We start from the raw sequence: 49501 nt of genomic DNA, 5'->3' as shown, positions 1-49501 counted from the left end.
GTTTTGCGTTTTTCCCCAATCTAGTAATCAATCTTTGTACGGAAGCAGAAGTCAAGCGTTGACCCCTTTCCCCAATAAACACATACACATCATCATGCTCCAAAGCCCGTAATTTTTCTAAAGCTTCAATTTCGTCATCAACAAGAGGATGAACGCTGCTATCACTACCTTTTAAACGCTGGACAAAAATTTCACGGTCTGCAAAAGATATCGCATCCCATCTTAAATTAATGGCTTCAGATAATCGCAGCCCATGACGGAACATTAACAGTACCAAAGCATAGTTCCTGACACAGTTTCGACCATAAGAAAGCGCTGCTTTCAGCAGAGAATGTATTTCTTTGGGTGTAAGATACTCCCTAGACCTATATTCCTTATTAGGCAAGCGTTTGAACTCTTTCATATTTTTATGATAAATCATAACTGTTAGTAAAAAAAACATTTAACTAACAGTTAAATCAGCCTTAAACCCCTATTCTTTCGTTACACTTCCCCCCACATTAAGCAAAACTTATCTTCCGGTAATGCCAAAACCTTGTTTTTCCATCAAAATATAAGCTGCCTTTATCTATACGTTGGTATATACGACCTCACCTTGAACTATAAATATAGATTATGTAGTAAAGCGCGATATATAGGATGACATTATGCCGGAGCTGTGTATGGGGTTGATATCAAAAATGATTCTTGCAATAACTACTCAAATTAATGACAGGAATGGGACAGCACCTGCGAAGTGTTGAGGCAGTATAGCCACTCCAATAGTTAATGTTTGTTTTCTTTTACTTCTTCGTTCATCAAGTAAACAGCTTTTCCTATAAGATGATATGAGTTTTCTTATTGTTTGAAGGAGGAATAATATTTAAGAAGGTAACAGATACATTTTTTATTGTTTACAGTTCCCTCGTAAGTTTTATACACATCATCGAACTCCGTTGTGTGTAGAAATACTTTAACTTGAAACAAATTTTAGTCCGGCTTTTCTAATAGTAATTCCCCTGTGATTCATTGAGGGAAGAACTTTGTAATGCGCTCAAAGAAACTATTAGTAAATAATACCTATGTACGGTTTGGTAACTGATTTTCCGCTTTGCAGGGAAACTATTTTCAGAGAGAAAAAAAGTCAACACAAATTTATCGGCAATTTTATTTTAAAAAAGCCGAAAAGTGTTAACATGGTCACAGTAAATCTGCAAATAAGTCTTAGTTCAATCTACAGATAAAGGAGGTTCAGCAAACATCAGGAGTATATGTTAGATAGTAAAAATAATCAGGTGAGCCGTTAAAACATCAGTGTTGGCAGAAAAGACTTGGCAAGGTCACGAACCAAACTGCTTGTTTGAAACACAACGACTCTACTCAACTCACCCTTGATTGTGATTGTAGCATACAAGGGTGAGAGAATCATATGCCTTTTTGAAAAAAAAAGAAAAGGCATTTAGCTCTACAGTTTCTCTTGACTCTAGCTTGCGAGTTTAATCATCATTATTCGATGCGTTATCAGCTGATAAAGCCGACGCTGAAAACAACAGACATCTTGAGAAAGCAGTCGAAAAAACGATTTAGTTCAAGATTAGAACCGCCACGAGTATTAATGGGAGAAATTTAACGGCTAAATGCCTCCAATCAGGAGGATATTGTCGTGAATACTTTGATTTTCAGTCATAAACTGTTTTCTACATTCCTTCGCCATCCACAGGCTAGGGTCAAGCTTGACTGCTCCAAGACGCGCTTGGAGTAAGACGCGGCGACTTTAGTCGTAGGAAATCGGTTGCTGCTTGCTTCATATCTGACATTGTTCATCAACATATACGCGGTTGTTTACCCCATATAGGCATTGTTCATGTACTAGAAATGGGAACAAACAGCCAACCGTTAAAAAGCAATTCCAATTTAACAATGTCTAAGCGATTGGGGGTCGCGCCTTGCACAACTATTTTCAGGTGATATCAATTGACAGAAATTGAAAAAGCGGTGTTGATTTTAGTCAATACGCTCTCTATATATGGGTTACACCAGTTATTGAGAAAGCCATAAATAATTTTTCTTGCATCTGCATTACAAAAAAAATTATCAAATCTTTAACACCCAAAGACAATTTATCAATTCTGCCTATTTAGATAGCGCCCCAATTTTAGTTCTGCTGGTTTAACACTAATACCGGGAATGGGTCAATCTCATACCACACCCCACCCCTAGAAAAGCAAGTAGCCCCGATGAACAGAAGAAAAATCATCGGAGGATACAAAAAAAATGGCATTTACCCGCGAATTTGACGAAATAAAACCAAATATCACACCTTTACCCACACGGGAACGTGGGGACAAGGGAACGCAGGAACGCCCCAACCCGAGAATGCGGGGACAAGAAATAACTGAACGTGGTGACGAAGGGGAAATTCCCACCACGTCTTCCGATTCCCCAGAAGGCTTGCCATACTTCCAATCCGAGCGCTTCTTAGAACATTCCCACCTTACAGAATGGCTCGATAGCGCCGTAGACGAAGAAATCATCCGGCTCAATGTCAAATCATTGGAAGGCTACACGCCCTACGATTACTTACTTTACAGCCCCAAAATCTCTCGCCGTAATGACGGACGCTTGCGGGACAGGGATTTAAAAAGATATTGCCACATTGAGCATGGGGGCTGGTGGTGCAATGGGATTGATCCGTTAAACGGTTGGAAGGAGATGGAGTGGGGATGCTTTAAGCCCAATTCCCCCAGAAATGACTCAAAGAAAGTTAACAAAGTCATCAAATACGAACATCCTCCCCTAGAACCGACGCGGGTGTTCTTACTTTACGTCCCGGATGCGATTTGGGAGAAAGTCAGCGAGCGTTGTGGTATCCCTATAAGCGAAGAAGACAAGCACAATCCGAAGGGTTTCTGGTATTGGGTGTGGAAGAACAACGTACCCATCACCTTATGCGAAGGCGCTAAGAAGGCAGGGGCGTTACTAACTGCTGGCTATGCTGCTATTTCTCTTCCTGGGGTTAACGGTGGCTACCGCAATCCTAAAAATGAAGAAGGCAGCAGGCAGGAGGCAGAAGGCAGAAGGGGAAAGGGTTTTGGTTCTGGCTTCTCGTCAAAGGCAGGTAAACCGTTTTTAATTCCAGATTTGGAATTCTTTTGTACCCCAGGCAGAGAATTTTACATATGCTTTGACCGCGACAGCAAGCCGGAAACGGTTCTTAAGGTAAGAAAAGCAATTTATAAAACGGCGCGTTTGCTTGTAGAGGGTGGCTGTCAGGTAAAAATAATTGATTTACCTTATGGGGGAGAGAAGGGAGTTGATGATTTTATAGCAGCCAGAGGTAAAGATGCATTTTACGCGCTCTACAACGCCGCTCAACCCCTCTCAAAATGGCAAGTGAACCTGTATACCCTTTTGACCTATCCACCCGACGTAGCGCTCAATCAGCGGTTTATTGGTGAACTGTCCGTACCCGAACGCGCCAAATTAATTGTGGTTAAAGCGGCTAAAGGTACTGGTAAAACCGAATGGTTGGTTGCTGAGGTGGCTAAAGCCCAAGAACGCTCCCAAAAAGTTTTGGTGTTAACCCATCGCGTACAGCTGGGAGAAGCGTTATGCAACCGCTTTGGGATTGATTATGTTACAGAACTTAAAACATCGGAGACTGGTGGAGTTTTGGGTTATGGGCTATGTGTCGATTCCATGCATAAACAATCATCGGCAAGATTTGACCCCTGGGATTGGTCAAATGCAGTTGTCATCGTTGATGAAGCAGACCAGGTGTTCTGGCATCTTTTAAATAGTAATACGGAGGTTAAAAAACATCGGGTAACGGTTTTACGCAACTTAATGCAGTTATTTGAAAATGTTTTGAGCAGCAGCGAAGGAAAAATTTACCTGTCTTCTGCTGATGTCAGCGACGTTGATATTAAGTTCGTGCGTTCTTCTGTGACATTTGATGTCAAGCCATATGTAATTGTTAACGAATACCAACATCAAGCGGGGGATTGTTACGTTTATGAAGGCAAAGACCCCCGTAAGTTGGTTGCAGAACTTATAGAAGATATTAAAGCGGGGGGGAAACCGTTAGTATGCTGTACTGCCCAAAAAGCTAAATCTCGCTGGAGTACCCAAGCATTAGAGAAAATGCTGCGGAATCGTTTTCCTGGCAAGCGCATCTTGCGAATTGATTCGGAATCCGTGTCCGACCCCAATCATGAAGCTTATGGCTGTATTTCTCGTTTAAACGAAATTTTACCCCTATATGACATTGTGATTGTTTCCCCTTGCCTGGAAACCGGGGTGTCAATTGACCTGAAAAATCATTTTACTGGGGTATGGAGTATAGCAAGCGGCGTACAGCCAGAAAACTCAGTCCGACAAACCCTGGCGCGTTTGCGAGAAACGGTACCCCGTCACGTTTGGATTTCTCAATATGGCTTGAGGGGTTGCAGGATTGGTAACGGTTCTACCTCGATTCGTTCGCTGATATTGAGCTCTCATGCGGCTACAAGAGCCAATATACAATTACTGACAGCTGCGGATCACCAAGAAGATTATGACTTTGGGGCAATTGATTGGGGATTCCAACGGGAATCGCTCAATACCTGGGCTGCCAAAGCCTGCGTAATTAATGCAGGTATGGCACGCTACCGAGAAACAATTTTAGAAGGACTGGCTGCGGATGGTTATAACATTATTCCGGCTTCCCAAAGACTTGCTTGTAAAGAATTGTCCCATCGTTCCAAATATATGTTGCTCAAAAATTCGGGGCTTATGGGGCTTTCTCCCGTTGAAGAACGTCACAGCTGGATGATTTATTTATTGCTTTTATCAAAAGAAAGTGCTGTGGAAGTAGCCGAGCAGGTAAAAGAAGTCAGAAATAATTTATATGAAGAAGAATGTATTGCAGTAAGTAATTCAGAAACTTATACGGATAGCGAGTACGTAAAAGCCAAAGAAAAACGGGCTAAAACACAAGAGGAACGCTACCGAGAACGCAAAACTGAACTGGAGAAACGTTATGATGTGCCGGTGACACCAGATATTGTAGAAAAAGACGATAACGGCTGGTATCCCCAATTGCGGCTGTACTATTATCTCACCATTGGTAGTCAGTTCGTCGTCCCACACGATGCCCGCAAAGCCAAAAAAGCGCTAGAAGAAGGTTCGGGGGCAGTGTGGCAACCCGATTTTAACCGGGGGCAGTTCTTGGGGTCAGTAAGATTGCTAGAAGAGTTGGGCGTGTCAACCATAATGGAACCGGGTAAACAATGGAAGAAGATTGACCCGGAAGTGCAGCGCACGGAGCAATTAGCCAAACAGTACAAGTATATTATTAAAAATTATCTGGGCATTACTATTTCTGATAAAGATTCGCCCATTGCAGTAGTGCAAAAACTGCTGTCAAAGCTGGGGTGCAAGCTGCAATATATCGCCCGTCAGGGAAGTAGGGGCAACCGTCACATGATTTATGAATTTGTGCCGCCCGACGACGATAGGGATGGGGTGTTGCAAGCTTGGTTGGAGCGGGAATTAGTTAAAGCTGGGGTTGGTGTAGAGGGGTGAAATGTTTATTGGTGTCAACGTGTTGTAAATATATATATTTAAATACCAATTGGGTGACACGGGATTAAATCCGAATTGTAGTTGTCTGGGACATCAACGTTTGCAATTTATATTTAAACTTTTTTCAGTTAATTTTCTTGTGCAACCGTTAATCGATTGCAATTCCTGCTGAGTAATTTTATATTTTTATACAACTATTTCTAGTTATTTAAAATTAACGACTGGTGGCGACCTAGCGGCGTAGCGGAGTGCCAGCCCGCCCTACTAGTAATTAATCATCCAACCGATAGTTAAGTGGGCGGTGCTGGTACCGCTAGGGCGAGCGAGTGGAGTGAAGCGGAATGAGCGCCCACCAGTCGTCTGCCGGGATTAAAATCCGAGCATTTATTTGAAGCGGATTATTGTTTATCGTTCAATACCTTTAGACTTTTGTTTTTGTCGTTTTAATTCTTCTTGCTGCTGGTGATATCTTTGAGCAATTTCAAGAGCTAAATTGGGATTAGATATTAGTTTTTTAATGGGTTCCGAATCACGTTCTGATTGATAATCTACTCCCCGATGTTTTTGCAATCCATTGAACGTATAAGCAGCACCTAAATTAGTCCCGCTAAATGCTTGTTCGTCAATGCAATATGAAATCCCTTTTGATTTACCAGTACGGGTAAATCCGGCTCTTACTTGAATACCTTCTATCTGCAATCTGGCAATCATCAATGGTAGTGTTGGTTTATCCAAAGTTGCTTTATTAATTACTTGTTGTAACTTCTGTTTTATCGGCTTTTCTGGTGGTGTTTGACGTAGACCATTATCATATTCTTCCTGTTCTCTTTCAATACGTTTAACTTGTCCCGTGCTGGGCGCTTTTTGTTGCTTTTCTCTACTTTTTACTTGGAATAAACCATAGTCTTTTTCTATTTCTCTCAGTACCTTCTCTGAGCGTAAATAATCCCAACCATCATGCACTACTTTCCCGGTATCTAATCTAATGCGACTAGCGACAATGTGAATGTGGTCGTTGTCAGTATTGGAGTGTCTGTAAATTGCATATTGGTTGCAGTCAAAGCCCATATTCTCAAGATACTTTTGAGCAATTTCTTTCCACAATTCTTCATCTATATAATCATCGGGTGCAGCGGATAAAGATACATGATAAACTGCGCGTTCAACTTCTGGGTTTAGTTGTCTAGAAATTTTAAATTCTTTTGCTAATTCCCTCGCATTCTCACCAAACATATTACCGCCAATTAATGTATCGTCCGAATCTTGTTCTAAATAATCTAATAAACCCCTAAATCCTCTACCCTTCTTCTGCTTCCCAATCATCAACTAAATCCTCATCTAATTCTTCTGAATCCTCGTCACAGTCTATAAGTTGTGTGAGTTGTCTTCCTACGCTTATAACTACGTCTAAAAGTTCCTCTAATATTTCTAAATCAACTGGCGGTTGACAACCCATTTTTATAGCAGTATTAGATGCTTTAGAAAGCTGATTAAGATTGTTTCCAATTCGGCTTAATTCCTGATAAGTTTTGAGCGATATTTTACTGATTCTTTTTGGTAATGGTTTACCTAAAGTTAAGCGGCGTATTAAAACACTTTGAGGCACTCCAGCATCAATAGCTTTCATGCGTAACCAATCTAATTCCAAGTCACTTAATCGCACTTGATAAATGTGTGTTCGTCTTGTGGCTTTGGATGTACAACGACGTGGCATAAGGAACGGAGTAATAACGAGTATTTATGACGCAACTCCAAAAGGGGGTTTCTTAAGGGGGATACTCCCACTTAAGCGAGCCTGCCATCCGAGCTACGCGAGGTTTAGCGCTAGCTAAAAGGCATGACTCGCTACTAACCCACGCACCGGGAGACGAGAGGACTAGCGGAACCGGAAGCCTTCTTGAGAACGAGAAACTGGGGAGCCGAGACTGGGGGAAGACGAGAAGAGTAGAAGGAATTCACATCGCCAGAACTTCGGAATCGGGCGGCATTCACGCGCCGCCTACTAAAAAAAACCAGGGGAGACGAGTAAAGCTCCACGACTAAAAAATTCGGAAGTCGTAAAACAAATTAGAAGACGAGGAAGATTGAAACCCCGGAGCGCTCAGTTATACAAAAATCTTACATCTATTTATATGAGCGAAGGTTCGTATTTAAATATTAAATAATATCATACCATGCAGGAGTAATGAAATGAGATAAAACTCCGGAGACGGATTAAATTTAATGTTTTAACTAATTTAATCCAAAAACATCTGTCGAAAGTAGTATAAATATTTCCATAATTTTTATTTTTTTATTTAAAATATATCTATTACAGGATTACTTTTTTAGAGAAGAGTCAACAGAATTTAAAATATTTTTTGGAGAGAATATAAAGTGGTGATGATGTCTTAGATTTGAATAAAAATAACAACAACATTCGTATTTTATATCAATGAAATTCAATATAATTTTTCATTCCTTCCTGGAGGTATATAAATCAATACGGTGACTACATCACAACAAGAATCGGACAGGATAGATAAGGATTTGATTCCAGAAGCTATCAACGCATTAAAGGAATTGAAACCGAAGGAGCTACCCGATGTTTCTGCTAAGGAAGCTATTCGTCAAATGAGGCGATATATAAATGGAGCCTTGAAAAAGAATTATACCTATGAAGAAATTGCAGAAGTGTTATCTGGGTTAGGTATTAATATCAGCGGTAGCCGATTGAAGTATTTATTGAGTGAGATTAATAAGAACACTCGCCGTAAAAATAAGAAGACAACGGAAGTTGAAGGAGATGAATTAGAGAAGGGAGAAGAGAGTACTTCTATAAGACATAATGCTGAATCGAGTCAACCAATTGAGAACGGAAATAAAAGCAATTTGAAGAGACAAACCACACGGTCAAGAAAAGTTAAATCTCAAGAAGAAAATCCTGTAAAAACTCAAGCTCAAAAAGGTAATAGGAAAGATTCAAAGTCACCGGGTAATGCACATAGTTTTCAGCCTCAAATCTATAGCGATGACGATTTATGACTAAAGCTAAAAGTACTAAAAGTGAGAAATCTAAAAAGTCACAAACTTTGAGAAGAATTGTGATGATAACGGGTGATAAAGGGGGGACGGGTAAAAGCGTTGTAGCTCGAATACTTTTAGATATTTATCGCTCAAAAAATGTTAATTGTATTGCTTACGAATGTGACCCATCAAATCCACAATTGTGGAGACATTACAACAAGGTTTCGGAGGGGGTTAAAACTCTCAAGCTAAATCAAAGAGGTGGAGCAGATGCACTGCAAGATGATTTACTTTCTTTATCCCCTCAAGTTTCTTTGGTAGATTTACCTGCTGGTGCTGCTGAATATTTTGAGAGTTTGGCTGACGATATTCATTTATTTCAAAATGCAGAACGTTTGGGTTATCGCATCACGATGGTTAGTGTTTTGGGTCGGGTAAAAGATTCGGTGGTGCAGTTAAAAAGATTGTTGGAGTTTTGCGGTAATCGAGTAGATTATGTGCTGGTCAAAAACTTGTATTGGGGAACCGGAGAAAAGTTTACCCGCTACAACAATTCCAAAGCACGGCAAACGGCATTATCTTATGGTGCAATCGAGTTAGATTTACCAGAATTGTTTGACGATATTTTTGATTTCATTGACTCGAATGATTTGTCCTTCTCCGAAGCTTTGGAACATGATGCTCTTACATTGAGCAATCAGTCGAGATTATTTGGGTGGGTGGACACAGCTAAAAGTAACTTTGAGAAAGCAGAAATTCTATTAGGGCTTAAGTGAATAGAAACTGAAACCCGCAACTCTCAATCCCAAGCGTTTCAATAAATCCACCATGGTACTCCGAGCATATTTCTCTAAAAAAAATTGAATAAGTTAATTGCTTAACGTACAATGCATCCCAATTTTACAACCCCCTTTAAAGTAAAAAGTAATTTTTCAGCACCGCGACCATCTTAAAAAGACTTTTTGTATGAGGTAAATAAATGACTACTAAAAGTAAGAATTGACCAATGGAAAGAAGAATTTTTTGTGTGAGGTAAATTCATGGCTTCTAAAGGTAAAAAACAACCATCTCATTTAGACAAGTTATTAGAAGACAAACCACCAGTATTCCAAGCGGAAGTGTTGCGTTTTGCTATGGATTCTGGAATGCGACCAGAAGACCCAGCGTTTCGCTTGGTGCAATATATCGGTTACTTGGCACAGTTAACAGAAACAGCACCTCAAGATTGGAAAGATTTATTTGAAGAACTTCAAGGAGAATTAGACGAGTGGACGGAACTAACAGCGGAGCAGCTGAAAGCAGCGGCAGACCAAAGCGAAACAATCAACAATTTAGCAGCAAGGTGCAACAAGCTTGGGACAGCATTGAACGCGCTCGATTTAACATCACAAGAACAGTCGGAGCAATTGAAGAACTTGAGCGAAATCTCACCAATTTTGAGAAACGTCGCGCAAGAAATACCGACGTTGAAACAACAGTTAGTGAGCTTGAACCAATCACTGACGAGCAATCAGCCATTGAGAATGGAATTGAGCCAATACCAAATGCATCAATTGACGACTTATCACGACAGGGAGTTGAGCAAGATAAGGAGGGAGACAGAGGACTTAGCGAGATACCAGAAGAAGATAGCAGCTACCATAGTACAGCGCCAAAAGATAGGGATATCAAGAATTTGGGAACGAATAAAAAACAGGATTTTGGACTTGATTTGTAGAGTTGATGTGTTGCTTACCTTGGTAGGTTGGTTTCTCTTAATGTTGATTTTCTGTGTGATATTAGCAGTAGTTACTAGAGCAGTTTTTGAGATTTCACCACCACCTGGGTTATCACACTTTACACAAGAGCAGATTTATAAAACCAAAGAGCAAATGGGATATGCGTATGTAAAACTGCAAAGAATTGAAAACCACATAGGTAGTAATCCCAAACCGAAGCAAAAGCCAAAGCGCAATTAACAAGGAAGTATCTTGTTGTTCAAAATCCCTAAATAGCACAAAAATTAAAAATTTTTATGAAACTACCTTGGAGTAAAGGGCGGGACTGTGGTGGGGTAGGTGGTGACGGTTGCTGTTGCTTTACCAAATGCTTACTTGAAACCACCCTTCGCATTTCCCCTTTTCTACATCCCGTGAAAAGTTAGCTTATTACGGCTCGCGAATAGCTTGGATTGGTCGATACTTATTAAGTTTCGCAGCACGGTGGAGTCCTTCGGCGAAAATTGTAGCGTCAAGATACTCAATCATACCGTAAAGTCGCTGACATTGAACTAACGTTGCCCAATCGCTAAAGCAGTCTCCTTCTTGAAGTATCAGGTTTAGAATAACGCCACGGGGATTGTACCCTTGAGCGCGAGGATTTGGTTTTTTCAGTTGCCCTTTATTTGCTCCTTTAGTTTTGGCTAAGTAAACTAATTTGCTCTCATTTAAAATACCTCCACTACGGGTTTCAGGACGCTGGTTACTCAAATAATAGTTTCCACACTCAGAATCAAGAGATGAAGGGTAAAATACCCCCGCAGTATGCCCTTTCAATTCGCCATCTTCATCACAAACGCGATAAATAGGCACTTCATGTTCATTATTAGGTGCAATGATACTGGCTACCCTAATATGTGGATAATTTGATGTGGGTATATAAGAAATAGGTTCATTTTTATCAGATCTAAAAGCAAGATAATGCTTTCTCCAAAACTGTTTCTGAAGAAAAACTAAACCGCGATTACGAAGATTAGTTGTATCAAAATAAAAAAGTGTAGGTTGTTGACATTCTTGGAATAAATTATTAAATACCCAATCCTGAATTTTGCTCGGATTTAACTTAATGGGAGTAATTTCTTTCAAGCCTGATGCCATTTTTACTTGAAATGTATGAAAATCAAGCCAATTATTACAACCATAAGCTTTGGCAGTAATACCTGTTTTATCTTTCTTCACTGCAACAGGAAGATAAGTGCTGTCATCTGTATAGTAAGGAATGAGATAAACGCCTATACTAGCAACATCAGAGGGAAAATTTTCTGCCTCTATATTAGTAATTGTGTGTGCGCCAGCCATCGATAGTAAACTTTTAAGCGATGATTCCATACGATAGGCTAAATTACTTTTAAGAGAGATTTTTGCAAACTTTCCTTGTTGTTTATTCGCTTCTATTGTTTCTTCTCTTTCATTAATTGCGTTGTTGAGTTCTTCTTCACTTAAAGCATCTTGACGGTCTTCTTCATCATCTTCAGCCACAAAATGGTCGGTGACACTGCCAAGCATCGCTAGTGCAGGACGAAAACAAGGTTTTGGGTCTTGGCTAGCATCTCTCCAAAAGTTGTCTTTGGGTAATATTTCGATTAAAGTTATTGTTTGTTTATTGGATGATGCGTAATTAGTCTTCAAGGTGTTTAGGATTTTTTTGATTCTCTCTTTTATTTCTGAATCCCAATTTTTTCCTGTTAATTCTGCTCCATTAGCTCCTAGTTCATACACAACAACATCGTTAATACCGTATTTGGATGCGAGTAAGTAAATTAATTTATTGGAAGCCGTAGTTTGTGATAATAAAATGAGTCTCAAATCCTGCGGAATATAGAATGGAATCTCTTCACTTTCAATAGCAAAATGTGATTTAATAAACTTTCCTACTGCTTTATATCCAGAGCTAGTTTTTTTGACTGCTTGCTTGTTATCGCAACGAATGTAAGTTTCTATAGTGGGAAATACATCACCAAAAACTTTTTGTATTTTCTCTCTGCAACAGTTATGAAATATTTCAATGTCTTGAGGAAATAATCCAATACCAGCATTGTGCGAATGAGACATATTGTTGTTGTAAACCACCCCCCAAGCAAGTTCATCTTGTTTGCAGGGATTATTGATTACTTCCAAAGCTGTAAACTTATCTCGGAAGTTAAGTTCGCTGATTAAACGTGCAAGATGCCCTTCAAATTCAATATTTTTTTTCTTGTCATCATTTTTCTTATCATGAGCATCCTTTTTCTTTTTCACGAATTTCAATTGGCAGGGTGCAAATCTCGTAGAATTTGTTGGATTGACATAAACTGTCACCCGCGAAGATAAATAGCCTAACTCCCAACTTACCCAACGCCGTATGCCATAATTACAACTTATGTATGGTTTTCCATCTGCCGCATAATGAAGTGCAAAATTTATACGGTAGGAGTAATAGTGCCGTGTCTTTTTCTTTTTTTTAGTATCTTTATCTGTCACTTCTTTAGTTTCTGACTCAGGCGACCAGCTAATAAGTTCTGCAACATCACCATTATCAACACAGCAAGAGCGAAACACTACTTCTTTGAATACCTCGCCAGTTGTGGGGTCAATGAGTTTGAGGGGTTCAGATGCTATTGCACTAGCTAAGAGATATGGGATGAGATTGTAGTATAACGAGTTAATTTCTAACTTATCATCCTCAATAGTCCAAACTTTTTCTGGAAGTTGTACTTTCTCAAAGTGTAAATCGTCACCAGATAGAGAATTAATTTCTGCAATATCAGCTTCTGTCAAAGACTTAGTATTTTGAAGAGAAATTCTTAACCATGTTTTGACAACGGTTGCAATGTAGTCAGTAGAAACTTTATCAGTTTTGGTATACAACCACTTGGTGTTTGATTTCAGCTTGAATGCATTTTTTGAAGGAAATAAAATTTCATCATCTAACAAAAGTTGAAGTGCATGATTAAGACTTTCTACTGGTAGTGAAATGTAGCTTCTACCATTTTTCCGTTGCTGTAATTTGTCAAATAATTTCTTCCAATCTTGTGGAACGACTAGTGAGTATAAGTCAAACGATAGTGATATTTGCATTGGAAATTGCAAAACTTATAATTGTATCAAATTAGATTTAGATGCCATCAATTTTCTCCAATGCACGGTAAAAAGGTTCGTAAAGCGACCGCACTAGCGCGAGGTCGATTTGGTCATAGCCTGTTCTAGTTTTGCCAAAGTAGGGTTGCAAAACATACTTAAATCCTTTAAGTAAGGAATCTTGTTCAGTTTCAGCTTTCTTCTGGGCAAGGTTGGGTGCCCATGCTGCATCGATAAAACGGACTAAGGTAGGTTGGTTGCCACGAATTGTTCGAGCAATAGCCTGCCAGGTAAGCACCATCAAATTCCAAATGAGTCCTTCGCGTACTTCTTTGTTTAGCCCCTTGTAGGAATACTGTATTCGGGTGTCAAGACTTTTGAGAAAGATGCCATAGCCTTTGCTACGCCAGTCTTGACAAGCTTCAATAAAGTTTCCCTCCCTAGGTCCTGCGATCGCCTTTCTTTCTCTCCACAATGCCAGTCGAAATTTGTATTCGAGGTCATCAGGTGCGGGATGTGGACGAATTAGGAAATAAGCTCCACCAAATGCACTTAATCCTTGTTTATTTAAAATGTTCTTACCTCGCCCAATCGCTGCTGTTGGTACAATCAAAATCGCTCGATTAGTATCACCAAAGTTTTCAACGTTACTGCGAGAAATCAAAGATTCGTCAATTTCCTCCAGTGGCGAACGCGAAGTCAAAGCTGCTACCCGCTCTTTCCAATACGAGCCAGTATCAATACTCTGGATGGCATCATAAATAAAATTAACCTGCTCATAACTATTGACATACCAAATTAAACGCTTTCTTCCTTCAGGTAGCGAGTCAAAATCACGTTGCAAGATATCAGTTTGACTAAGTAGCGAACGCACTATTTGCAATAACCCTTCTTCCTTATTTGTTGATCCAGAAACACGCACGGGTTTACCGTCAGGATAAAAACAAGGAGAAAAGTGAAAAATACTTTCAGAAATCGCTTCTATAGACTTTTTAACCTTTGGACGTAGCAAGTAATCAACTTGGCGTTCGACATGATATGTAGGACTTAACCCCGCCCAACTTGTACCGCTTAGTAGCAAAGCGTGCGCTCCTTGCGTACCTTCGTCAGCAAAACAATTGGAAAAGTTCTCCAAGAGCCAGCGTCCTTGTCCTAGTGCTTGGAAGTACCAAAGTGTCAATTGATTTTCTTGTTGTTCCAACTTGAACCCACAAACTAAACCAGAGGCTAGTCCCGGTATCAGTCCGTAAAAGTCTCGTGGAATGCGATTGAAGAAAACAATTTCGTCGGCTCCGTCAACTTGCTGCTCCAGTCCGTATGCAGTTTTTATTGACTGTTGAAAAAATGACACGAAAAGGACTAGTTTTAGGAACAATGCAAACTTGCTACAAAATCCCCACTTATCCCTAATTGCCTTCAGCCAGCCTTTTTTAGTGAGTTCTTCTTGTATCTTTGTAATTGTTTCCTGCTGTTCTTGGTAGTTTTCGCTCTGAAGTCTCATTGCATACTCAGCAAGCCAGGAGTTTTTCCAATCGCCTAGCAGGAAATCAGCTAATTCCTTATATACAGGGTTTTTATCAAGAATAAAAGTAGATGAGTCAGTATCTATACCTTCAGAAGCAGCAATTTCTAATACAAATTCTCTCGCAAGGGACGAACAGGTAAAGAATTCTGAAGCCAACCATTTGCTTTCATCAGGTGATAGTTGCAATTGCGTGCAAATATTATCAACAAGGGTATCGGCATTTTGCAGAGCATGATTAAATTGCCCAAAAGCAAGCTGTCGCAGGTCGTTTCTAGAATTACGTAGTTTAGTTGTTCGCGTCCATGTTACTACCTGGTCTAGAAACCCATTACTTCCCCTCTCAATTAGCTTGATAGCGGGTAAAAATGTTGAATCAAGGTTCGATTGCACCTTGTCGCACTCGTCGAAAAACACGATACTGCAAGTCCGGTACATCAATTCATAGTAAGTAATTGACTGTGGACTTACGTGCGGTAGAGGACGAGTGAATATAGCAGCAGCTACTGTAGTTAAAATGACATCAACTGACGCAAGCTCGTTAGCATCTCGGTGTCTCGGACACTGCCCAATCAGCGGACAAACTCTTGCACCATTTCCATTGCTCTTGTTTTTATTATTACCGTTGTTGTTGGTGTTATCATCACTTTCTTCCAAGTCTTTTACTTCTCTTAAATCGAAGCAGGGAGGGGAAGAAGGATTTGAGGGCTGAAAGTATTGGCTTAAAGGACAAGCTGTAGATAAGTGCGTGAAGCCATCCATTCCACCATCTACACTATGCCAGTTCTCAAGATGAGTTTTTCGACTCCTTTGACCAATTACTACCGATACCCGTAAACCAACTTTTTTGAGTAAACTTGCCATTCTTAGGCACGTCACAACTTCGTTAAAGACAATACCAACTCGGTGTCCTTTTTGTGCTGCCGCTACAGTCAGAATTTCAATTAGCGTCGATTTACCTGCATTTAGCAGTCCAACCAAGTTTTTTACTCCGTCGAACACTATTGTGTCGATTTCAACAAATCCCATTCCTTGAAAATGCTCAAGGATGATATCTGATAAACGCCTCTTATAGTTTTGACCGCAGCGTTCATCTAGAAGATTTGCTGCCGACTCCATTTCTTTTCGTGTAACAGAGATTGCTTTGTTATTCTCACGATGTACTGATATAACCCTGCCTTGGTATATGGGTAAATCCTCTGGAATTCTGACGCTGTAAGTGTTTTCTCCAGACCGAAAGCGATATTCTTTACCGGGTTCTGCATATTTAACAGTACGCTGGCGATACTTCAATTTGTTACTAAGCAATTCCTCAAAACGCTCAAAACGGTTGCCCCAGATAGAAGGCATGGATTTTCGGGCGAACCGATAAGTTTTATCATCAACATCGTAGGCTCGGTACTTCGAGGGAATTTGACTGTATATCTTTAGCAATTGTTCTGTAACATCTTCGTTTGATAAATACGGAACCAACTGCCTGAGATTAAATAGCGTTCTCTTTGCTTCTGCTGTCTCTACTAATGAAGTTAATCGTGGAAACAAATAAAACCGATTAGAAATTAGAAACCACACAGAAATTGCTGTATCAATTTCAGATTGAATACCCAACTTTTCAATAGCAAACAAACATAACTCCAAATCGACTAACGCTTCAATTTGGTCTTTATGTAAATTTGTTTGTAACGTCAGGGATTTTGTCGCTTTGTAGCGCCAAGACCTTGTTTCTCTCATGTCTTTCTCCCTTTGTTTTTAGCGGGACTTTTATCATTCTTTGCGCTTTTTGAATCCAGAGGCTTACTTTTGGTTGAACTTGTATCACCACGAACACCAGCCAAAATTTGTTTACTTTTTGTGGGGCTTGTATCGCTACTCGCTTGCGGTTGAACGACGTGCTTACCCACTTTTTTCTTAGCTAATGCAAAAATGGCATCGTCAAAGACGGGTTTAACATTCTCCCACCGCCATCGCGATTTAAGTTCTTTAAGATAAGCAGGACGTTCTTTCTTTCGTTCCGTAGGGATAACGATATATCCAACATCCCATTCGGGTTCGTTGGGTATTGGTTCATCACCTAAATTCCTTACTAACAGATAGGGATTAGAGTAATCCTTCAAATCAAGCGCCCATACCTCACCCGACTCAAATTTAATTCTTAAGTCGTAGCGATCGCATTCTGGATAAAGTTCTACTTCCAGTCCCAAGTCTGTTAACTTCTGGTACAGTCGAATTTCCGCACGTCCGGGGTAAAACCAAAAGCGTTCGATGCCACGCTTAAGTTTTAGACAGTCCGGAGGTAGTTTTACTTTTCGCTTGAGTCTGCGTCCGGGTGGACAGCGATTACAGTTAGGGTTGGCAATTACTTGTTCTTGCGGATTTATTGATGCTAATGCTTGACAGTACGGGCAGCCATAAAAGTTTCCTTTTAACTGGTAGCAACTTGGTACGGGTTCGTAGCACTCATCTAATAAATCTGATAGCCCAATACCGAGTCCAAAAGACCCTTTCGCTTCCACGAACTCCTGGTTGGATAAAACAGGATGCTCAATAATAAATTTTCGGAACTTGGTGTAAATTTGTATTCCTTGTGGATGTGACTGACAGTGTTGAAATAATTTTGTTGCAATTCGAGATTGTTCTTGCGAGAGGACGCTTCCACCAAAAGCTTCTGCTAATTCAATCGCCAGTTCGGTAGGTTCCCCCAAAAAAAGCAGAGTGTCGTATCCGTCTATCTCGTCATCAATTTCCACTCCCCATTCTTCAAAGGGCTGCTCGCAAAGCTTGCAAAACTCTGGGACGCTAGCTGGCGCATCCCCTGGTTTCCCGCCCACTAAAAATGCTAAAACTACGCTGTCGTAACCCATCTGCAAGTTATGAGGGTAAGGATAAAGTTTCCCCTTTTTTGCTTGCACCTGAATTAGACCCGCAGAAATTTGCTCAAGTATGGGTATATCGAGTTTGACCACGATTTACTACCCCAAAAAACATAATTTTTACAATAGTAACTGATAATTAGTGAGTTGGATGTACAAAAAACTAATTTTTTTAAATATTTTTCCAATTATCGAGTTTAAGTTACAACTTGAGGTATTGGACTGTACTTATGGGAATGAATCCGACGAGGGTGCGTTGGAGCAGCTTGTAAAGAATTGTTACACCACAAAATAGCTGATTGCTAGTACCCATGTATTAAGTGAAATGGTAAATTAATGGCAGAAGGGATTGGAGGAGCAGGTGATGACCGACTTGGAAAAAGCTAGACACGCGGCTGAAGTTTTTGCTAACTATGAATTTCGGAAGATTACCGTATGGATGGTTGAAGAAACTCGAAAAAACTATCAGGTATTTGGGCATACCGAATCTTCTATTGACCTAGATAGGATTAGTCATAAGAGCAAGCATTCGTACATAGTGAATGTTGTGGGCGGCATAGGTACTCAGTACACAGCAGAAGAGGCTTATCTCATAGCGCGTTCTTTGGAAAGGGGGGATTAAGCACATTCAAATACCCCGTTCGCATTGGGACGGGGTATCAAGGACGGTAGAACGCTTAAATGTTTTAGGGAGTGGCTTTTTGTTATGGGATTGCTCTGGATTAAGCTAGCTCAGTGCTTTTACGAACAGGAATATTAAGTACTAAATCTTCTAGACTTGATGATCTAAAATGATTTTTTACTCTCTCAATTACACTTGGTTTAAGAGGGTTGGAAATTGGTAAATTAGCGTATTTTAAGTAAATTGTTACAGCTACTTGTCGTTGCGGGGAACGATTAACTACGCCCACAGCCAACATCCTATCAAAATCTTCTTTCCTAATATAAATTTCACAATCAATGCCAAATTCATTTACTAATTTTTCAAAGTATTGTTTATACTGTATTTCTTCTCCATTAAGATTCGCAGAATTGTATAGTTTATTCATTCTATCCATATTTTGAGCTTTACTAGTAAAACTGTACCACGTAAATGTTTTTCCCAATAGTAGAAACTATTTCGTATATGTGTTTATTTAATGCCCAATTGTATACCATCTAAAAAATCATTTGTTATTTGACAGTCTATGTTGTACGTGTAATTTTTTCCAATTGGATTATCACTCATAATTTATCCTATTTAATCAACATAAATATACACGCTAAAACCTACCGAATATTTTTAACGCAGATATATCATAATTAATGAATTTATAATATTTAATCGCTCTTTGTATTTAAAATAACTAACATTATCTCACCTTGTAACGGCGTAACGTAACAAAACCATATATCAAAAAAAAGCTGTAACAGAACGCATTTACAGGAGTTACAGCCGTCTGTTACAGTTACAGTTACAGGTTAAGTTACAACAGCTTGATTCCTAGTCCGTCATCTGAGATATCTATATTTTCCGCTTCAAGTAATTCTAAAAAGACATCTTCAAGCGCGGATTCGTTATTTAGTAACCCTAATCTACTAAGCATCATTGCAAAAGCATTGTCGCGTTTGTTATATAAAGAACTGCGATAGTAGAACCATTGACCGGCTTCCTTATTTTCTAACCAATCAAGAACTTTTTGAGCATTTTCTGATAACTCAATTGCTGCAATAGTGGATTGAATAACTGTATCTTGATTCTGAATATCAGCAAATTTTACATCACCAATATACTCGCCCTTGTCTCTGTTAAAAGCAGAATAGTTAGTAAGCTTTGGTAAGGAGTACCATTGAGCGGTTTTACCAAAGTAAACGGCTCTATTACATTCGCTTTGGTCAACTAATTCTGCAATTTCTTCCGTGTCAAACTTCTTAAATAATGACGCTCTCTTCCAGCTATCTACTACTGATAAATTGTTGCTGGTAACTAACACAATTGGTGTTAGCTGACTAATACCTGATGTATCGCTGCCATTGGCACCAACAAAAGGAGTTTGAGCGACAAACCAAACATTTTTACCACTGCTACCACCACAGGAAGTAATGCCGATTAACTTATCAGTTAAAGTGGTACATTTGGCTGTTTTTAATCTTGCGCCAATAATCGTTCCTTCATCAATGACAAGCAGCGCTCCGTTATTTTCAACCGCGAACGCATCATAATCGAACATCGCAGCTTCAAACCACGCTGCAACTGTTTGAGGTTTAGCACTTTCGCAGTGCAGCGGTTTCTCAACGTCCACAATTCCTTCAAAATATCCGCTTTCTTTGGGGTCTACTTTTCCATTAACAAGAAAGATTTTCTTATCTGGATGCTTCCGTTTGACTTCTCTTAAAGCATTAGCCAGTAACATCCCCTTACCAGAACCGCCCAGACCAACAATAAAAATATTGCTAATGCGGTCTGTCATCTCACCCACAATGTCAATTTCTTTATCATCCGTACTGCTCCAAACATCTACTTGAGTTTGCACAAATGGTTCGGGGACAGACGCAATCTTATTTGGAACGCTTAATACTGGCTGTTGCACTCCCAAAGCGACGGATTGAGTCAATGCCATTTGTTCGGAGTAACCTTTGAGTTGTTTATTGCAAGTCCTAAACCAGCTTTCAGCAAAGGGTGATAATTCTACTCCAGTTTCTTTAGCAAAGCTCAATTCCTCAATTACAGTTTCTTCTCCAAACTGCTTAACGTAAGTCCTAAATTGGTCTTCATCTAACAAGAATGCATTACAACCACAGTCCCGCACCAATCGCAATCTTTTACCAATGTTTTTGGATGCATCCCAGGCTGATTTTATGCACCAAACAGCCGCTATTCCACCCAACAATTCAACACCAAACGCAATACCTGCACCACCAGCTAACACACCTCCAATAATAGAAGCAGCCATGCCTGTATTAGATGCTTTGCGTTCTGCGATTAGCTCCCAATGCTCAATATCCTTAAAATCGCCCTGCGGGTCAAAATTAGTCATGACAATTAATTGATAACAATATTGGACATAGCGAGTTGGGGAATTACACCCCCTATTGGTTTTTAAGCTTGCCCGCTTTATGTATTTCTTAATCTCTTAAATCGCGAATTATTTGCACAATAATCTTGCGTAGTTTGAGCAAGAATTGCACCGCGCCAACAGTTGTTACTGCTCTAATAATGTTTTCCCAATCAATTTTTGAGAACTGCTGATACTGGACAATATCTAACAGTTTCCAAACATCTCCACCGCCTTTAACTGGGGGAAAGACAGTCAAACATAGGAAGAAATCTACAACGTATACACACACGCCTAAGATGATGAGAAAGCGTAACACTTCAGTGCTGCAACTATTTCTTAATTTCTTAGCTAACTTAACTTCCCATGAGTCATTATTAGACGATGCATACTGATTTCTACCCGCTTTCTGTATGTTTTTATCTAGAAATTTCTCATGTCCTAGTAGTTCAGAAGGAATTAATTCTAGTATTTGAATCCCAGCCCATAACAATGTACCGAATCCAAAATTAATGAAGCGCATGAATAAGCTAAAAATTCCACCAATTACCCACAAGCTTGATAAGAAATTAGTTAGGTCTGAATATGTAATTCCTCTAAAATACCGCGCTGCAATAATTTCATAAGGCTTGATGTTGGCGAGGATAATACTAATAATTATTCCCGTTATCACCCAAATTAATATTTGCAACATGAACGGCGGTTTTTGAGTACCGTTGTAGTTGTAGGTTCTAGTGTTGTCAGACTTGCTGCTGCTTGATTTATTTCCACCTAATCCCATAATTACTTGTCCTCAATAATGTTTACTGGCTGTGAATATTGCGAACCTCTGAACCTAGATAACCGAGATTGAACCAAATCGCGATTGCCAGTGTAAGCGGTATAGCTTACTGCTCCATCTTGGTTAATTACCCCAGTGACCCCATGCGCGTCGCAGACTACAGTACCGGAGGGTAAATATTTCCCTGAAATCCTATCCTTGGGCTTATCTCCTTCCTTCAAACCTGTAAAATAATGGGTTCTATTACGGTATTCTTTACCCACAACAGGAAGACATGATTTATACCTTTTATTGGCTACTTCTTCCTGACGTTGTTCGTATTCAAATTGACGGTTTAGGGCTTCAGCTTTTGCTTCCCTTGCCTTGATATCAGCACGGATTAAATCTGTTCTGGCTTGATGCTTTTGGATAGAGGGAATTGATGCTATAGCACCAATTACCAACAATCCGCCAAACATAAGGTTAGATGGCTTAATCCCAAGGTCTAGAAGGGATTCGCGAAACTGTTCGTATTTTTCTTTCATAGTTAAAAAATAGGTTGTTTTAATGCAGGATGTTTGGGGACACAATGTCAAAGAGCATCCTTACTGAGTGAGAGCTTGCAGCAACCATTGCTTTTCGTGATAGCTCAACTCATGCAGCCTATCGACAACCTCTTCCGCTTCTGATGATGGCGCTGAGTTGGTTGGTTCTTGCTGCCAAGCCTCATGAGCGATACGGGCAATTAACCATAATGTGTCCGCTTCCGAAATATGGTCTAGACCCTCTCCCCAACTCTCAGTCATGTCTCTCAACAAGGCATTATTATTGACATCTAGAGAGTAGTATCCAAGTGGTTTTGACATTGCTGTATAATCCTTCGTGTTGTATTTGTTTGCGGCAGATGCATCCCAGCACTTCCCGGATTCGCGGTCTGGGGAGTGCTTGTTAATTTTCTGAGCGTAACTTTATAGCTGCCTCAATAAAGTGCCATGCATCAACTAAAGACACATCGGCTAGTACGCAGGCTATCAAGAACTAGTTTTTGAAAATCTTCTTGATTGCAAAGCCATTTAAACGTAAGTGCCATTGTGCAATCGGGAGGGTAAGCAAATCCATTATTGACAATCCCCTTTAAGTCTTTTGATTAAGTCATCGCCAAAATTTACAAGCAAGATGCTAAATAACTGACTACAGTTATCAATGCCAGTTTGTGCAAGTATTTTTTGTGCTTTGTCGGTATGTTTTGGGTTAAGTACTATTCGTTTCTGTGTCATTTTTAATCGTCAAAATCCATCAACATTTGTTTTGCAGATAGGGAGCGTTGTGGGTCAACCTGTACCCTTCTGTCCGACTGTGGTTTAACTTGTTCCTCTGCACCCATACTTGGTTGCGCCACAACCTTATCTGGATGTAGTTGGTCTGGTTTTATCAGTGGCTTATCTATAACCTTGTTTAGTTGTAGTGCAACCCCATCTGGATGTGATGTAACCGGAGATTGCCGAAGATAACCGTTAGTGGCTTCTATAAACTCCCGTTCATATCGCATTAACAGGAGTTTAAAAAGTTCGGTGTAAGTCTCAATCGGTGTTTGATTCAGAATTCTGTTGCAAGCCTCTTGAGTCGCACCCTTCAAAGTGATTCGGGGGCTACTCATGCTGCAACTACCTCCACATCGCCACCGCAGAGATGAATCAAAGCATTAATGTTTGCTTCTTGAGGTGATGGGAATACTAATTGCCCGTCTTTACCTTCCAGTTGAGGGCGTAGTAATTCAACACTGCCACCCATCCAAACAATGTTGTTAACATCATCCAAATAGGCATCAGCAGCAGACATGACAGTTACGCGGATTGCCTTAAACCAAGCCTTAACACAGTCATCAAAAACAGGCTCAAAACTGCGGTCTGGACGATTTCCGATGTAACGTTTCCCGTTCGCAATCGCGTCCATAATATCGGCAGTTTTCATTGTCTTTTGTGCCTTTACATAGTCGGTGTCAAGAATTCCTTTAGCTAGAGCAATACCTCCGCGATTATCAAAAGAATCGCGCCAAAGTATATCCAATTCCCCATCCTCAAACGTTGCGATTACCGCATTAACCGTTCCACCGCCAATATCAATTAACAATGTTCCCTCAGTTTGAGGAACAATACCTCTTATGTATGCATAATGTAAAGCTGTGTCAGATTCGCGGTGAAATTCAATATCCGTAAAAGATGCAATTCGCGTGCGTTTATTAACACTGTACTCATGAGTACCCAAAATAGCTGTTCTAATCCAAGTCTCTGCCGACTTGGAAAATGCGGGGACAAGCATTGAAACCGAACCCTCAAAACCGTCAGGTGTATTTGCAAGCAACATTGGTAAAAATATTTCCGCTTGATTTTTACCCGCTTCCGCCGCACTCAAACAGTTTGGCTGTCTCCCAGCTTGGCGACCTAGTTTAAAGAACTTGCCTTTAACTTCCACCAAGGGGCTATCGTCCGCTGTTAAACCATCGCGGACATCACCTTTGTGGGTAACGTCTACAATCAAAGAACGCATTTTATTAATGCTTGCGGGTTTATTCCCCACAACAGCAGTTAAAACGCTAAAGTTACCGATATCAGCGCAAAGTGTATCCATAATTTCTCCTTCATGACTAGTAACAGCCGTTTCGGGCTGATGCTAATCAGCAGGAAGATTGGCTCTGCCCTTTCCGTTCTACTTTCACGCTTGTTCCTGAAAAGGGGCGCTGTCGCCTTGCCTTTTTGTTATTCACTGCGTCAACGAGCCGCTTCAAGTCATAAGGCTGGCTTAAATTGTTAGATTGCTTAAACATTGATTATACTTGGCTTTCAGATTTATTGAGAGGGGTGGGAAGACGACAAAAGCGGCGTTGCGCTTCCGTCCTCATCCATCCAAAGAGCGTTCCTCTGTGTCCGTTACATTTCTAATATAGCTCTATAGCTCCATAATATTTATAGCTCCATGACCATAATTACTTATAGCTCCATAGCTCCACCATAAGTAACACGTATACATTATGTATATTAGAGCTATAAAGCTATATATTAAGTAATGCCTAGAGCTAAAGATGTTGTTTATGTACGCGCTCGCGTACCAAAGAATATTCACCTGCGCTTTAAGATTGAAGCGCTCAAAGCAGGGAAGGATATGGACAAAATTATCAATGAACTGATTGAAAAGTGGCTTGCAGAAGTTGCCCCCGACTTTGACCCGGAGGAAGATGAACGAGAACAACCCGCCAAACAAAAAAGATAAGAAACCAGAAGATGATTCTATTCGTGATTGGCGTGACCCATCTAAGCCACGCGACCCAGAAGATGACTTGATTGTTGACGGATGGCGAAGGCGAGCGGATGGAACTTTTGAGAAAATAGAGAATAAAGAAGAGGACGAAAAATAATGTATTGCGTATGTGATTCAGTAATTGATTTTGATGCCCATACGGCATACAAAGCGGAAGATATTGAAAATTTAATATCTCAAGTACAACAACTCCTTGCAGAAAATAAAACCGCAAAACCAGTAGTAGTTTTAAAAAATGCACATTATTTGACTACTAAAGCTTTTGCAGTTCTTAACAATTACATTCGCAATTCACACTCGACCGTGAGCTTAGTTATCGTTTCTAGTGATAGGGCTAAAATCTTCCCTCCATTGCTTGAATTTATAGAATCGGCGGATGTTGCTTAATTGGTGTGGCGGCATCTCGCGAGTACGTCAATTGCCTCTCACTTCCTTCATATTTACCTATTATTTGTATTTTTTCGGATGACCCAAATGCTTAGTGTAGAAGCGAAACCAATAAAAGCGATTGCCCCATTTTTCGTTGCGATTGGGGAGCGAAATTGGGACAAGTTTTGTAAATTAGAAAAAGAATTTGTTGCCCAATATGGTATAGAAGCGTGGCAATACGAGTTTAACTTTCGCATCAAGCCAGCTTTAGATAAAGATTCTGACCGTTGGCTACTGATTCAATGGTGCGGGGGTGAAGTTGTTGAGATGGAAGCGGTTTAAAACCGATGCCGGAAGCACGAACCAATGCGCTCTCCGGAAGTGGGGTGTTTCTAATGCAGCAGCCCGAACAAGAACGTAGGAGAAAAATATGGTTAGTTTCAAAGAGTTAATAGAAGACAGCAAGGAAACTTTCGGCGATAGCTCATCCATACGGTTGACTATCAGTGACGTTTCTTGGGACAGTTATGAATTGATACTCGCCAAACTAGAAGACAATTCACATTACCGAGTTACTTATTTAGATGAAGTATTAGAAATCGTGTCACCTTCCAAAAAACATGAAAATGTTAAATCTCGAATCGGGTTCCTTTTAGAATTTTATTTTTGTAAGAAAAAAATAAACCACTTTTCAATGGGTAGCACGACTGTTAGAAATCGGTTGAAGCAAGCTGGGGTAGAACCGGACGAATGCTACTGTTTTGATGATGATGAAAAAGAAATCCCGGATTTAGCTATAGAAGTAACTATTACCAGCGGTAGCATCAAAAAATTAGAAACTTATAGCAGGTTGGGAGTAACAGAAGTTTGGTTTTGGAAGAAAAATAAATTTAGCCTTTATTACCTGCGCGATTTAAAACAATTCGCACTTAACTTTGGTTATGAAGAAATCCAATCTTCTGAGCTTATACCAGAGTTGAATATTGCATTTTTATCTGAATGTGTAACTATTCCAAACCAAGTAGATGCTTGGGAACAATTTGAGCAGGGGATTTGACTAATATCATAATCATAATTGATATCAATTGTACAAAAAGGAGTTATAAAAATTAAACATTCTCCTCCAGACAACGAAAAATGGAATCTACAACTAGAAGACAAGTATTACTTAAAGCAATTCACGAGCGGCTAGAAGAAGCTTATGATGACACCTTAGAAGATGTCATATAACTTTTAGATATCCGCAAAAAAGAAGATTTAGAAGACATTAAAGCCGTACAAGAAGGTCGGGAAGATATCAAAAGAAATGGCTCTATTTCTTGGGAACAAGTAAAACAAGAATTAGCTAGTGAATGAATATCAAATAGAATGCACTCTCCTATTGAATTAAATTAAAAACATGACTGCTAATCAACCAAACTTGTCTGAACTAGCAACTCAAATACCAACAAGTAAAGTTGTTTCATTCTTAACCGCAATTGACAATGAAGATTATTCGGAATTTAAAAAGCTTGAGCTAGAATTTTGTTCTATTTACAGCGTAGAAACATGGGAAGACGTATTCAATTTCCGGGTAATGCCAGCATTAAGCAAGACTTCTAAAAGATGGCTACTAGTTCAAAAATGTAGTAAAGGATATACGGTTAAAAAAGTGGTTTGAGCCACAATGAAAAGCAATGACTCAAGCAAAAATAGCCAACAGAGAAACGATTATAAGATGAGCGATTATAAAGAATTAAATGAAGCGGAATTGCGAGAATATGTAAAATCCCATCCCCAGGACGAAGAAGCTTTTCAATACTATCTCGCAATAGTTAGAAAAAAACCTGGTGTTGTAGTTGGGAAAGATGATAATGAGCGATTGATAGAAGAATTAAGAAAAAGAATTTAACCAATTAACAAATGCCATAACACAGTTTATTTATTCTTCCTTCATAGAAGATATGACTCAAACAACAAACAATACTGTAACATTCTCTGAATTCGCCAACTGGGTACCTGAGAACAAACAATATGAATTACATGATGGGATAATTGTTGAAGTAGCGCGACCAATTGGTAAACATCAAAATATTGTAGGATTTTTAGCTAGAAAAATAATTGTGGAGTTTGACCGTTTAAATTTACCTTACCTTATTCCGTCAAAAGTATTAGTTAAACCAGAAGATAAAGACTCGGCTTACTACCCCGACGTGCTGGTATTGGATAATCGTAATTTAAAAAATGAACCCTTGTTTGACCAAGTATCTACAGTTTCGAGCAGCGAATCAATACCATTAGTGGTAGAAGTTGTAAGCACTAATTGGCATGACGATTATGCTTTGAAACTTGACGATTACGAAACTATAGGCATACCAGAATATTTAATTGTTGATTTTTTGGGTAAGGGAGGTAGGCAATTTATTGGTAATCCAAAACGCCCAACAAAAAGCCGTTTGTCAATTAGAAAATGGTGAGTATAAAAGTACTTTATATAGAGATGATGAAGTAATTAAATTAAAAACATTCCCAGAATTAAAACTGACCGCCAACCAAATTTTTCAATACTCTACTATAAATTGAAAACCAAAAATATAAATCAATATCATCTTACTGCTCCAAGCAGTTCCTTTAACCCCATTGCGATTGCCCCAGCCGCTACGCACATTGGGGTATTTTTTCGCCTAGTTTTAGCCCGATACAATAAAAACCTGATTCAGTTTTAATTAAAAGATTTAAGAGTTTCTTCCCAGTCTAAAACATCGATTCCTTTTTCTTTAAATAGTGATATATGTTTTATATTTGTAGTAGCAATAGTGATTTTATCAAAATTATTTAATTGAATAATAGCTTGGGATACTAAAATTACATCACCGTCTAAACTATCGTTGCTTGCTGTTGGCTTTCCTTTATTTCTTGTCCAAGCCCATAACTCAGCAGCTTTTTGCATTACTGCTGAATTAAGTGGAATTAGCCCAACTTCTTGATTGAATTTATTAAGCCGGTCAATACTTTTCTGTTTTCCAGTCCTCAATAGTTCGCGACGAAGTTCATAATCAGTTATTTCTGCTACTTTGATAACCGTTTCTTTATCTAGGGATTTTAACCATTTTTGAACACCTGGCTTTATTCTAGGATGTGTTAATTGACTTAATGGGTGAGCATCTGGAACTATAACTTGATTCATGTAAATAATTAAAAAGATGCTCGATTTTTCTTTAATGCATTTTCAATTTCTGGGTATACCTCTTCATCGTAACCCGATTCATCGGTCATCCATTCATCTACAAGATTAATTGCATTTTCTAAAGAATTATCTTTAACTTCCGATTCATTTTTAACTTCGTCATATTCTTGATGTTTCTTTATTTTGGTTAAAGTTGTCGATAAAGACGTTACTGGTTGCACCGAGGTAAATTCTGACTCTAACCCTATATAGGTATTTATGTAATATGTTTCAGTGAATTGACCTTGTAAGTTACTTGGGTATTGTTGACTATTGATAGTAGTCCGATAAGGAGAAAACGTTTTCTTTTGAATCAATTCATCAACTTTTTGTTTAACAAGAAGTAATTCCCGTAAAGAAAGAGATTCTAAATGTTGAATAAAAGAATTCAGTATCGAGGTTTTAGCCATATTTACTAAAATATTTTAGTTTTATCTATATACTATCTGAAACTAACAGCTTTGTGGTAGGAGCAAATGCTCCATTGTGCAGATGGTAGAAGAATTAAGATGGCATAGCGGCTACCACTTAACCGATGCTACCGCACACGGTAACAGCAGCACCCGGCAGCTAATCAAAAGAAGGGTTTATTTATATGAAATTAATAACCGAAAACAATATGCATCTTGGACGGTAGACAATGTATAGACGAGCGTATAGATGTAACTGCTCTCCTGCGTTAATAGCCCTGTATGTCAACAGTGTGAGAAGTGTTGCTAACTTGACCTTATAAACAACGGTTATCAAAAATCCCTGAAAGACCGATAGAGTCGTCCTGACTACAAATAAGTAAATTAAATACGGGGAAGGTGGTAAGATATTATTGCACGTTTCCACAAGGCTTTGAGGCAGTTTGTACACGATACTCATCTAACGTGTAATTATCTTCTTTAATAAAAAAATATCGGGGTTATGAAGGTAAACGGCAATGGGCAAGGGAAGATTTTAACTGCCGAAGAAATGCAAAGATTGTTTACGCACGGGTTTACAAAATCGCGGGATAAAGCTTTGTTTGCCATTTGTTTGTTTTCTGGCTGTCGCATTTCTGAAGCCCTGGCGTTAAAAACTACTGATATCAAAAATTTAACTATTACTTTCCGCAAGTCTACCACTAAAGGTAAGTTAAAAACCCGTGTAGTAGACATTCAGCCTGCTTTAGCTGCTATTTTGGAAGATTATACTCCCCGCAAAACTCCTCATAAGGCTTTGTTTCCGGGTAAGCATGGTGTCAGCGAGCATTTGAGCCGTTTTATGGCTGATAAGATTTTACGTTCTGCTTGCAAGCGTATTGGTGTTGATGGTGCTTCTACCCATAGTTTCCGCAGAACTGCTTTAACTCAAATGTGTAATGCTGGTGTTCCTTTACGTCACATACAGGATATTAGCGGGCATAATGATTTGGGGGTTTTACAAAAATATCTGGAAGTTAGTCCTGAAGACCGGAAGAAGGCTATTTCTGTGATTGGGTTTTAAATAAATACGGGGTGAGCGTTACGATAATAATGAGGGGTGTTGCTCACCTTCTCGCTCTGCGTTACTAACAAGAGTACGGCAGATTATTTAAAGGAGAAATATGGGAGAAGCTAAACGTAGAAAACAGCTAGACCCAAATTGGGGTAAGCCAAAATCCACAGGACTATCAATTGAAATAGTCACACAAGAAGAAGAGAAACTGGAAATATTTTCTACTGTTATTGGTGAAGATAAAACTAAATTACAAGAATGTAAATTAATGGTTGGATATTGCATCAATTTTGACTCCGAAACCAAAATTCCAATTGTTATAGTTCCTTTTATAAACGGGGAAAAACTTGATAAATTAAACTCTCATGTTTTATCTAAGGAAACTCTACTTACTAAGAAATACTCCCATGACGATATTTGTCTTTTAGCTACTAAGTCAGCAATTAAAAGATTCAGCATAAAAGAAATTCATGAAATGGCTATGTTTAATTCTTTTGGTAACAAGCCAATTTTGATGACCGAAACAATATAGATATTCAATACTTATAAAGAGTAACTGTTACGGCGGAGAGGTAAGTGCTAGATTATTTACTCAACAATGCCAATTACTTCAAAATTTTTGTAAACTTGTTTTCCAATCTGTCAAAACTTTGGGGGAAATATGTTTACCCCGCTCCTCGATTAACTTATCAGCCATTGCTTCCACCTCTATCACTGTTTTGTGTTTAGTTTCTACCATCTCACCGAATAATCGCAGTGTTCTGGTATAGGCAATGTTGTATGTTTTACAAGTTTCAACAACTAGCCCGTCATCACTGGCGCAAATAAGCAACTGATGACGGGCAATGGCAATTGTAGAACGGTCTGCGGCACTCAAGAGAGGTTTTTTTGCGCCAAATTCTAGAAAACTGGCGAACATTTCTTCTGTTGAGAGATTGAGCGCTGTTAGGTAAGTTTTTGCGGCTTCACGGGTGGGAAGTTCCAGTTGATCTGAGTCCAGAACTTCCTGGGCAATGTACAACGGCTTATAGTGCTGTTCTAACCACTCCCACTCGTTTAGCCAGCAAAAATCAATGAGTGCTGTTGCGTCAAGAATTGTTCCTTTTCCTTTAAACGACTTCATAAACCTTATTTTCTTGACGACGTACCCGCAGTTTTTCAACAGTTAAGTTGAGAAGTTCTGCTGCTTTCATTTCTGAAATCTTGCCCAAATTTAAGGACTGCCAAATTAAAAATTCATAACGTTCATTTTCTGGATAATCCTCCGTAGCTAGTGCTGGTGGTAATTCCATTGAATTTTGCAAAGATGCACCATCATGTTGCTTTTTATAGATTGCACAGATTTTTGCTTTTTCTTTAGCAAAATCGATAATTTCCATTTCATTTAAACGGTGCAAAATGACTAAGTAACTCACCCGAAAATGCCGTTTTAGTTTGACAATATCCTTGGTAAGGGCGTACATCCGCTCAAATTCAGCTTGAGGAACAAGTAGATGACCTGCAAAGTAATTAGCAACCTGCTCTCGTGCTTTTTCTTCATATGAAGTTCCTTCCTCAACTAAAGTGTCTTGGTACTCTACTCGGTGAAAAATTAGGTGTCCAATCTCATGGGCAAGGGTAAATAATTGACGTTCGATGGTGATGTTATGGGTATTTACCAAAACAAAAGCACCGCTCACTTCACTACAGGCACTGAGACCAAAGAAACCTTTAATGGGAACGGAGGAGCGTAAAACTTTTAAGCCGATTTCTTCTACAGATTGAAACAGGTTAGCAATAGGAGCATCTCCCAATCCCAAACGGTGACGAAACTGAGCAGCAATTGCTTGAATGCGTTTTTCATTACCTGAGACGCAGTGACAAGGTGTGCTTTCTGGGGTATAGGTCGGATAACCTACCGCTTCTTCTAGAGCCTTATAAGTTTGCAGCATTCGTAGCACTTGAGCCGCAAACTGGTGGGTATTTTTGGCGAATGTTACATGAGCGCGGAACCGGAAGTTGGGTAATCCTTCACCTTGTGAGCGTAACAAATCATCGAGTGTAATGCCCAAAACACTTGCCAGAGCAGAGAGGATTTTGCTGTCTGGTAAAGTTTTGGCGTTCTCGTAGTTATTGATACTCTGGCGAGTTACCCCGGCTTGTTCTGCAAGTTGTTCTTGAGACAAGCCCAGACTTTTACGGTAGCGGATCAGGTTCGCAGCAATGATCTCTTTCATGGCTGATTATTGAGTGCGTTAGCGTAGCGGCTCCGAAGGAGCATCGCTAAAGGTATAAAAAAAATATGTCAAAGCTGTTGACAGCATTTTTCTTAATTATAATAGAAAATGTCAAAGCATTTTTACATATATCTGAAGGAGGTGATAAAGATATGGCAAAGAATACAGGCAAGGGCTATCGCCGTGGTGCTGTGGACAACCGCAGCCAAGCTTACAATCCTGCTACCGAACAATGGGTGAAGCGTAATGCTGAAACCGGACAGTTTATGGACGTGAAGCAAAGCGGAGAACCTTTTAAAGGTGTTCGTAAGGAGGACTAATAACGCGCATTGCGTCCAGTGTGAAGACTGAACGCAACTCAGTATAGGTCTTAGGTTTCGTTTATTGAAGGGGTGGTTTACATTCATAGCCCACTCCTTCAGTTTTCTTCATTATCTTAGTCGTAATTAATTAATTTTATTTTTATAACTTAAAAAATTAACTATGGTTCCATTAAAGTGGGTTGATGCAACTGATTTAATTACATGGGCAAATAGGCTAGATGCTCGCGCACGAATTCCCCAGTTATTACGCTTACTAATTCATGCTACAGTCCAGCAACCCCAACGTGTTGGTTTTCCATCTGGTGAGAGTATTCAAGTAGGGGGATGGGATGGCATTGTAGACGCACCATTAGGCAATAGTTTTGTTCCTAATGGCTATTCAGTATGGGAACTTGGAGTTAACAAAGATATAAAGGGGAAGGCAGATGGTGATTATAAGAAGCGTGCTACTAATTCTTTAGGATTGGTTTGTGCTGAAACCACCTTTATTTTCGTTACTCCCCGACGGTGGGGTAATAAGGATAAGTGGGAGAGGGAAAAGAAAAGAGAGAGAATATGGGCTGATGTACGGGCTTATGATGCTGATGACTTAGAGCAGTGGTTAGAACAGGCTCCTGCTGTTCATGCTTGGTTAGCTGGGTTAATGGGTAAGTGGTCGGAAGAAGCTCAGGATATCGGCAGCTTTTGGGATGAGTGGCAAAATTCTACTTCCCCAGTAATGAGTACACAGTTATACCTTGCGGGTAGAGAGAAAGAAGTTGAAGAAGTACACAATTGGTTGCAAGCAGAACCATCAAAGCTTACTATCCAAGCAGATACCTGTGAAGAAGTAATTGCATTTTTTGCGGCGGTTATTCATCAAATGCCACAGGAACAAAGTGTAGAATATTTATCTCGGTGTATTATTGTTCAGAATGAGTCCTCATGGCGGTATTTTGCTAGCACCCAAGAATCACTAATCTTAATACCAGCATTTGAGCAACCAAAATTTTTACCAACAAAGCATCATATTTTTATCCCCATTGGTAGAGAAATTAGACCTGGCTTAGATGGATTAGTGCTTTCTCGTCCTGATAAAACAGAATTTAGGCAGGCTTTGATAAGTATGGGGATATCAGAAGAACGAGCTTATAACTTAATTAAAAATTCTAAACGAAATCTCAACGTTTTACGGCGGCTAATTGCAGTTGCACCAGAATTACATACTCCCGATTGGGCAAAACCAGAAAATGTGCGATCGCTAATTCCAGTTTTACTGGTTGGAGCATGGGATGATACACAAGAAGGTGACAGAGAAGCGATCGCCAAACTAGCTCGCAAATCTTATAAAGAAGTTGAAGCAGATATATCACGCTGGGTAAATAGTTCTGACCCTCCTGTTCGACGACTAGGAAGTGTTTGGCAGTTAATTTCCCGCGAAGATTCATGGCATCTTTTATCACACTTTCTTGTTCGTGACGACCTGGAAGAATTTAAAAACGTTACCCTCTCGGTTTTAGGAACCCTTGACCCACGATATGAGTTACCTTTAGAACAACGATATGCAGCCAGCATATATGGTAAGGAGTTGCCGAACTCAGGTTTTCTTAGAGAAGGACTGGTAGAAACTTTGGCGATTTTAGCAACACGGGAGCTACCTCCGGAAACTCAAGATATAATATCCGCGCAGCAAAGGGTCACTGGAATTATACATCAGTTGTTAAGTTCCCATGTTGGCTGGCAGATTTGGGCATCACTAGCATATTTTTTACCTACTCTCGCAGAAGCCTCACCAGAAGCATTTTTGGAAGCTGTTGACGAAGGGCTGTCAGGAGATAATCCCATCTTAGTGGAATTATTTTTACAAGAGGAATCTTTTGGTGCTGCTGCTCCTCACACGGGCTTGCTTTGGGCTTTGGAGGTGCTTGTTTGGGAACCGCAATATCTTTCACAAGTTACGCTGATTCTTGGAAAACTTTCTAGACTAGACCCAGGCGGAAAAATTGTCAATCGTCCATTTCGTAGCTTGTGTGAAATTTTTCTATGCTGGAATCCTCAAACACCAGCTAATTTGGCTCAACGCTTGCGAGTTATTGATACACTTATTACTCGTGAACCAGATATTGCATGGCAAGTTATATATAACTTGCTTCCAGAAATTAGCGGCGGTATTTCACACCCAATTTATAAACCTCGTTGGCGAGATTGGAATGCAGACTCTACACCAAAAGTTACTGGGGCTGAATACTGGAAAAATATAGATGCTATTATGCAGCGAGTTCTTTCTAATATGGGGACTGATAGTAAAAGATTGTGTGATGTAATTAAGAAAATAGAATCTCTTCCACCTCAATTACAAGATAAAAGTATTAATCATTTACTTGCATTAGATACCACCAATATCCCACAAAAAGACTTAGCAATAATCTGTGATACCCTGAGAGAAATAATTCACAAACACAAAAAATATTCTGATACTAAGTGGGCATTACCTACGGATTACCTTGACAAATTTTACTTGCTATACCAAAAGTTTGAACCCAAAAATATAATATATCGTTATTCCTGGTTATTCTCCTTCAATCCTAACTTCTTATATTGTATTCATAAAGAGCGTATTTATGGCGATTGGAAAGCAAGAGATAGAAAAATTAAGCAGGCTCAAACAGCAGCAGCGAGGAAAGTTTACTTTCAAGCTGATATAAATGTTCTTTTAGAAATGGCAGAGATTGTTAAAGAGCCTAGTTTGTTAGGTGTAGCAATTGCTAATATAGAAACGATTACAGAAGAAGTTGAAATAAGCTTACTTCAAGAAACTCTCGGAAATGAGAAAAATCCACTTAATGTTTTCGCAATAGGATTTATACGTCGCCGTCTTGAAAATTGTGGATGGGATTGGGCAGAAAATATCCTTTCTTACGCACAAAATAACCATTGGTCTGCACAACAAGTAATCAATTTTTTCTATGCATTGCCGTTTGACAAACGCACTTGGGATTTGTTAGTTCCCTTCGGTGAGGAATTAGAAAATTTATATTGGCAGACTATTTCCGCAGGTTGGGTAAAAAAAGATGACTGTGAAAAAGCAAGTGTTAAGTTGTTAGATTTTAATCGCCCCTATGCAGCACTAAACCTAGTCGGTTTATATTATGATGATAAAACTCAATTCTTACCGTCAAACTTATTGGTAGCTATCCTTGAAAAAGTCGTCTCAGTTGACCCTTACACAGAAAAACCAGTACCTGATATCAATCTTAGTAATCATTACATTGAAGAGATTTTTGATGTTCTAGAAAAAGCAGACAACATTGAAGATAACAAACTTGCTGTTTTGGAGTGGATGTATTTACCGTTACTGGTTAATTCCAAACGACAACCTAAACTTCTTTACCAAGAACTTTCCAGAAACCCTCTATTTTTTGTATATATTTTGAACTTTGTGTATAAGCCAGAAGATGATAGAGATGAAGCAATGGAAATTGATCAAGCTACTTTAACTCGTGCGAATTTAGGATATGAATTGCTTGAATCATGGCATCAAGTACCTGGTCTTAAAGAAGATGGGACTGTTGATTTGGAGCAATTAAGAAATTGGGTATTACAGGTAAGGGCAGCCAGCCAGGAAAGCGGTAGGAGTAAAATAGCAGATATAAAAATTGGTCATGTTTTAGCATATGCACCGAAATCACGAGAAAGAGTCCCTCTTTGGCAAATATATCTTTTCTGTATGGCTATAGAATCAAAGTTATACAGTTTAATGAGGTATTTGTCTTACAAAGTGAGATGGTCCCAATCATCAGACGATATATGGCCGGATATCGCAGTCCGAGAAATTATTGAAGAAGTTGCGAGTAAAAAGATGGAACGGGGGATAGCAACTGGTGTTTTTAACAAGCGCGGAGTTTGGACAAAATTAATAGGTGAAGGTGGAACTCAAGAAAGACAATTAGCCAATACCTATCAATTTGATGCAATTTTACTAGGAGATGCTTATCCCAGAACTGCCGCAATGTTACGCAGCATTGCTGAAGGTTATACCTCTGATGCTCATAGAGAAGATATTTGGGCAGAGTTAGAAGATTAAGTGTAGATAAACGTATTCAATTAATCAATGTTTTTATCAAATTTATGTACTTCTATTTTACTCAGATTGAGGTAAAACTAGCGAGCGTGTCATGAGTCGCCACGCCTGAAAGTATTACTGTAAATGAAACCATAATATTGCCTTTTTGGCAAGCTTATGCTTCTACCCACACAAAGCTTTCATCCGTGGTATAGTGACTCGTAGCAGCTTCGCTTTACGCCCATTTATTCCAAACGTGTAGATGCTTGAATATCCATTTCATCAAGTGGTTCTTCAATAGCATTACGTATCCAAGTTGGATCAAATTTATCTTGTGTGTGCGCTTGTACTTCTATTTTGATAGTCATTCTCTCTGCTTTATCTGATAATGTCTGTAACATCTGAAATAGTTCAAAGATTTTTGATTTATCGGTAACGGAAGTCAATTTGTAGTAATGTGCAGGTTGTTTACCGTTAATAATATCAGTTAAAATTGTGCGTTCGATACTACTTGTTTCTGATTTATATTCAACGGTCTTTTTCTCTTCTGGGACTGTCTCAACTGTTTTTGATGTGGTGCTATCAAAGCCACCCGAACTATCATCTTCACCGTCAGTATTATTAGTATTATCTTCCTCTTCATTTGAAGTTGTTTCTACTTCATTTTCAGATGCGAGGGAACGCAATTTATTCACTAAATTTGGAGATAAAAGATAACCAGCAAGGTCTAATTCATCGGCAGGAATTACTTTCTCATAGCTGATTAAACTGGGATTTTCTACTATGGGTGTGCTGCTACTTATTGTCATCGATGGTACATAACCAATCATACCTTGTTCGATTGCTTTGAGAATCGCTTTTTTAATTCCATCTACACCTAACATTTTGGGAAAATTAGGAAAGCGGAAGAAGTAACTGACTAATTCTTCCGCTGTGATATATTCATTTTCTGGATTTTCTAAACCAGATAAGCGCATTAATTTAGCAGGAGTAATTGAATCAAAAACGTGATTTTTGAGCGCATCTAGTACTCTTTCTTGTAAATTTTGACTGGTATTTAACTGTGATTGTAAATCTATATTCTCTAACCGTATTGGGTTGGAACTTGTATCTGGTAATGGCAACAAGATATAATCATAAAGACGGCGAATTGCTGCACCAATTTCGCTGGTGGAATCTTTAATTTTACCAGTTAGTTCTTCTAAGTCTTCTGAGGAAAATTTATACTTGTTTTTTTGGTCAATCAGCGAAGTTATAGCCAATGCGGTTCTAGCACCTTTGCGTGCTTTATCCATTTGAACTTTATTAGGAACTACAAAAGCTATTGCATTTTTATATTCCCGTTTATCGTTACCGCGATTTTCTAACCAATCTAAAGTATCAGCTAAGATTAATTCCTGGCTTTTTTCTGCCCAACTGGGGTCAAGATAAGCGATACTAAATTGCGATATTTTATCTGTAATTGCCGTTGCATCTTTAGCCCACAATACAACTTTACCTCTATTATTTACCTCTCCGTTTCTGGATGATATTCCTAAAGTCTTACTTAATTCATCGCGGATTTTTTGTAATACTTCATCACCACCAACTTTGCTTTCTTCATCAGCAATTAACTTGTTAAGATTGGGTTTGGTTTCAAACCGATAACGGCGACCGACATAATGCAGGTAAAGTAATTGTTCTCGCAGGTCACTTAAAGCTGCTGTGATGGTGGTACGGTCTAATCCTGGTGCTAAACAAGCTGCTGTAATATCTTGTTCCAAAACACCCCTATCTTCCCCGCTTCTTGCTCCAAAGGAATACATTAAAATTGCTGAAGCTAACCGAGTTCCTACTTTTAAATGCGCCAGTGCTGGTGCATCATTAGCGATGCGATTATCTACTATTTTTGCTTTACCTTTCCGACCAGTTAAGTCTGCGCCTAATACTGCATTATAAGCATCTCTTTCCCCTACTTGAGTGAAAAAAGAACTCCTTGTAACGTCGTTTTCAAAGGGGATATTAGCGGGAGTAATTAACCAAGAATTATCTTGTCCTTGCCATAATGCGTAAGTTATGGATGCTAGAAATTGCAAAGCACCGCGAGTACGTTGATAGCTAGGAAGACTACCCCAACGATGATACATTAAATCGATTAAGTCGGGATGAAACGGATAACTTGATAAAATTCTTTCTGCTAATAAATCGGCTTCTTGTTGTACTTGCTGTTTTTCTCGGTTAGTTTCTGCATAACTTTCGCGGAACTTGCGGAATAATTCTGCTTGTTGTTTGGCAATTTCTTGGATAATAGTTGTGTCGCCAATATTGCTAAATAAACGCCGTTGCACAACCCGCATGACTTCATCACCGGAAACAGGTTCTTTTTTAGCGTCAATGCGACTAACTAATTTATCTAAAGCGCTTAATAAGCCTTCATTCCCAAAAGATTCTCCCACACTTGCTTGTAGGGAATATACTAAAACTGTTTTGTCAGATTCGCGGACAACTTCTGTTAATTTTTGGATAAAAGTAAGAACTTGACGACCAAAGGTAGAGTCTCCCACCTGTTTCGCCATCGCGTTTTCAATATAAATTAGTAGTTCATCTATAAGTATTAAATTGGCTTGGTCGCCTAATATTTTCCTTAATATATCGTTACCAGGGGCAATGTATTGTTGGTCTGCGGTTTGCACTAAAGAATAGGCTTCATGTCCACCAATTTGCCATGCTAAATATCCCCAAGGTGTAAATATTCTTAAGTCCGGTTCTACTTGAATACCTGTATTTACATCAATATCTAAACCAATAAAATAAGCAACCCGCACGTTACCGGGGTCGGGTAAAGTATCTAATTGAGGAATATCTTGTAATGAAGCGCGGTTTTTGGTGATGTGGTAGAGACCAATCAGGGAATGAGTTTTACCACCACCGAAGGGTGTGCGGAGTTGTAATACCCTATCCCCTGCATCTCCCTGTAATCCTTTTAGTACGTCTGAGAGTAGTTTTTTTAATGCTGTGGTCAAGTACGTAGCAGCGTAGAAATCACGCGCATCCCTGTACACAATTGGACATTTGGGGTCTTGACGAATCACTGCACCCAAACTGGCTGCGTAAGTAGCGTTATCTAAATTACCACTGATAATATCAGCGTGGGGAGTGACTATCTGTGTCCAAGGTTTTATTTGATAAGCGCTACTCATAGGATTTTATGTTTTAACGTGGGATTGTTTCTATTATTACTTTCCATCCCTAGCTTATGTGTAGTCTTTGGTCACAATGAATTAAAAACTACTTGCATAAAAAGATATACTTAGTACATAAGTTCTATAATAATACGGTAATGTCATTGATTAATTTCTTGCAGGAGGAATTATTGTATGAGTAAAATTGACTTAAAAATTAAGATTGGTAATGTTAATCTTAGGTCACTTGAGACAGAAGATGATATTCATAAGGAAGCAAAAAGATTGTTGCCACAAGCACTTGTAGAAATAGGTGAAGCTACGGCTGAAACTACTTGGGTTGAACTACAAAAACAAATGAAGAAATCGGGTATGAAACCCAATAGTTCTTCAAGTGATAAACGCAAGTTTATCCAAGAAGCCGGAAGAAACTACCAGCGAAGTGCCACTAGTACCCATAAAAGAGAAATAGAAAACCATATAGTAGAGCAAATTCGTAAACTTAAAAAATAAACTAACTTGCATTGAATTTATGTAGTTTATTACCCTTATTCAATGTATAGAGGTATCATATACGATGCCTCTATCAAATTAGAACTTTAGATAAATCACTTACTTTGAGTAAATAAATTATCTTCTATTACTCGTTTCCAAGAAGCTAACAAGGTATCAATTTGTTGTTGTTCTTTGGTGCGGTTATTATTAACAATTTCTGCACCCGCTTCTGGTGTTAATGCACGTCCAGCTAAAGCTTGAGCAACGAGACGTAATTGGGTAGCATCTGGTTGGGATAATGTTAAAAAATTGCTAATTTCTTGGGGTTTATTTTCTTGCAGCCACAGCAAGCGATGGAGAATATCTATTAATGTTGGTGCTGTACCAAGGGCTTGGGGTTTGACATTAAATTGTTGTTGTTTTTCTGTTTTTTGAATGCCCAAATCTTCATCCGCACCGCGTTCTGTATAGTCTCGTAATTGTACTTGGTTTTTAGTTTTCTTTACCAGTCCCAGTTTGCCATCCGTTAACCCTCCAGCGCTGTCAAGTTCTACACCAACACCACGGGCTAAGGTGTTAGCTTCGTCAAATTCTACAATAGCTTCCCCGTATTCGTAGCGTCCCAAAATGTAATATTGGGTGGGTTTATCGACGGCAGAAACACCTTTTTTATCGCACAGTAACACGTCGGTTAAAACTGCTTCTAAAACTTCTTTTTGTACTTCGTCAAGGAAGGAATTAGCGTCTAATTCGTCACCGTTGGGAAGTTCTACGCGGTCGTATTGAGTGTAGGCGCGTAAGCCAGCACCGATGCAAGCGATGACTAAATCAGCACCAGTAACGCCTTCTGCCATCAGGGTTTTTACGCGGTCGCGAACGATTTCTGCAAGTTCTGGGCGCACGTCCATTGCGTAGTCACCGATTTTGGCATCTGTGCGTTTGCGGGAAATTAGGAAAATACTGGAAGCTAGTGCGGCTGAATTTTGACCGCGTAACCGTGCCCCCATTTCAGTATCAAGGGGCCATGCTTCGGTTATGGTAAATTTTGCCCGTCTGAGAGAATCAATTAACGTTGACCAACCTGATGTAGTTTTATGGGCATAAACTACAACCATCATGCCGTTTGTTTTTAGTACTCTGTTAGCTTCACAGAATGCTTTATGCATCATTTCTTCATAGGCTTGTGCGGCTTTTTTCTTATCTCTCCCATGTCGGGAAGGTTCCATGATGGCTTCGTTTTTCTTGGGAGTTAATTGACTAGAAAAATGTTCCGGATAAAGATGTCCAATTGAGCGTTTTAACCATACATAAAAGAAATCTGATAAGTCAGCGTAGGGGACAGAATCAAAATATGGTGGGTCTGTAATTACCGCGTCTAATGTATTTTCTTCTATTGGTAAAGATGTTGCAGAACAACGAATAACTGATGCTGACTTATTAAAAAAATACAGTGGCAATGTAGCAGACATTGCTGTTATTCCAGCTTTATAATTTGCTCCCAAAGGATTAAAAGCTGCGGATTCAGCAAAATCCCAAACCATAGGTAGTGCTTGGCGAGAAAACGTATTTTTGCTTCCTCTTCCTCCTGTATAATTCCAAGTACAAAGACTTGAACTGTAATCTGTTGTACGACTAGCAGTAATAGCTACACAAGTCCCTATAGCCTTCGCTAACTCCTCCTCACACCCTTGCTGCAACATCTCCTGATGCGCTAACCGTACCCACTTAACAAACGTCATCAGCGACAGCAATTGACGGGATGTGAATAACTTACCAAAATTATCTAAACCATAAAGATGAGTAAAAAATGCTCTTGTATCAGCAGAAAAAATCGGTTCATTGGGAATTGTTAAACCTGTTTCTGCACAAAGGTTTTCTAATCTATTTTTTAAATCAGCTTCGTCAGGAATATAAGAATTGTAAGATTTACCAGATAAATAAGTTTTACCTTTTTCACCAGGAGTAGTGCAAACAATCGCCATTAATTGCTGACCAATATTACTAGCCTTACCCTGTTCTTTGACATAAGCTTTATTAACAGTAGTTCCACAATGCCTACAAGTAGAATTACCGCGAGAACTACCAGAAGATGGGTCAAAACCTAGTGCTTTTTCTGTTTCTGCTTCTACTACTTCAAACTCAACTTGTTTTGTCTCTTGGTTGGGAATAACCTTCAACGCTACATATTTTTTAGGTTTTTTACACAACCAAGTTTGGCGCACCAAAGGAACCGCAGCACCACAACCAGGGTTAGGACATTTCACCGTGCGCGTCCATAAATAAGCTACTGGTGTAAGTCCAATTTTTGATTTTTGATTTTTGGATTGATTTTGAGAAAATAAATCTAATTGTACGTCGCTTTGTTCTGCTTTATCCTCAGCCCCATTTCTTGATTCCGCATTCTCTATATTTGGATATAAATCACCAATTTCTTCCCTTACCTTTTCGATTACCCAATTACCCCATTTCTCTACCTCATCTGCTAATTTTTTACCGTACTTTTGTGGATAAACTAAAGTACAAAGCTCAATAATATGAGCCACAGGATTAAGCTCAACAGCGTAGGTTTCACAACCCAAACGTAACGCTTCTAAAGGAATTGCCCCACCACCAGAAAACATATCTAAAACCTTCGGTGGTGGTACTTGATTTAATGGTGTATTCGCTGGTAAATTTAACCTTTCTCGTTGTGCTTCTAATATCTGTCTTTTGGCTTTATTAATAGTAACTTCTCCCGCTTCCCACTTGCACAAATCAATCATCGCCTTACTTAAAGCTGTGCGTTTTTGAGAAGATTCTGGTGCTGCTACTAAAGAAGCAAAAACCGCCGCCCTTGCTGCTACTAAAGGTCTTCTTGCCCACCATAAATGTAGTGTAGAAATATGTCCTTTTCTAATAGATTTCTCGCGGGCAGATTCAGCAGATATTTCACGAATGGGAATAAAATCTTCAATTAGGCGACGGTCGTTGGTCATTTGATTTTAGATTGTTTAAACATAAAACATCATGCAAGCATAACAAAATAAAGTAAAGCAATTGTTGTAGACCGGGATTACTTTGTGCTATGTAATCTAAGCTGCGCGATCGCAATAACTAAATTACAGCATTACGCTGCAACGCTTCAGCCTCTACAATATACCGCGTCACCTGCTTGATTTCCTTCGCATCCCCCGCCAATACCTTAGCGGGATTTTGTATCATCAACAACTGCGGATTATCAGTATTACATCCCCAAACCACATATAGCCAGTAAGAATCTCTAAGCTGCTGTGCTTTTCGCCACTCATTGATTGTCAGGGAAACTTGCTGGTTGCACTGCGCCCGTCCTTTCACCTCAATTCGCCGCACGGGTGCTACTCCCGTTACTTCATCTACTTGTCCAAGACTACGGATGTCAAAACCACTACCATCCCGTTTGTTGCTCACATCTTCCGGTTCCCAACCGCGCTGGCGTTCGTAGTCCATCACATACTGCATAGCAAAAGCTTCCACCTCTGGGTCATTTTGCATCCCCGGATAGTTTGATGCTTCTACAGGTGCGTGATGTACTAGTGCAGTTCCTAAATATGCTACACGCCCAGGACGAATTATTTTAAGATATTCCAACTCACTTTGTTTATTTTTGTATCGTTCTTGCAAATACCGTACCTTGTTCTGGGCATTGTCCCTGACTACGCGGTAGGTTTCGTCACCTCCAGCAACCTTGGCTGCTAACTTCATCTGGGTGCGTTGGGCTTCCCCAATAGCAGACTCCATCGCCTTTTGTAAATAATCTTGGCGAATTTGTAATTCTCTTTGGCGTTGCTTCCTTTCCATATCCATTAAAGGACGTTGCACCTTCACTTTCAACCAGTTTTCAACTTTTTGTTGTTCCTGGGGGGTAGGGGGATAAATTGCCAAGTCAGGATATGATTGGGCAGGGGCTAAATCATGGAGACAATCCGGCGAAATTAATGCCAGTTCCCCCGTAGATTTTTCTGCAACTGCACATAACCGCGCTTTAAGAACTGTATCCTTTCCTTGTCGCCCCACACCAGCCACTCGGACTTCAAAAAAGTGAATTCGGTAGGGTTGTTTGGCATCAGCGTCGATAAATACAGCGGATTTTTGTGCTATTTTATCCCACAATTGGATATCCAAACGTTCAATAATTGCTGCAAATAATGGATGTCCGGGTGATAATAAATCCGCATCTTGGTGAACTGGTGCTGCTAAATGCTCTTTATAAAATGTCAGTTTTAAATATTCTTTATCTGGTGTTCCTAACCTGCGTACTGCTTCTAAATTATTCGAGCGAAATTCCTCTTTGACATAACTTACCCGCCACAAACCATCCGCACGGTTATCTAAATTTACTCGCATAAATTCACAGGCGCGTTTAAAGAATTCTTCTACATAACGGGGCATTAAACGCTGTTCTTCTGACACATAATCTTGACTTTGAGTGCGGCGAATCTGCGTTAAATCCACATGAGAAGTTGCTAAAGCCACACCAGTTGCTTCTTCTAAGGCATCTAACCGTTTAGGGTCAAGATGTTCTATTTGTTCTAAAACTTCGTCTTCATTGGCTTTAGTATAAGTTGCTTCTCTTACTAATTCCTCAAATCTAATATCGTTTAATTGTAATAATTGACCAATGACATCAAAAACCCTATCCCCCATTGCAGCGCGAATTTCTTCTAACTTGGTTAATAACTTATCTAATACTCGACCTTCTACTGTATTCACCGCCACAAAATTAAAAATATAAACCTTATTTTCTTGCCCAATCCGGTGAATTCTGCCCATACGTTGTTCTAAACGGTTGGGGTTCCAAGGAAGGTCATAATTAATCATTAACCGACAGAATTGCAAATTAATCCCTTCACCTGCTGCTTCTGTTGCCAAACAAATTTGTTTATGTAATTGAAAATCCTTCTGAGCATTTTTTCTAGCTAAAACATTCATTCCCCCATGAATTTCGCAGGTACTATAACCCCATTCTTTTAAACTTTTCTTGAGATATTCTAAAGTATCTCTATGCTCAGTAAAAATTAATAACTTACCTCGACCATCTTGTAATTCGTCAAATTCAGCCTTTGACAAACATTCTTTAAATCGATTTAACTTAGTCTCCGTGCCAATATCAATTACTTGTTGAGTCAGTTTAACTAATCTATTTAATTCTCGTAATTCTTCTCGCAATTGGTCTACTTGCTCTGCAACTGTGGATTCAATTGCTAATTCTTCTAACTGTTCTTCTTCGCAATCATCGCTTTCTACCTCTGGGTCAACGAATTTACCCAAATTAATTAAATGTTGTTTTTGTTCTTTAGGTGATAGTTTATCTAACTCCTCAACAAGTTGCGTAAATCGCTGTTTACGTCTTTCTAAAGAATTAAAAATTGCTTTCAAACTACTAGCTAAACGTCGTTGTAAAACCGTCCTAGCTAATGCCACTGCTGCTTGCTTTCGTCCTTTAGTTTGACCTAAATAAGTATTAATATAGTTAGTAATTTGCTCGTACAAATGATGCTCGGCAGCAGAGAGAGTAAATGGAACAGTTCTAGCAATTCTCTCTTTAAATAATTTCCGCCCCTGAAAATCTCTTAATTCCTCTTTAATTCGTCGCAGAAACCAAGGACTATCATCTAATTTTAGTAACTGCGGATTAATTTCATCAGAAATAAATTGTTCTGGGTCAAGTAACCGTAAAAAATTATGGAACTGATTGACATCACCTTGGTGTGGTGTAGCCGTTAATAATAAAATTCTCTCTGTAATTTTTGATAATTCTTCTGCTATTTTATAACGTCCAGTCCGGCGTAAATCATCCCCTTGGGTACGTGCCGAACACTTATGCGCTTCATCAATAATTACCAAATCCCAATCTACTTGTAAAATACCTGGGGCAATATCTTCGCGTTTAGCAAAATCAATCGAAGCAATACACTGACGAAACCTTTCCCAAGGATTACCAGCTAACTGATTTTTCGCCAGATTTGAGTTAACAACTTCAAAAGTTTCCGAAAACTTACTTCGTAATTCATCCTGCCATTGTATCGTTAGCGGTGCTGGTGCAAGAATTAACACTCGGTCAATAGCATTTCGTAACTTTAATTCCTTTAACAATAACCCCGCCATAATTGTTTTACCCGCACCGGGGTCATCAGCAAGTAAAAACCGCAGCCGCACTTGGGGTAAAATTCTCTCGTAGACCGCTTCTATCTGGTGGGGTAAAGGACGTACACCACTGAGACTTACAGCAAAATGCGGGTCATAAGCAAACGCCGTTTTTATCCGTGCTGACTCAACAAACAAGAAAAATCCATTACCGTCAACAGTCGCAACTGATGTTTGCTGTTGTGCAGCAAGAATTTCTGACAGTTCAGAATTACTCAAAATTGCTTCGCGCAACTCCCCTTCTTTGGTGCGAACCGTCAGTAGTAATGTATCATCAACAACATCAAACTGCTCAACAGTTACAGCACCAGTAAACTGCCCTGGAATTTGAATCCGTTTCCCAATCAGTTGCTCTACCATCGGCTATATTACGTATTTGCTTGCGTTTTCGATTTTACCTGTTATCTCCTGTGTTGTTAGGCTTTACCAAATGTAAGTCACATTTTCCACAAATTAATACTGATAAACTTTCACATAGTACATGGTTACTATGAAGAAATCAATAGCAAATTTGAGAAACATATTAGTAGTTTTATTTTTTTCTATTAAGCTATAACTCAATCTGAACAAAGATTTGAGAGTTTAACTAAATTTCTTAGCGTACAAAATTCCCGTTTTGGACGCGACGACCTCTTATAAACTTAAATACCTGGGTACCCAAACATTCATACATCCAGATTATATGTGTATCCAGATACCAGCGTGCGTTATGATACTTCTATTTCTAATGAGGGGGAGGCTATGCCAATCATCTCTCTGAGTTCTTTCAAGGGCGGAGTGTCCAAAACTACTTCGGCTATCTGCCTTGCAACGTTATTTAGTGAGGACGGTGCAACTTTAGTTATTGACGCTGACCAAAATCGGTCTGCAACCACTTGGGCTAGACCTGGTAATTTACCGTTTCAGGTATGCGGAGAAAAGGAAGCTGCAAAATTAATGCGTAAGCAGAGGTTTGAATTCATAATTTTTGATACCCCTGCTAGACCCACGGGAGCAGAAGTGGAAGAACTGGCTAGGGGATGCGATTTACTTATTATTCCCACACCTCCTGATTTGTTAGGCATAGATGCTATGGCGCTGATGGCTAAATCATTGCCACCGGAAACTAATTGGCGAGTGTTGTTAACAATGATTCCACCACCGCCACAAAAAGACGGACAAGAAGCAATGGAAGCGCTCTATTGTCAGGGGTATCCAGTTTTTAGCCGGGGTATTCGGTTTTATAAGGCATACAAGGATGCAGTAACATCAGGAGTTCCTGTATATAAGGTAAGAGGAGGTAAAGTAGCATGGCAGGACTGGGCGGAAATAAAAAGCGAAGTAATTCAAGCACTTCCCGAGTGAGCAGATTTAGTGAAGCCCTGGGGGCAGCACAAGAAAGTAGTCAAAAATCTGGGTACCCAAAAACCCAACCATCTGAACAGCAAAAAACCCAATCATCCAAAAAGTCAGCTACTCAAGAATCTAAAACTGCACAAAGCAATGAGGAATCTGGATACCCAACAACCCAACCATCCGAACAGCAAGAAACCCAATCATCCAAAAAGTCAACTACTCAAGAATCTAAAACTGGACAAGAAAGTAGTGAGACATCTGGGTACCCAAAAACTCAACCATCTGAACAGCAAGAAACCCAACAACCCACAACTACCAAAAAAACACCAGATAAATTAGCTAAACGAGAAAATCCCGACTATACCCAAACAACTTTCCGCATTCCCAAAAAACTGAGCAGGCAGATTAACCGAACGCTGATGGATTTGGCAGATGAAGGAATAGAAATGGATAGAAGTGATTTGCTAGAAGCGCTGACATTCTGTTTTATCCGACTAGTAAATGAAGTTGGAGCAGTAGAAGCGTTAGAACAATTCAAAAACCTGGGTACCCAGGTGGATGAGTAGCCATGACGCATTTTCTGCAATGCTGCTAAAAAACTAAACAATTAACCTGCCTTTTTCAATTCTATTTCTTCCCAGAGTACAATCTGTGATTGGGGTCAAGCCAAACAATGTAAAAGACTTCCTCAATAAAAAATCCATGCACCCTACCATATTTGTTAGAAGATATAGAAAATTGATAAGGCGTATCTACTAAATCATCTTCATTTGGAATGCCAAAACACGATTCGGTAGTATCCGACCAATCAATCGGGTGACAGCGTAACGCTTTGCTACGATTACTCAAAAGTTCTTGGAAGCTATAGTTACTAACATCTCTCAATCTTTCAAGAAATACTACTAAGTACTCTGGCTGGTTGTTGGTAACTGAGAACTTATCGTGATTGCTCTGGAAGTACTTGTAAGAAAAGCAGATGCCCTTCCGCTTTGGGATTGAAGTAGGTTTTATTCCTTCACGAGACTGGATATTGCGCTTAGGCTGCGGAATCTTCTTCTTCGACACGGGGCTTAAAATACTCCCTCATTGACTCCTTACTAATAATCTCATTACAAGAAGCATCGGTCGGCAAATCACCCCTAGCTTCAATCCAAGGAGCTTCAGAGTGTGTCATTTGCTCCAGTTCGTAAGCATCAAGACCAAAGTACACATCTGTAACTTCGTCAAGAAATTGTTTAATTTCTTCAGTGAAGAAAGGCTCCTCCACTTCTTTCAAGATGGGCTTCCATTTGAATCCACAATATTCCTTGTATAGTTCTGGAATAACCGGACCATGTATCCAAGCTTCAAAATCTTCATCAAACAAAGGCTTATCATGAATCGCCAAATACCAAGCCTGAGCGTAGTAAACCAACTTTTGCAGCTTGAGATTACTAATAAAAGAGCCAGTATAGTTTGCTAACCAAATAAAGTAATCAGCTATATCTTGAACCTTAACCATACATTTCACCTCCTTTACAATACAATTGTACCAAAAACATCTTGCACGCTTATTTACTCTTCAAAACTCCAATCAATATTTCTAAATCGATTGGCATTGTACTTGGTGTATCTTTCAGTGTGCATGATATTCCTGTGACCCAAGAAATCTTGTACAGCCCTGGTGGATTCACCTTTGTTAATTAAAAAATAACCACAGGCATGGCGTAGCTGATGGGGATGTACCTTAACTGTTAGTTTTGCGTTTTTCCCCAATCTAGTAATCAATCTTTGTACGGAAGCAGAAGTCAAGCGTTGACCCCTTTCCCCAATAAACACATACACATCATCATGCTCCAAAGCCCGTAATTTTTCTAAAGCTTC

44 protein-coding genes are annotated in these 49501 nt (G+C 39.4%); 20 read left to right on the top strand and 24 right to left on the bottom strand.

The window, feature by feature from the left end:
* A partial coding sequence (locus IQ247_RS13580) for a tyrosine-type recombinase/integrase (RefSeq protein ID WP_193920788.1) occupies window positions 1-403 on the bottom strand: 403 nt, incomplete at its 3' end.
* A gap of 1850 nt (window positions 404-2253) precedes the next feature.
* Between IQ247_RS13580 and IQ247_RS13575 the strand changes: the two genes are divergently transcribed.
* A complete protein-coding gene (locus IQ247_RS13575; RefSeq protein WP_228059723.1) occupies window positions 2254-5544 on the top strand; it encodes a plasmid replication protein, CyRepA1 family in 3291 nt (1096 codons plus the stop codon).
* Window positions 5545-5949: 405 nt separating this feature from the next.
* Here IQ247_RS13575 and IQ247_RS13570 read toward each other — a convergent pair whose 3' ends face one another.
* Both IQ247_RS13570 and IQ247_RS13565 read right to left on the bottom strand, forming a co-directional pair.
* Complete coding sequence (locus IQ247_RS13570) at window positions 5950-6867, bottom strand: relaxase/mobilization nuclease domain-containing protein (RefSeq protein ID WP_193920786.1); 918 nt, start codon at window positions 6865-6867, stop codon at window positions 5950-5952.
* A complete protein-coding gene (locus tag IQ247_RS13565; RefSeq protein ID WP_193920784.1) occupies window positions 6842-7258 on the bottom strand; it encodes a plasmid mobilization protein in 417 nt (138 codons plus the stop codon). The genes IQ247_RS13570 and IQ247_RS13565 overlap by 26 nt, the downstream gene beginning before the upstream one ends.
* A gap of 773 nt (window positions 7259-8031) precedes the next feature.
* Between IQ247_RS13565 and IQ247_RS13560 the strand changes: the two genes are divergently transcribed.
* From IQ247_RS13560 to IQ247_RS13550, 3 genes are all read left to right on the top strand, one after another.
* Window positions 8032-8568, top strand: a complete 537-nt coding sequence (locus tag IQ247_RS13560) for a hypothetical protein (protein WP_193920782.1) — start codon at window positions 8032-8034, stop codon at window positions 8566-8568.
* Window positions 8565-9326: a P-loop NTPase family protein gene (locus IQ247_RS13555; RefSeq protein WP_193920780.1), complete on the top strand. Its 762-nt coding sequence runs from the start codon at window positions 8565-8567 to the stop codon at window positions 9324-9326. Before IQ247_RS13560 ends, IQ247_RS13555 begins: the two co-directional genes overlap by 4 nt.
* Window positions 9327-9590: 264 nt before the next feature.
* Window positions 9591-10508 (top strand): DUF6753 family protein, encoded by a 918-nt coding sequence (locus IQ247_RS13550; RefSeq protein ID WP_193920778.1) that lies wholly within the window; start codon window positions 9591-9593, stop codon window positions 10506-10508.
* A 189-nt stretch (window positions 10509-10697) separates the two neighbouring features.
* Here IQ247_RS13550 and IQ247_RS13545 read toward each other — a convergent pair whose 3' ends face one another.
* Genes IQ247_RS13545 through IQ247_RS33140 form a run of 3 tightly spaced genes read right to left on the bottom strand, consistent with a single transcriptional unit; the run spans window position 10698 to window position 17849 of the window.
* On the bottom strand, window positions 10698-13364 hold the full coding sequence (locus tag IQ247_RS13545; RefSeq protein ID WP_193920776.1) for a pPIWI_RE module domain-containing protein: 2667 nt from the start codon (window positions 13362-13364) through the stop codon (window positions 10698-10700).
* Window positions 13365-13401: 37 nt separating this feature from the next.
* Window positions 13402-16617 carry a pPIWI_RE_Z domain-containing protein gene (locus IQ247_RS13540; RefSeq protein WP_193920774.1) on the bottom strand — a complete coding sequence of 1072 codons (3216 nt, stop codon included), beginning with the start codon at window positions 16615-16617 and terminating at the stop codon, window positions 13402-13404.
* The gene (locus tag IQ247_RS33140; protein WP_193920772.1) at window positions 16614-17849 is read right to left on the bottom strand and encodes a restriction endonuclease-related protein; all 1236 of its coding nucleotides are present in this window, start codon (window positions 17847-17849) and stop codon (window positions 16614-16616) included. The genes IQ247_RS13540 and IQ247_RS33140 overlap by 4 nt, the downstream gene beginning before the upstream one ends.
* Window positions 17850-18120: 271 nt before the next feature.
* On the opposite strand from IQ247_RS33140, the gene IQ247_RS13530 reads away from it, so the two are divergent.
* A complete protein-coding gene (locus tag IQ247_RS13530; RefSeq protein WP_193920770.1) occupies window positions 18121-18378 on the top strand; it encodes a hypothetical protein in 258 nt (85 codons plus the stop codon).
* A 100-nt stretch (window positions 18379-18478) separates the two neighbouring features.
* Here the strand turns inward: IQ247_RS13530 and IQ247_RS13525 are convergent, their stop codons facing one another.
* The 8 genes from IQ247_RS13525 to IQ247_RS13490 form a co-directional block, all read right to left on the bottom strand.
* Window positions 18479-18814 (bottom strand): hypothetical protein, encoded by a 336-nt coding sequence (locus tag IQ247_RS13525; protein ID WP_193920768.1) that lies wholly within the window; start codon window positions 18812-18814, stop codon window positions 18479-18481.
* A gap of 408 nt (window positions 18815-19222) precedes the next feature.
* Window positions 19223-20773, bottom strand: a complete 1551-nt coding sequence (locus IQ247_RS13520; RefSeq protein WP_193920766.1) for a hypothetical protein — start codon at window positions 20771-20773, stop codon at window positions 19223-19225.
* Window positions 20774-20861: 88 nt separating this feature from the next.
* Window positions 20862-21572, bottom strand: a complete 711-nt coding sequence (locus tag IQ247_RS13515; RefSeq protein ID WP_193920763.1) for a hypothetical protein — start codon at window positions 21570-21572, stop codon at window positions 20862-20864.
* 2 nt (window positions 21573-21574) lie between these two features.
* Window positions 21575-22096 (bottom strand): hypothetical protein, encoded by a 522-nt coding sequence (locus IQ247_RS13510; RefSeq protein WP_193920761.1) that lies wholly within the window; start codon window positions 22094-22096, stop codon window positions 21575-21577.
* 60 nt (window positions 22097-22156) lie between these two features.
* Entirely contained in the window at window positions 22157-22417 is a 261-nt protein-coding gene (locus tag IQ247_RS13505) for a hypothetical protein (protein ID WP_193920759.1), read from the bottom strand.
* A gap of 252 nt (window positions 22418-22669) precedes the next feature.
* Window positions 22670-22828: a hypothetical protein gene (locus IQ247_RS13500; protein WP_193920757.1), complete on the bottom strand. Its 159-nt coding sequence runs from the start codon at window positions 22826-22828 to the stop codon at window positions 22670-22672.
* Window positions 22829-22830: 2 nt separating this feature from the next.
* Window positions 22831-23208 (bottom strand): hypothetical protein, encoded by a 378-nt coding sequence (locus IQ247_RS13495; RefSeq protein WP_193920755.1) that lies wholly within the window; start codon window positions 23206-23208, stop codon window positions 22831-22833.
* Window positions 23205-24179 (bottom strand): ParM/StbA family protein, encoded by a 975-nt coding sequence (locus IQ247_RS13490; protein ID WP_193920753.1) that lies wholly within the window; start codon window positions 24177-24179, stop codon window positions 23205-23207. The genes IQ247_RS13495 and IQ247_RS13490 overlap by 4 nt, the downstream gene beginning before the upstream one ends.
* Window positions 24180-24614: 435 nt before the next feature.
* Between IQ247_RS13490 and IQ247_RS13485 the strand changes: the two genes are divergently transcribed.
* From IQ247_RS13485 to IQ247_RS13445, 8 genes are all read left to right on the top strand, one after another.
* Complete coding sequence (locus IQ247_RS13485) at window positions 24615-24818, top strand: plasmid partition protein ParG (protein ID WP_193920751.1); 204 nt, start codon at window positions 24615-24617, stop codon at window positions 24816-24818.
* Window positions 24784-24963, top strand: coding sequence for a hypothetical protein (locus IQ247_RS13480; protein WP_193920749.1), 180 nt, complete (start codon window positions 24784-24786; stop codon window positions 24961-24963). Before IQ247_RS13485 ends, IQ247_RS13480 begins: the two co-directional genes overlap by 35 nt.
* Window positions 24963-25253 (top strand): hypothetical protein, encoded by a 291-nt coding sequence (locus IQ247_RS13475; RefSeq protein ID WP_228059722.1) that lies wholly within the window; start codon window positions 24963-24965, stop codon window positions 25251-25253. The genes IQ247_RS13480 and IQ247_RS13475 overlap by 1 nt, the downstream gene beginning before the upstream one ends.
* 78 nt (window positions 25254-25331) lie before the next feature.
* The gene (locus tag IQ247_RS13470; RefSeq protein WP_193920748.1) at window positions 25332-25577 is read left to right on the top strand and encodes a hypothetical protein; all 246 of its coding nucleotides are present in this window, start codon (window positions 25332-25334) and stop codon (window positions 25575-25577) included.
* Between the two features lie 88 nt (window positions 25578-25665).
* Window positions 25666-26292, top strand: coding sequence for a Uma2 family endonuclease (locus tag IQ247_RS13465; RefSeq protein ID WP_193920746.1), 627 nt, complete (start codon window positions 25666-25668; stop codon window positions 26290-26292).
* A gap of 342 nt (window positions 26293-26634) precedes the next feature.
* On the top strand, window positions 26635-26895 hold the full coding sequence (locus tag IQ247_RS13455) for a hypothetical protein (protein WP_228059721.1): 261 nt from the start codon (window positions 26635-26637) through the stop codon (window positions 26893-26895).
* 57 nt (window positions 26896-26952) lie between these two features.
* Window positions 26953-27126 carry a DUF6887 family protein gene (locus tag IQ247_RS13450; RefSeq protein ID WP_193920744.1) on the top strand — a complete coding sequence of 58 codons (174 nt, stop codon included), beginning with the start codon at window positions 26953-26955 and terminating at the stop codon, window positions 27124-27126.
* Between the two features lie 52 nt (window positions 27127-27178).
* The gene (locus IQ247_RS13445) at window positions 27179-27691 is read left to right on the top strand and encodes a Uma2 family endonuclease (protein WP_322745501.1); all 513 of its coding nucleotides are present in this window, start codon (window positions 27179-27181) and stop codon (window positions 27689-27691) included.
* Between the two features lie 245 nt (window positions 27692-27936).
* On the opposite strand, the gene IQ247_RS13440 is transcribed toward IQ247_RS13445, so the two are convergent.
* On the bottom strand, window positions 27937-28401 hold the full coding sequence (locus IQ247_RS13440) for a type II toxin-antitoxin system VapC family toxin (protein WP_193920742.1): 465 nt from the start codon (window positions 28399-28401) through the stop codon (window positions 27937-27939).
* An 8-nt stretch (window positions 28402-28409) separates the two neighbouring features.
* Window positions 28410-28850 (bottom strand): hypothetical protein, encoded by a 441-nt coding sequence (locus IQ247_RS13435; protein ID WP_193920740.1) that lies wholly within the window; start codon window positions 28848-28850, stop codon window positions 28410-28412.
* A gap of 502 nt (window positions 28851-29352) precedes the next feature.
* Here IQ247_RS13435 and IQ247_RS13430 point away from each other — a divergent pair.
* A complete protein-coding gene (locus IQ247_RS13430) occupies window positions 29353-29913 on the top strand; it encodes a tyrosine-type recombinase/integrase (protein WP_193920738.1) in 561 nt (186 codons plus the stop codon).
* Window positions 29914-30013: 100 nt separating this feature from the next.
* The gene (locus tag IQ247_RS13425; protein ID WP_193920736.1) at window positions 30014-30436 is read left to right on the top strand and encodes a hypothetical protein; all 423 of its coding nucleotides are present in this window, start codon (window positions 30014-30016) and stop codon (window positions 30434-30436) included.
* Between the two features lie 78 nt (window positions 30437-30514).
* Here the strand turns inward: IQ247_RS13425 and IQ247_RS13420 are convergent, their stop codons facing one another.
* Both IQ247_RS13420 and IQ247_RS13415 read right to left on the bottom strand, forming a co-directional pair.
* Window positions 30515-31027, bottom strand: a complete 513-nt coding sequence (locus IQ247_RS13420; RefSeq protein WP_193920734.1) for a PIN domain-containing protein — start codon at window positions 31025-31027, stop codon at window positions 30515-30517.
* Window positions 31014-32120, bottom strand: coding sequence for an XRE family transcriptional regulator (locus tag IQ247_RS13415; RefSeq protein WP_193920732.1), 1107 nt, complete (start codon window positions 32118-32120; stop codon window positions 31014-31016). The genes IQ247_RS13420 and IQ247_RS13415 overlap by 14 nt, the downstream gene beginning before the upstream one ends.
* 65 nt (window positions 32121-32185) lie before the next feature.
* Here IQ247_RS13415 and IQ247_RS13410 point away from each other — a divergent pair, with 65 nt between their 5' ends.
* Together IQ247_RS13410 and IQ247_RS13405 are read left to right on the top strand one after the other, a co-directional pair.
* The gene (locus tag IQ247_RS13410) at window positions 32186-32440 is read left to right on the top strand and encodes a hypothetical protein (protein WP_193920798.1); all 255 of its coding nucleotides are present in this window, start codon (window positions 32186-32188) and stop codon (window positions 32438-32440) included.
* 163 nt (window positions 32441-32603) lie between these two features.
* Window positions 32604-36506 (top strand): hypothetical protein, encoded by a 3903-nt coding sequence (locus IQ247_RS13405; RefSeq protein WP_193920730.1) that lies wholly within the window; start codon window positions 32604-32606, stop codon window positions 36504-36506.
* A gap of 224 nt (window positions 36507-36730) precedes the next feature.
* Here the strand turns inward: IQ247_RS13405 and IQ247_RS13400 are convergent, their stop codons facing one another.
* Window positions 36731-39664, bottom strand: coding sequence for an ATP-binding protein (locus IQ247_RS13400; RefSeq protein WP_193920728.1), 2934 nt, complete (start codon window positions 39662-39664; stop codon window positions 36731-36733).
* Between the two features lie 177 nt (window positions 39665-39841).
* On the opposite strand from IQ247_RS13400, the gene IQ247_RS13395 reads away from it, so the two are divergent.
* A complete protein-coding gene (locus IQ247_RS13395) occupies window positions 39842-40159 on the top strand; it encodes a hypothetical protein (RefSeq protein ID WP_193920726.1) in 318 nt (105 codons plus the stop codon).
* A gap of 95 nt (window positions 40160-40254) precedes the next feature.
* On the opposite strand, the gene IQ247_RS13390 is transcribed toward IQ247_RS13395, so the two are convergent.
* The gene (locus tag IQ247_RS13390; RefSeq protein ID WP_193920723.1) at window positions 40255-43116 is read right to left on the bottom strand and encodes a DUF1156 domain-containing protein; all 2862 of its coding nucleotides are present in this window, start codon (window positions 43114-43116) and stop codon (window positions 40255-40257) included.
* 118 nt (window positions 43117-43234) lie between these two features.
* Window positions 43235-46663 (bottom strand): helicase-related protein, encoded by a 3429-nt coding sequence (locus tag IQ247_RS13385; protein WP_193920721.1) that lies wholly within the window; start codon window positions 46661-46663, stop codon window positions 43235-43237.
* Between the two features lie 381 nt (window positions 46664-47044).
* Between IQ247_RS13385 and IQ247_RS13380 the strand changes: the two genes are divergently transcribed.
* Window positions 47045-47647, top strand: coding sequence for a ParA family protein (locus IQ247_RS13380; protein WP_193920719.1), 603 nt, complete (start codon window positions 47045-47047; stop codon window positions 47645-47647).
* Window positions 47644-48204, top strand: coding sequence for a hypothetical protein (locus IQ247_RS13375; RefSeq protein ID WP_193920717.1), 561 nt, complete (start codon window positions 47644-47646; stop codon window positions 48202-48204). The genes IQ247_RS13380 and IQ247_RS13375 overlap by 4 nt, the downstream gene beginning before the upstream one ends.
* A 61-nt stretch (window positions 48205-48265) precedes the next feature.
* On the opposite strand, the gene IQ247_RS13370 is transcribed toward IQ247_RS13375, so the two are convergent.
* From IQ247_RS13370 to IQ247_RS13360, 3 genes are all read right to left on the bottom strand, one after another.
* The gene (locus tag IQ247_RS13370; RefSeq protein WP_228059720.1) at window positions 48266-48703 is read right to left on the bottom strand and encodes a hypothetical protein; all 438 of its coding nucleotides are present in this window, start codon (window positions 48701-48703) and stop codon (window positions 48266-48268) included.
* A complete protein-coding gene (locus tag IQ247_RS13365) occupies window positions 48675-49139 on the bottom strand; it encodes a Panacea domain-containing protein (protein WP_193920715.1) in 465 nt (154 codons plus the stop codon). The genes IQ247_RS13370 and IQ247_RS13365 overlap by 29 nt, the downstream gene beginning before the upstream one ends.
* 53 nt (window positions 49140-49192) lie before the next feature.
* Window positions 49193-49501: tyrosine-type recombinase/integrase (locus tag IQ247_RS13360; RefSeq protein ID WP_193920713.1), on the bottom strand; the 309-nt coding region annotated here is incomplete at its 5' end.

Source organism: Plectonema cf. radiosum LEGE 06105, assembly GCF_015207665.1.
GTDB lineage: Bacteria > Cyanobacteriota > Cyanobacteriia > Cyanobacteriales > Nostocaceae > Rivularia > Rivularia radiosa_A.
Note: the sequence above shows the minus strand (reverse complement) of the source record. Positions and strands in the feature narration are given on the sequence as shown.

Coding starts and splice junctions, on each gene's coding strand:
- IQ247_RS13575 (WP_228059723.1), top strand. CDS start 2,254: ATGGCATTTACCCGCGAATTTGACGAAATAAAACCAAATATCACACCT.
- IQ247_RS13570 (WP_193920786.1), bottom strand. CDS start 6,867: ATGATTGGGAAGCAGAAGAAGGGTAGAGGATTTAGGGGTTTATTAGAT.
- IQ247_RS13565 (WP_193920784.1), bottom strand. CDS start 7,258: ATGCCACGTCGTTGTACATCCAAAGCCACAAGACGAACACACATTTAT.
- IQ247_RS13555 (WP_193920780.1), top strand. CDS start 8,565: ATGACTAAAGCTAAAAGTACTAAAAGTGAGAAATCTAAAAAGTCACAA.
- IQ247_RS13550 (WP_193920778.1), top strand. CDS start 9,591: ATGGCTTCTAAAGGTAAAAAACAACCATCTCATTTAGACAAGTTATTA.
- IQ247_RS13545 (WP_193920776.1), bottom strand. CDS start 13,364: ATGCAAATATCACTATCGTTTGACTTATACTCACTAGTCGTTCCACAA.
- IQ247_RS13540 (WP_193920774.1), bottom strand. CDS start 16,617: ATGAGAGAAACAAGGTCTTGGCGCTACAAAGCGACAAAATCCCTGACG.
- IQ247_RS13530 (WP_193920770.1), top strand. CDS start 18,121: ATGACCGACTTGGAAAAAGCTAGACACGCGGCTGAAGTTTTTGCTAAC.
- IQ247_RS13525 (WP_193920768.1), bottom strand. CDS start 18,814: ATGGATAGAATGAATAAACTATACAATTCTGCGAATCTTAATGGAGAA.
- IQ247_RS13520 (WP_193920766.1), bottom strand. CDS start 20,773: ATGACTAATTTTGACCCGCAGGGCGATTTTAAGGATATTGAGCATTGG.
- IQ247_RS13515 (WP_193920763.1), bottom strand. CDS start 21,572: ATGGGATTAGGTGGAAATAAATCAAGCAGCAGCAAGTCTGACAACACT.
- IQ247_RS13510 (WP_193920761.1), bottom strand. CDS start 22,096: ATGAAAGAAAAATACGAACAGTTTCGCGAATCCCTTCTAGACCTTGGG.
- IQ247_RS13505 (WP_193920759.1), bottom strand. CDS start 22,417: ATGTCAAAACCACTTGGATACTACTCTCTAGATGTCAATAATAATGCC.
- IQ247_RS13500 (WP_193920757.1), bottom strand. CDS start 22,828: ATGACACAGAAACGAATAGTACTTAACCCAAAACATACCGACAAAGCA.
- IQ247_RS13495 (WP_193920755.1), bottom strand. CDS start 23,208: ATGAGTAGCCCCCGAATCACTTTGAAGGGTGCGACTCAAGAGGCTTGC.
- IQ247_RS13490 (WP_193920753.1), bottom strand. CDS start 24,179: ATGGATACACTTTGCGCTGATATCGGTAACTTTAGCGTTTTAACTGCT.
- IQ247_RS13485 (WP_193920751.1), top strand. CDS start 24,615: ATGCCTAGAGCTAAAGATGTTGTTTATGTACGCGCTCGCGTACCAAAG.
- IQ247_RS13480 (WP_193920749.1), top strand. CDS start 24,784: ATGAACGAGAACAACCCGCCAAACAAAAAAGATAAGAAACCAGAAGAT.
- IQ247_RS13475 (WP_228059722.1), top strand. CDS start 24,963: ATGTATTGCGTATGTGATTCAGTAATTGATTTTGATGCCCATACGGCA.
- IQ247_RS13470 (WP_193920748.1), top strand. CDS start 25,332: ATGACCCAAATGCTTAGTGTAGAAGCGAAACCAATAAAAGCGATTGCC.
- IQ247_RS13465 (WP_193920746.1), top strand. CDS start 25,666: ATGGTTAGTTTCAAAGAGTTAATAGAAGACAGCAAGGAAACTTTCGGC.
- IQ247_RS13455 (WP_228059721.1), top strand. CDS start 26,635: ATGACTGCTAATCAACCAAACTTGTCTGAACTAGCAACTCAAATACCA.
- IQ247_RS13450 (WP_193920744.1), top strand. CDS start 26,953: ATGAGCGATTATAAAGAATTAAATGAAGCGGAATTGCGAGAATATGTA.
- IQ247_RS13445 (WP_322745501.1), top strand. CDS start 27,179: ATGACTCAAACAACAAACAATACTGTAACATTCTCTGAATTCGCCAAC.
- IQ247_RS13440 (WP_193920742.1), bottom strand. CDS start 28,401: ATGAATCAAGTTATAGTTCCAGATGCTCACCCATTAAGTCAATTAACA.
- IQ247_RS13435 (WP_193920740.1), bottom strand. CDS start 28,850: ATGGCTAAAACCTCGATACTGAATTCTTTTATTCAACATTTAGAATCT.
- IQ247_RS13430 (WP_193920738.1), top strand. CDS start 29,353: ATGAAGGTAAACGGCAATGGGCAAGGGAAGATTTTAACTGCCGAAGAA.
- IQ247_RS13425 (WP_193920736.1), top strand. CDS start 30,014: ATGGGAGAAGCTAAACGTAGAAAACAGCTAGACCCAAATTGGGGTAAG.
- IQ247_RS13420 (WP_193920734.1), bottom strand. CDS start 31,027: ATGAAGTCGTTTAAAGGAAAAGGAACAATTCTTGACGCAACAGCACTC.
- IQ247_RS13415 (WP_193920732.1), bottom strand. CDS start 32,120: ATGAAAGAGATCATTGCTGCGAACCTGATCCGCTACCGTAAAAGTCTG.
- IQ247_RS13410 (WP_193920798.1), top strand. CDS start 32,186: ATGTCAAAGCTGTTGACAGCATTTTTCTTAATTATAATAGAAAATGTC.
- IQ247_RS13405 (WP_193920730.1), top strand. CDS start 32,604: ATGGTTCCATTAAAGTGGGTTGATGCAACTGATTTAATTACATGGGCA.
- IQ247_RS13400 (WP_193920728.1), bottom strand. CDS start 39,664: ATGAGTAGCGCTTATCAAATAAAACCTTGGACACAGATAGTCACTCCC.
- IQ247_RS13395 (WP_193920726.1), top strand. CDS start 39,842: ATGAGTAAAATTGACTTAAAAATTAAGATTGGTAATGTTAATCTTAGG.
- IQ247_RS13390 (WP_193920723.1), bottom strand. CDS start 43,116: ATGACCAACGACCGTCGCCTAATTGAAGATTTTATTCCCATTCGTGAA.
- IQ247_RS13385 (WP_193920721.1), bottom strand. CDS start 46,663: ATGGTAGAGCAACTGATTGGGAAACGGATTCAAATTCCAGGGCAGTTT.
- IQ247_RS13380 (WP_193920719.1), top strand. CDS start 47,045: ATGCCAATCATCTCTCTGAGTTCTTTCAAGGGCGGAGTGTCCAAAACT.
- IQ247_RS13365 (WP_193920715.1), bottom strand. CDS start 49,139: ATGGTTAAGGTTCAAGATATAGCTGATTACTTTATTTGGTTAGCAAAC.